A 57,671-nucleotide genomic window follows, 5' to 3' on the forward strand; every position below is an offset into this window, starting at 1 on the left:
TAGTGACAGCGACGAAGACTCCCTGACTTATTCGTTGCTCGAGCATTCCGACACGGGCGCCATTTCGCTCGATCCGCAGACAGGCGTCTTCAATTTCATTCCACAAACTGACTTTGAGGGTATCTTCCGATTTCGGTATCTGGTCAATGATGGATCGGTAGACTCGAAACCAGCGGCATCCTGGATTGCTGTGAACAAGGAAGAGCCTGATAGCACACCACCAAAGGTTCTTGCTTTTCAAGACGCAGCTGTGGCTTATCAAAACGTCACCCCCAACCAAATCAGCGGAAACGTTCTCACGAACGACATCGGACCAGGCATTTCGGTTGTCACCAGAGTCAATGGGAAGATTTCAAATGTCGGCCGCAACTTAAGAGGTGAGTATGGCACGCTGACACTTACGGCAAATGGCGTTTACACTTACTCAATCGACAACAACAATCCCACGGTCAATGACCTTCACAAGAATGATGTAATTTTCGAGTCATTCTCTTACGAAATGTCGAATAGTGATGTGAAGAGGACGTCCACACTTCGAATCTCAATTCAACAAAAGGGAGATCATACGACTCCAATCGCTACGCATGATAATGTTTCGATTCTGGCACACGCCGTTCCCATGATGATCCAAGGTAACGTTCTTGAAAATGACGTCGCCTCAAATGATCAAGCACTTGAAGTCGTGTCACTTAACCAACAAACTAATCGCCTTGAAAACATCACCCTGGGCAAATTCGGCGCTCTACGACTATCTTCCGATGGTGAATACATCTTTTACCCGGATCCTGAATGCATCGCGGTAACAACCACACCAGGGAATCTGTCAGACGCATTCGAGTATTCAATCAACAACGGACATTCAACCGACACGGGCCTGTTGACCATTTCGATCATTCATTCGAAACCACTCATCGCCAATGACGATCTTGCCCAAATGAAAATCGCCCAGACAAATGAGAACGGTAGGTCGACCGTCGAGGGAAACGTACTCGACAACGACGAATACACTAACAAACCTAACGTCGAAATCGTTTCAAAATCAGGCACCCCTGCCGCAGACAGCATCGAAACAGAATTCGGTGTGATCACGTTAGGAGAAGACGGAAACTTTGTTTTTGAGACCGACAGGTCAAATCCTCGCGTCGCGACACTCGCAGAGGGAGAAACAATAGAAGATGTAATCACCTACGTCATATCTGATGGGCAAACAACGGACCAAGGGACTTTGACGATCAACCTATCAATCGCCCCTCGTGAAAAGCTTAGCCTCAACGAAGACCAATACCTCATTGTCCTCGACGACTCGTTTTCGACGTCAACGAGAAACCTACTTCAGAATGATCCAGCGATGGCCACCGAATCGCTAGTCGTCTCGGCCGTCAACGGTCGAAAGCATCGGGTCGGTCGATGGACAACTGGAAATTTCGGTAGGGTTAAAATCGAAAGAGATGGCACAGCTCGTTACGAGATCGACCGAGACAATCCCATCATAGCGGGAGCGGAGGGTTCTCCCGACATGCTGGCCGAACGATTCAGCTACACGGCTACCAATGGGGACGTAAGCAGCACAACGAGCATTCGGTACATCATCGTCACAGCCCTTGATTCCAAACCTGCCTCACTTCAACTGGCCCGAATCCACACACTCTCCATTCCCGCAGATCGCGGCATCGCGACTGGAAATCTAATCGTCGGTGACAACGGGCTGGATCAGGAATCCTTAGAAGTTGTCAGTGTTTTCAGTACGTACCAAATGTTCTCGGGCCAACCCCGACCCGGGGCTGGCCGAATGTGGTTCAGCAGTGATGGCTCATTCAAGTACAGGCTTGACCGATCGGATCCAGTTTTCAATGAACTCTCTGCAGAGGAATATTCAAGCCACCTGTATCTTTACACCGTTTCCAACGGAACCATCTTCGACAATGGCTATTTGACGTTGCAAATCCATGGCAACCCCATTGCTCCTACAGTTTTAGATACAAACGTTGATTTCCTGATCGACAATTTGAATGACGGATCGATCACAGGAAATCTCTTGGTGGAAGTCACGACCTTTAACGGTAACGACGCAAGCTTGGTAAAAGTAAACGCAATTGTCGTTGGCGACAGTGCGGTAATCCTCGGAAAATACGGGACAGCTCGTTTTTCTCCAACCGGCAGCTTTATCTACGAACTAGATCAAGCCAATCGGATCGCCATCGATCCAGCACGCACCCATGACCTTCACGAGTCTTTTGACTTGACGATCTCGGATGGAATGCTTCAGTCACACGCATCGCTTAACGTCAACGTGAAGCCACTGTCTCACCACTCACCAAATGCTGTTGATGACAACGTCAACCTTCTCCTGAACGAGCAATCGATCGTGCTAGGCAACTTATTGAAGAATGACACGGATTTGAATGGCCATCCACTACACATCAGTTCAGCAAACGACGAGCCAATCGAGACAAATACACAAATACCCGGTCGCTACGGTATGCTGACGCTTTCAAGTTATGGCATGTTCGCTTATGAACTTGACGAGTCGCAGGCAACGATCAACCTTGCAGAACAAAATGGCCCTGTTGATGACATTTTCACCTACTCAACCTCTGACGGCACGTCCGTCAAATCGGCTCAACTCACAATCACGATTCTGAACGAAGTGCAATCGTTGAATCCAGGTGACTCCAATGGCGATGGAGTGTTTGACTCCAGCGACTTGGTTAGCGTCTTTCAGGCTGGAGAATATCAAGACGATTTGGAGGGAAATTCATCCTTCGCAGAGGGCGACTGGAATGGCGACGGAGATTTCGATTCTTTCGATTTTGTCTTTGCATTTGCGAACGGAAAATTCGTGGACGGCACGACCGCACTCGACGCCCACTCAATCGATCATTTTTTTCTACACGAAAAACGATCGCGGTAACATTTCCCAGCAAAACCCCATGTTGCTCCAACTCAAACGAGGGTCACCCGAAACCTCACAGTTGTCGAGCGTTGAACGTATCTCCGTCGCGCATGTCTCCCGATATCAATCCCCTACGAAACCAGCGGACGCGTTGATCTGAGGTACCGTGTGTGAACGACTCGGGAACGACGTAGCCTTGGGCGCGCATTTGAAGTCGATCATCACCAATCGCTGAAGCCGCATTCAGGGCCTCTTCGATATCCCCCTTCTCGAGGATCTGCCAATTTTGCTGAGCGTGATGAGCCCAGATGCCGGCAAAAAAATCGGCTTGCAACTCGAGCCTTACAGATAGCTCATTGAAATCTTTTCTACTTAATCGCGATCTTTGCGCATTGACTTGATCACTAATACCCATGAGCTTTTGCACATGATGGCCAACTTCATGTGCGATCACGTAAGCCCGCGCAAAGTCACCGGGAGCCCCTAAGCTGCGGTCCATTTGTTCGTAGAACTGCAGATCAATGTAAAGTTTCTCATCCAATGGACAGTAAAAGGGTCCGGTGGCAGCAGTTTGAAAACCACACGCCGACTCAACTTGACCACTGAATAGTACGAGTACGGGTGGGCGGTACCTTTCGTTTCGATATTCGGCGAACAGTTGGGTCCACACATCTTCGGTGTCTGCCAAAACAACTTTGACAAAATTGCCCATTTCATCGTTGGGATCGCTCGAATTAGAGGCACCCTGACGCTGCACTTGCTGTTGCTGCTGAGCCATTTCGTTCAACAACAGCTGTGGATCGGCACCCAGATAGATCGCAACGAGCAGAATAATCAAGCCAAGGCAACCGCCGCCAAAGCCGACTCCAGCCGGGGCCATGCGGCGTCGGTCTTCCACATTCGCACTCTGGCGTCGACCTTTCCAACGCATCCAATCATTCCTTCACACTTCGCCCATGACGACGGATCAAATTTTTCTGCACGCCCCACTCAACCCTTGTCGAAAGTCAAGCCAGGGTCAGTTGGTGGACTCCCAAGGATGCGGAATTTCATTTCCCTTTTCGAAGGCGTCTCAACATTGCCAACCATTTGTGTCCCGTTAGCTGACGCCAGCACCAAAACATCTCCGGCCAACGTGTACGTTCCGCCGAATTCATTTTCATCTTTCCCGTGAGAATACTTCCAGGTAAATTCGCCGTCTTGCTGCAACTTGAGTTGAATATTCCCGTCCTCGCCACGATCAGAGGTCCAGGAACCAACAATTGCCTGTTTGGCAATCTGCTTTCCGCTTGAGGAATCAACCAACTCAGCCTGCGATTCAGCCGTATCATCAGCCGGAGTAATCAATTTCAGCAGCTCTCCCGCTAATTGATCTGTCGGCTGCAACTTGACAACCCGCTTCAGTTCGTCTGCGGCAGCCTCTGTATGTCCACAGGTGAGGTACTGATAAGCGAGCAAGAAATGTGCGTCCGCAGCATCTGGATGCTTTTGCACATAGGCCTCGAGATCTTGCAACTGCTTTGAATAATCGTCCGTATCTTTGTACAGACCACTCAAGGTGGTCCAATCCCACCCAGGTCCCACCGATAGGACCGAATGAACCGCAGCCGCAGCCTCATGATATCGCCCCTCGGCAAACAGTACTAACGCGCGAAATTCATGCAACGCCGCATCACCGGGCGTCGCCCCGATTGCCTTTTCGACGGCATCCAAAGCTTGCGCATTATTTCCATCGTAAAACGCTGTACGAGCCTGATCAAAATCAGAGATCGACTGTTCCTCGCGTTCTTGATAAGCGGCTGAATCGACGTCCGGCAGGGGAGCCGCCCCTGTCGGAGCCGCCTTGCTGGTCCCGCCCTCTACGACAGTAGTGGGGTTCGAATAAACCGTGATCGGTTGTGAATAATCGATCACGGTACCGCCGCCAACGTTGACCGGTTCTGTGTAATAGGGATTCGCGTAAGTTCGATATCCCGTGTTGTAAATCAGGTTTCCCATTCCCCAGGCGGATAAACCCCAGACGACAGGACTGACGCCACCCCAATTCACGTAGTTGTAGTGGTTGTTCCAGTGTGAGTGGTTGTGGCCATGCCAATGCCCATGATGCCAATTGTCATGCTTTGGCTGATGCCACCAGGGTCGGTTTCCCCAATTGTTGGCGTTGATATTGATGAAGTTGTTATTGCCACCCGGCCGATACCCCGGTCGATAATCAGGTCGGTTACCTGGACGATACCCGCCGCCACCCGGACGAGGAGGCCGATTGTCAGGTCGGTTCGGGCGGTTGCCACCACTATCGGGTCGATTGGGGCGCGTACCACCGCCACCCGGACGAGGAGGCCGGTTGTCAGGTCGGTTCGGACGGTTGCCACCTCCTGGACTCGGCCTGCTTCCGCCACCCGGATAAACGATACTCGGCCGGTTACTAGGGCGAGTGGTTGGTCGCTGAGACGGTCGAGTAGGGAAGTTCACGTTACCGCCAGGTCGTCCTCCGGTATTCGGCCGGTTGGATGGGCGTGAGTTCGGCCGATTGGAAGATGGATTCGTCGGCCGGGTCTTAGGCTTGGTGGACGGGCGAGTGTTGGGTCTCGAGGATGGCTTGGTCGACGGTCGGGAGTTGGGACGAGATGATGGCCGCGCGCCACTTGGTTTTTTGGATTTCGACATCGTTGGCCCTCGACTTCCGCCACGATTCGAGGTTTTGCCTCGAGTCGAAGAGCCGCGTCCTGAGAAGCCCCCGGATGAATGCGCCCCCTTTCCATTGGCCCCACCTCGTCCGCGAGCCAGGGCCTGTGTTTCCAAGACAGGACCGAATACCAGAAGAAGCACGACAGTGATCACTAAGCGTTTCATTGTTGGCCTCCTTCTTCAGCGGTTGCCGAGGTAGGTTGTTGCAGAGCACTCTTGGGATTCGGCGGTCGCCGCACGATTGTCATTGCGAGATCAGGCAACTTCTCCTCACCAGCGACACGATCCAACGAAACCCATCGGAACGAGTCTTGCGTCACGGGAGTAAGAATGTGAGTTGCCGTGGCAAGTTTTCCATCCGCGGTAACTCCCTTTGATTTCACTAACCAGCCGTCGTCAACTTGGGTCCACAGCCCTTCCATTCGACCACCAGCGGAATCAAACACCCAAGAATGGATGCGTCGTGTCAACGGATCCCAACCAATTCGCTGCTGCCCCTTCATTGCCTTCGATCCGTCAATCAAGACGTGGTAGTCTCGAATCAGATAGCGGCCACCCTCATCCCAGTAGACTTTGGTTTCGATCATCGCGTCCTGACTTTCGTCAACCCACTCCCCCACCATCCAAGAAAGGCTTCGCAATTTCCCCTCTGCATTGGAGAATTCATCATTGAAGTCCCGAACCCGAGCCACCCGCCATTGGTTGTCCTGCTTGACGTGCACGGCTGTGTAACGCGTCCTGGCGGTGTGTTCTGTGCCTTCCAACTCGGTGAACGTAACCCCTTCCTCCACCGCAAGATTCGGCGCCAAGAATCGCAACGCCTGGACATCAATCTCAATCGTGGCCTTAGGGTTTCCCGCGAAGAAAGCGGCGAATTCAGCTTGAATCGCATCTCTCCCCTGAAACAGATTGCGGTCCACGTCAACATACTCACCGTGCGGGGTAAATGTCTCAGCTACTGCGGTCGCATCGGCCGCGTTAAAAGCCTCAGCAAAACGCTCTGCTGAGGCAGCAATGGCGGCCCAATCGGTCTCTGCTCCTCGGAGTATCGGCTTAACAGGACTTGTCTCCTGAGCGGCGAGTGGGGAGTAGCCCATCGCTGCCATCACCAGCGTTTGGGCAATCAGGAATGCGCGTATCATCGAAAACCTCACATCGGACAGCGTGAATAGAATCCTAAAGAAAGCCTCACTGTAGGCCGTTTTTCCGGGGGCACAAGTGGCAGGAAAAATCGGAAACGAACTTCGACGAAATACAGCGTCCCGGTTCGCTTGATCACAAAGGGCAGCCCTCTTCGTGAAGCCCATGCCGCAATGATTTTCGACTCACTCGCAGTCGTGTTCCACTTCAGTTGGCTGGGGCAGAGTTGGCTGGGGCAGTCGCGTTCGCACCGACAAGCTTGGTGGCAGAATAGACAGCAGCCGGATCCGGCTGCTGAGCCAGACTGGTCACAATATTTGCGATGGAGCGGTCAATTTTTCCATGAAACACTCGCTTGCCATTCAGCTTGATGGTGACCGGCTGATCCAAATCCAGCAACTCGTCACTTAATAAGATCTTAACCTCCGCAACATCTTCTGAATCGAGATCAATGGTCTGGCCAACGACGTCGGCTCGAATCATCGTACCAGCCTTCGGCTGATCGACAGCAAGCCAGTAAAAACGTGAATGCGTCACATCATCTTGCTTCCAAACAATTCGTTGAGGAAACGGATTGCGTGTGAAATCCGCCATCCACGGCACGGCGATGGCATCTTGCCGATCCATCCAATGGCCTTTTCCCTCATGGATCACTGCCTGATGACGATAGCCACCTGGATCCTGCTGCCGCAGCTCCGCCAGACGTGCTTTCCAGGCAGCAGCTACTTCATTTCGTTTGTAAGCTCCGTCTCGTGCGCCCATGTGCAAAGCGAAGCCAATATTCCGCAGACCAAGTGGTGACGCGTCGTTCGGGTGTCCTGCCATCATCGCAGCAGCGGCCCATCGATCTGCCATCCGAGGTGCCAACTGGTAGACCCCGTCACCGCCTGCGGAATATCCCATGACGTAAATACGGTTCGGATCAACATTTTCGAACACGATTAAATCCTCAATCAATCGCTCGAACAATGGATCGATGTGCCCTTGGTGCCACAGATTCCACGTATCTGTCGGGGCACGGGGGGCCAAGTAAACCCCTTCCTTCGGCTGATACAACCTTTTTTGGTTCTCCCACTGTTGATCGTTGACGGGAGCTGGAGCACCGCCACCTCCGTGCAAGGAGATAAACAAGCTGCGTCCATTGGCGGGCTGCTCACCGAAAATCTTATAATCAAACTTCAGGAGTTTGTCGCCTAATCGGATCACCTTAGATTTCATTTCCTCTGCCCGCGATTCGCGTAATCCGGCTGCGTGGTCCTTCCAGAGCAAAGCGGTCGCACGCTTCGCCTGAGTGCGCGTCAGTGGGATACGACTAAAGGGCTGCGTCGTCAGCTTAGGCCGTTTGTCCCGAGGAATATTCAGAGTCTGCTTGAGCGACTGAATGGGATCCAGGTTTCCGGACTGCTTATCGGTTTGAGCAGGATCGAACACGATTTTGACCAACTGCCGCTGCTTGTCGTTGGTTCGGAAGGGATGAGTCATCGACTCACCATCAAATTCAACCTGGGCCGAATAGTCGGTATTGGGATCCAAGATGAGCTCGAGGCGATTGTTCGTATCATCCCCCTGCCCTTTCGATTTCACTCGTTTTATTATTTGTTTTTTGGTCGACAACACGACGTCGCTGACGATCCGCTCCCCGTTCGGACCGTAAACCTCAATGGTGACCATCACGTTTCCATCTGGAACGGACGACTTCGTCACCGCGTAACGATCCGTCACATTGACGGCAGCGACCCCCTTGTCTCGCCGATCCCAAACCAGCGGAAAGGAACTTCCTGTCGACCGCCAACTTGAAGCGTAAATGGCTCGTAACGGATCATCTTTGATCGCATGCGAGGCATCGCCTTGAAACCATGTCTTGTTCACCCCGTTGGTGTTGTACTCACAAGCACCGGTGAAATGCCAATCACCATCCCAGATTTCGACCCAGCTATGATTTCCTCGTTTCTTGGCCCATTGAGGCGTGCCAGCAAATCGAGCAGGTATGCAAACCGCTCGACATGCGTCGATTAATAAGATCGACAGGCCCGTACAAGACGCGTACTTGGCCTCGATTGATTCGAAGGGGCTTTGATCCGGTTTGGGACGTTTGCGTGCGTGGTACTTCACATCCAGCAGCTTGAACATATCCCGATTTAAGATCTGCGCTGCCTCTGTCGGCGTTTGACATTGCTTCACAAGCGGTAGAAAACGCCGGTAAAAATCAGCTCGCCAATCATCGCGACGTTCATTCACCGAAGCGTAGGGCAAGACATCGTTAAAGAACAATGCCTCGGGAATCGTTTCCCCCCAGGGTGTCGTCTTTCTAGCCAGATAGGCCATCTGAACATTGTTTCCAATATACTCAGCCGACAAACTTTTCAAGTCCCGATCAGGCATGTAGGCAATCAGAAAACGAGTTGCCCGTCGGTGCTCCTCACTCGCTGCCGCCAACGCCCCTTTGATTTGGTCACGGTTCTTCCCTGCCCTCTGCAACGCTGACGCAATTTGCTTTTCGGTTACGCTTGTCGACGCCTCAAAGGCAGACAGATTTGAGACCAGAACTAATGCCAAACAGCTGGCGAGTAGGATGCACCTCAACGCTCTATTCCTTGTTTTAAAAAAGCTTGAATAACAAATTCCAAAAAGACACTTCACTGGCAACAAGCAAGCTCGTCGCAGGCACCGCCAGAGCCAATCGTCTCCAGCTCCCATTCTGCCCTTTCCATCACAAACTGGCCAGTCTTGAAAGCGGGTGAATTGATGGTTTATCCGAAGAGCACGAACGGAAACGGCTCAGGAAAAATGCCCCCGCCTCTCAGGAAAGCGAAAACCAGCTAGAACACGCCGATTAAGCCTTCAGAGAGGTTCAGCGTGAATCAACAAACCGTCACCTTGCCAATCGAGTACAATCACGCGACCGATGACGTTATCTGGGAAGATCGTCGATATCGATTAAGCCGATCACGTTTCACTCAAACCAATCCCCCCCAGTCTCTTTGCCGATCTTTTCGGGATCGCCATCATCATGCCCGCATTCTTGATCGCCAAATCTCGGCCGAACCGCCCCGCAATCTGAACCGCCTAGAGGCGATCACAGGGTTAGATTTCGCATCCTGTCGATTGGCCATTCCACGAGGCAGATCGCTTCATCTTTCGCTGCCGACTGACACGAAAAAAGTTCAGAACCGAACCCTCACGGAACAAGTAAAGCCAGACCCATTCGACAATTAGCGAAGGTATTCTGTCGCTCACTCTGAATCGTCGTGATCAACGATGCCGATCAGTTCTAGCAACTTCAACGCGTTTGTGGTGGTGGCAAGTCCTGGTCGCATCTGGTAGTCGAATGTCATTCGACGATTCTTGCCGGCGCCTTCAATCGTTTCACGAAAATGCACGTTTTGACAAACGGCGGCAAGCGCCTCGCTATTTGCCAATTCAAGGTCATGTGTCGACACCGCGCCCGTTGCATTGTTCTGCACCAACCGACTCAAGACTTGCGCAACGGCAAGATGGCGTTCAATTGAATTGGTACCTTGCAGGATTTCATCCAGGAGGAACAACAGAGTTCGATTTGAATTGCCACGATAATCGCGTGATTGGTCAACGATCTCTTTCAGCCGCTTTAACTCAGCCATAAAGAACGAAACCCCGTCTTCGAGCGAATCATGAATCCGCATGCTCGTCGCGATCACAACCGTAGGAGACGAAAATGACTTGGCACAGATCGCACTTCCTGCCTGTGCAAGAATCGTGTTGAGACCGATCGATCGCAGCAAAGTACTTTTGCCCGACATATTTGATCCCGTCACAAGCAAGAACGTTCCCGCCGGCCCTAATGCAACGTCATTTGCCACACACTTGGATCGATTCAGCAATGGATGCCCCATCGCTTCTCCGCGCAACAATTCCCCCTCCGCAGCTTTCGGCCAACACCAGTCAGGGTGATCGTACGCCAACGTGGCTAACGATGCCAAACACTCTAACTCTCCGATCGCTTCAAACCACGGACGAACATCGTTCCGATGCCGGCGCTGCCAAACTTCCAGCGCTGCTAAGACGTGATAGTCAATCATAAAGGCGATTTGAAAGACGATGTGAAAGACGCCGAAGAAAGCCGATTGCCGCAGGTTGGCGAAGCGCATGATACGCGACAACGATTGCAAGGTTTTGCGCGGTGCATTAGCGGTTGGCCCTAACTTCGCCTTCAACTTGTTGATCTGATCACACTCGAAAGGCAAGTCAAGGATTGCGTCCAGCATGTGCTGATAAATCTGAACCTCATGATGCTTCGTATTAACAGCATTAAATATTTCATGAATTTGGCCGGTGTACATCACATTCACAAGCATGCTTGTGATCACAAAACCGACAAGTGCAACTCCCGTCGAAAAGGCAGGCGTGAGTCCGGTCAGCAACAGCACGATACAAACAGAGACAGCAAACGCCAGTAAACGCGTCCCCCATCGGATCCACGGCCGTCCCTCCAACCAAGTTGCTCCTTCCACCCAATCGATAAACGCGTCTGGGCCAGCACCACTATCCGCAATCAATCGAGCATGCATACTCAGTTCTTCTCGAAACTCCACCAGTTCTGCCAACGCCTGAACGGCTTCTTGGCGAGAAACCACTTCGTCCGAGGCAGCCGGTTCGAGCAACCAGTCACGCAGCATCCGCCTACCCATTGGCGTATACGCGTTGCACAGCAACTGATAGAGCGAGGCATGACCAAATAAATCAAGATCATTTGCGAGTGACGCGTGAGTCGTAGGAACTCCAATGGGTTGCTCCGATATGCGAGTCCAGTCCCGCTGAAGGCGATAGAACTGCTCACGATTGATACGACGGCGCTGACGTATCACCTTATCTCGCACAATAATCGATTCGTGATAAATGATCAGGACAAGAAAAGCAGCGAAGCTAATCGCCGCAAGCACGTAACAGGCTGAGGACGCAAAATCACCAAAACGCCCAAAAACCATGAGTAGCACAGTGAAAAAGAAAGTCAGTCCACGACAGCGGGACAAGATCACACCCATCCGTTCGAGTTCCACCAGTTGGGAATCACACGAGGCAATACGATCTTGATAGAACGTTTGGCGATCAGTCGTCATTAAGATCACGATAAAATCTAGAGGCTATCGATTCGGCGAGCAGGTCAGCCTAGCAAAGGCTCTGCAGATCGGAAAGGTCAGGCGGCAGCCACTTGGCCATCCACAGCCCGATTTTGAGTGCGACTCGATTCAGCAGGTGGGTTTCAAAAACCGCCCTCCACCAACCGAGCGTAAGGAAAGAAATCTTCCCAATCATTCAGCGAAACCTGTTGGAATTACGTTCGACAGCAGGATCTTTAAGTGCGATCAAAGCAAGCCTTCATTACAATATGTGATAAGAGTAATGACTCGTTGTAGGACCAAGGGGGATTCGATGACTGAGCAAGAATCGAATGCGGCGAAAAACCGCCAAGATACCGGTGAGCTGTGGAATGTTTTGGGCATGTCCGAACAACCTGCTTTTGCTCGGCCCAAAGCAAGGAGATTTTGGCAGCAAGCTTGGTTTCGTGTGACAGTCAGCGTGCTTATCATTCTCTTTCCAATCCTGCTTTGGATCCTGTCAATGGTTCGCACCGCAACGCAACCCGACATCATCATCGCGGGGGGGCAAGAGGGAGGACTGCATGCACGAATCGCGAGCGGCATCACCAAGCTCCACAATCGCAATCACTCCGCTCCAGTCGCTTCCAAAGGATCGCTGGAAAACCTGCGACGCTTACAAGTTCGTGATGTGGACTTCGCCTTATACCAAAGTCATACAGCACGTCTACTGGGCGGTAGCGATTTCACAAACGGGGCTGTCGAGGGTATTGCCAGACAATCGAACCAACTGCCCGATTACTTCCTTGACCGAGAAGCTGCCTTTCGAAAATTTCGGTCTGCGGACGGAGTAGTTCGTCGGGAAGACTTCGAAAACATCTCCAATGTACGCTTCATTGCAAATCTGTTTACCGAAGTCGTGCACCTCATCGTCCACAGTGAATCTGGCATCCAAGACGCAGCCCAACTCAGGGGCAAACACATCGCGATCGGCAGACCAGAATCCGGGCACCATGCAATTAGCAAGGTACTCTTAAACCATCTGAACCTCTCCGAAAATCATACCAACCTCTATTCGGCTGGCCCCTTGGAGGTCTTGCAGGACTGGGACCCAACAAATAAACGAAAAATTGACGCAGCTTTCTTTACCGTGGGCCTCGGCACCTCACAAATCGAAGATATTCTTGCGCGCGGCAACTGCCAGTTGTTGCCACTGCCGCGAATTGATGCATTGTGCCTCCACGAAGTATTTTTCGCTCCCAAACAAATTCCCTTGGGACTCTACAAGAGCGCGAACGGGTACCAACCCAAAACACAGGCGATCGAAAGCGTCGGCGTGACCGCCATGCTACTCGCAAACAAAAACGTTCCCAAGCGAATCGTCGAGAAAGTAACGGTCTCGATCCTGAATGATGAGTTCCTTCGAACCCATGAACTCGATGACCTTTTCCATCTCGATCCGGTCGCACGTCGCCAGTTCGCTCAGGCAAAATCCGAATTTGAAATCCATGTTGGCGCGCGAGGACTCTACAACCCACAGGAATTCAATCCAGACGCTTTCCAAGGCTGGGAAGCCTTGTACTCGCTGATTGCCTCTGCTGTTTTGGCAACAGTAGTTGGCGGTCGCTGGTTAATGCGTCGTCGCGAGCGCATGCAGGGGCATCGACTCGATGCTTATTTGAAAAGCCTCTTGAAAATTGAATTGCGTCAAGCGGCTTTCGACGCAGTTCCCGGTCAAGACGACAGCAAACAGCTGCAGGCTTTGCTGCACGAAGTGACCGCCTTAAGACAGCAAGCACTCGGAGAGTTCTCTGCTCACCAATTAACCGACGATCCGGCGCATTATTGTTTCCTCGAAATGTGCCACTATATCAGCGAAAAAATCAACTCCAAACTGCTACGGCAACGACTCGATCGCCAATTCCAAGATTTGAAGCTATCGCTCGAAAACCACGGTGAACTGCCGTCAACAAAGCAGGAATAACAACGATTAGTCGCAACGGAGATCTTCATCGGGGCACAATCCGCAATCGCCAGCCAGTTTTCGATCCAAGGCAACGAAAAATGCGAAGAAGGAATGAGATCGGAGCTTCAGATTAGAATTGCCCCGTTTCGCAACTCCCGGTACCATCTCGGCCTCGAGTAGGGCCGCATCAGAAAAAGGGCCACTCGCCAGAGACGGCTTCATTTCCCAGGAGCGCACGACAGGATGTCAAACAAATTTCCAGGCAAAGTCGGCTTCGCCATTGGAACGGGACGCTGCGGCACCACCTTCCTCTACCGCGCAATGAGCGAAGAGCCGAATATCGCAGCGTCACACGAGCGAAATCATTTGCTGGAAAACTTCCACAAGTACTGCAGCTGGAATGAACTACCCGTCGACGAAGAAGGTTTTTTGGCGGAGAAAGAGCGAGAAATCAACGAAGATCTTGGCTGGGCAGAATTCTCATTCGAATCTAGCGGACATCTTTCCTTCTCAGTTCCGGCTTTATCTGGCCGATTTCAAGCACGGTTCGTTCTCTTAGTACGCAATCCTTTGCGAGTCGTATCCTCCTATGTCCACAAGGGCTACTACGAGCAGCCATTTCGTCAGCAAAAGACGGACTTGGCACTGGGCTTTCAACCCGGTCGAGAATTCCACCATTTCCTGGGGAGAGTGGCCCCACGCCACGAGGAATTTCGCCGCTGGAATGAAATGACCCAAGTTGGCAAAGTGGCTTGGTTCTGGAAAGCATTGAACCAAAGATCACTGCAACTCTTGGAACAACTCCCAACAACCGATTGGACATTGATTCGACTGGAAGACTTGAACTTCGCACGCTACCAATCGTTGACACAAATGTTTGGATTCGAATCGCAGTTGGCAGCAGATGATTTTGACCAATTACGACAACAACGCCCCAATTCGTCAAGCAGTAGTCTCAGAATACCGGAATGGTCCGATCGTGAGATCAGCGAGTTCGAACAGGAAATCGGTGACCTATCCGCTCGTTTGGGTTATCCGAGCAGCTTCGCAGATTGTGTGGATCAAGCATCTACCGTAGCAAGTGCCGAAAAGAAATCTTCGAAACGCCCGGGCCGTTCATTTTACGCACGATTGGGTCTAAGCGGCTGACACGTTGAAAAGAGTGCTACCCAGCTAGATGAGATCAGAGATCTCGTTGCCAATCACCCGATGGCTAAAAGCGTTCCAGCAGAACAGCACTTTGTTCGGCCACAGACATCTCATGCATGATCTGGAATTCGGCCTGACGAATGGCCGCAAAGACGCGAGTGAATTCCTCCCCCAAAGCCTCTTGAATGACATGATCGGAAGCCAAACATAGCAGGGCCTGATCCAATGAAACTGGCAATCGTTCGATCGCCAACCTTTCACGTTCCGCATCCGAATAGTTCCCAGGATCAATGGGTACCGGAGCAGGCAATTCTAACTGCCGATCGATCCCATCCAGGCCCGCGGCAATCATGCAGGCAAGCGCGATGTAGGGATTCGCTGCACAATCGACGGTCTTCAATTCAAAATGCATCGGCAATCGATTCCGAGGACCGTTAATCAAACGAATTGCAGCCTCCTTGTTTTCGATTCCCCAAGCTTGGTAAGCACCACTCCATTCATGAGGTCGGGTCCGGTAAAACGAATTCACGTTGGGCGTCGTAATTGCCATCATCGCGGGTAAATGGAACAACATGCCCGCCATGAACTGATTTGCTTCTCGACACAAGTTGTAGGGCTGACTCGGATCGGGCAACAGATCTTGCCCGTTCCGCCAAAGGCTGAAATGAGTGTGCAGACCACTTCCGACAGCGTCTTCATGCAGCACCGGAACAAAAGTAGCCAGCTGACCATGACGCCGTGCAACAGAACGAACCGTTTCACGCATCTTCACGAGACGATCGGCCAACTCCAAGGGTCCGCAATGACCGATTGAGATTTCATGTTGTCCGGGACCCGCTTCGGGATTGTACTGCGCCACAGAAATCCCCTGCGCCCACAACGAATCCAAGATTTCCCCGATTACCACTTCGCTTTTTTGAGCAGCAATCGTCGATGCAAACAGAGCATGATCGACCGGGCACAAATCTCCTTCTGTATCCATCGGATCATGCAGCAAGAAAAACTCCAATTCGAAACCGGCCTGTAGTTCGATCCCCCTGTCGACCGCCGCAGCTTGAACTCTCTGCAATAACTGCCGAGGACAATGCAGCCAAGCTTCTTTGCCCAGCATCATATTGCCCATCACGGAACCAATTCTCGGATTCGTTGGACAAACACTCAGCGTTTCCCAAACAGGCTTTAGACAAATATCTTGGACGGGTTCTAAGCCTGCAGCGGCCACCGGCTCGTCATGAGTCACCGGCGCAGATTGTATCGCTGCCGTGACCGTGACGGCATGATCCAGATGATCAATGATCGCCGTTGGATTCGATTCCCGCGCCAACAAGGCCGGTAAAAAAACGGCCTTATTACGGATCACGTTTGAATTGTCACACCACAGCACACGAAGTTGCTGAAGATCGCAGAAACTTTTTACAATGGCTGTTGTATCCATAGTTGCAATCGTATCAGTTTAATATCCGCCGAACAGTGCCTAACAAGAGCATGAAATCGGCTTTCATTGACTTGAGTTTTTCACCGACGGAGCTCCAGCATCAACGATTACCTTCGGGCAGTCAAATCTTGTACTGTTCACTGCTTGCCGAACAATTGCTCCGCGTTGCCTCTCCTTTGCTCCCATGCATGATTCGAACACCTGCTCTGTCGCCTCGTTTTGAATGGTGCAAAATCAACCGACAGTGTTCGGATATGATTCTCACAACAACGACAAGTCGTTTTCGATGAGAACACAAAGAAACTCACCGATCAAACATCAACTCTTGCAAGGCATTTCTGATGTATACTACCGGTCAGCGGAAATGTCTGCCAAGCAAGCCGTATGAATCGTCAGCACCCCACTTCCGAATCAGCAGTGAGACTCGTATGAATCGCACATCATGGCTTTTGATCTGCTCAACCTTGACACTCGCTTTGGTCGGATCCCACATTCGAGCCGCAGAAGCAGCCCGCAAACCAAATTTCATTGTCATTTTCTGCGACGACTTGGGATACGCCGACATTGGTCCGTTCGGATCCAAGAACCATCGCACACCCAACATTGACCGTATGGCTGCCGAGGGAATGAAGTTAACCAATTTCTACTCAACCTGCGGTGTCTGCACTCCTTCTCGGTCATCGCTCATGACAGGCTGCTATCCAAAGCGGATTGGCCTGCACGAAAACGAAAAAGGTCAATGGGTTTTATTCCCGGGTAATCAACGAGGTCTCCATCCCAACGAAGTGACGATTGCCGAAATACTAAAGCAGCAGGGTTACGCGACTGCGATTGTCGGCAAATGGCATTTAGGAGACCAGAAAGAATTCTTGCCGACTCGCCAAGGCTTTGACTCCTACTTTGGCATCCCCTTCTCTAACGACATGGGAAAGCTCGACCGCCCCGTCACGATCTATCCGCCAACTCCCTTGCTGAGAGATGAAACAGTGATCGAGATGGAGCCTGACCAACGTTATCTGACAGAACGTTACACGGAAGAGGCATTAGCGTTTATCGAAACAAACAAGGATCAACCGTTTTTCCTCTACCTGCCTCATTCGATGCCGCATTGGCCCCAATACGCAAGCCATGATTTTTCCGGACAATCGGCAAACGGGCCCTGGGGAGATGCCGTTGAGGAGATCGACGCATCAACTGGGCGCATCTTGAAGCAATTGAAGGAACTTGGCATCGACAAGAACACTCTCGTCATTTTCACATCCGACAACGGTGGGGCTACCCAACACGGCGCCGTCAATCACCCCTTGCGCGGCGGGAAAGGGTCCACCTGGGAAGGCGGTCAACGGATCTGCTGTGTCGCGCGATGGCCAGACCACATCGAAGCCGGCAGCGCGTGCGACGAGCTCGCCGTCACCTTTGATCTCTTGCCAACTTTTACAGCGTTGGCAGGTGGCCATCTGCCTTCTGATCGAACGATCGACGGCAAGAACATCAGTCAACTACTAAGCGGAGATTCGCAAGAATCGCCTCACGACCGTTTTTTTTACTATTTTCGCGGCGAACTTAACGCGGTACGAAGTGGCAAATGGAAACTTTTTGTTAAGCGTCGCCCTCGACGAAATCGGCCAGGCAAGCTCGCCGAACCCGAACTCTATGATCTCTCTGCTGATATTGGAGAAACAACGAACGTTGCCAAACAGCATCCCGAAAAAGTTGCTGAACTTGTGGCCCATCTCGCATCGGCTCGCGAAGACCTCGGAGATGGCGATCTTTACCCCGGCACCGATCTGCGACCTGCAGGTTTTGTGGAAAATTCGACCCCGCTCACTAAAAACCCACCAGCTGAGTTAACCCAAAAAGATGTCTTTGTCAGCGGCCAAGAAGGCTATCACACATTCCGAATTCCAGCACTCCTCGTCACTCAACAGGGCGATCTACTAGCATTTTGCGAGGGACGTAAGACCAGTCGCAGCGACCATGGTGACCTGGATCTTGTTATGAAGCGAAGCACGGATCAGGGCCTCACTTGGGGCGACCTCGAAATCATTCACGAAGAAGGCGGCAATCAAAAGATCACGATCGGCAACCCCTGTCCCGTTGTCGACCAGACAACGGGCGTCATCTGGCTGCCATTTTGCCGAAACAATAACGATGTGTTCATGATGTCGAGCAACGACGAAGGTAAAACCTGGTCAACTCCCAAAGAGATCACAGCCGACGTCAAACAAGCAGACTGGGGGTGGTATGCAACAGGGCCTGGGATCGGTATCCAGCTAACTCGCGGAGCCCATCGTGGCCGCATGGTGATCCCTTGTGATCACCGCAAAGTTAAGCATGGCAAGACGGTCCGATTCTCACATGTCTTTTTCAGCGATGACCATGGAAAAACGTGGCAACTAGGGGGGGCTGTAGCGGAGCATACCAACGAATGCCAGGTTATTGAATTGAACGATGGACGATTGATGATCAATTCTCGCAACTACAGCGAGGTGGACGGCAATCAAAAGGAACGGGGATCGAAACGAGCTGTCGCTATCAGCAGCGACGGTGGAATTTCCTGGCAAGATCTACGCTTCGATGAAACACTGATCGAACCAGTCTGCCAAGCAAGCCTCATCAAACACTCGCATGACCAATTTCGACCAGCGCCGATTCTGTTCAGCAATCCAGCCTCTCCGACCAAACGGCATCGACTGACGGTTCGATTAAGTCGGGATGAGGGTAAAACCTGGCCAACAGCACGAGTGATCCATGAGGGTATTGCCGCCTACTCGTGTCTAACCGTCTTACCAGACCGATCCGTCGGATGTCTCTATGAAGCGGGCGATCAAGCCCCATCCGAGCGTATTCGTTTCGCCCGCTTCCCACTTACTTGGTTAGAACAAAACTAACGACACTCATGGCGAATAACCGTGAGACACCTCGATCTCGCGACGAAAAGTGACGCTTCTGCGGCCAACACGAAATGGCCCCAGCAATTGCCGGAAAAATTTCGCGATTACCGCCGTTTGCAAAATAACCGTTTGTTCCCGGACACGTTACCTATCCGTGACGCTTTGGTGATTCACCGGGCAAATTCCCCACCAAGGATTCGCAACCGTCCAGTGAAATCGAATTTCCTGAAAAATAAGGGTGGCCGACGAATCACTTCCAATATTGGGCAAGGCAGTGCGAAAACCAGACGGGGAGGTTCAATCTGACCGGCAGGGGCTCCAGCATTACGTGGATCTGGCATTGCCCTGCCGAGAGCAACGCGAATAATTTTTTGCATCCGAAGAGCATCTCGCACGACGATCGGGCGTGGGGGGGGAAACCCGAAGTGATCAACATGAAAACAATCCAACAAAGCTCAGCTTACCAACGCGCTGAAGAAAAGGCTGAACAATACCTGCGTGACAAGGAAAAGCTGAGCCGACTTTTTGCGGATGCATCACAAAAGGCAAATCGCCTCGAAAAACACCGTCCGCTCAGTAAAATCTGGTACGAGCTTGCTACGATCGTTCGTCTCATTCGCGTCTTCCTTCGTGGCGATTATCGAGAATTCCCCACCTGCAGCCTACTGCTCGTCATTGCAGGATTACTCTATTTTGTCTGGCCAATCGATTTTTCTCCGGATGCGATTCCTCTCGTCGGAATGCTCGATGACGTAACACTGCTCGCCTGGATCATTAACTCGGTCCGTCGTGATATGGATGCATTTCGAAAGTGGGAAGCATCACAACACCCCGAAGATCGCCAACCTGTCAGGGTTATTGACGCACAGACCGTCGACACACCGTAACTTCTATCGGTCTCACGAGTCAGGCAACCGATCCGTTTGCCTCTTTTGATCTTGCCGCAGATGATGTGCGTTTCGGCGAACCCGTGTTCACGAAAGCCATTTCTCAGCTCGATACTTGATTGTCGCCATCGCAGTTGAACGCCCCTAGCGAACACTCACTTATCACCTCGTACAGCTCAATCGTTAGCGGTATGATGATGGCCCACGAATTCCGAGATAGACGGTGATCTCCATGAACCAACGCTTTCCACAAGAAGACGCGACCCCATTGCTGACGGATCTGCGTTCATCTGCACTCTCACAGCTTCTCGTCGCGGGGACAACGCGATTTGATATTGGCACACAGCTACAGGCGGGCCCCCAAAGCTACGACGTGCTGCGAAAATCATGGGGACTCGCGGACCGCGCTGCCACGGTACTTTTAACCGGTCTTCGAGCGATGAATCTGATCGATGTCACCTCTACAGGTGATGTCGAACTCACATCCTATGGCCGGGAAAAACTCGCACCTGACAGCTCCTACAATTTACGCGGCTATGTGGGGCTCGGGACATTCTCCGCAGACACACAAAATATGATTGCCTGTCTGGAGCGCAACTCACCGGCTGGTGAAATATCCTTTGTCTACCATGAAAATTCGGGGCCATCGGCATTGGATCACCCTGAGACGTCAGACGCACTGACGCGTGCCATGGCTGCTCGTGCCAGAAACGTGGCGCCGTTCGTTGCACAGCGTCTGGACCTATCTGATTGCAAACATGTGATCGACGTTGGCGGTGGACACGGAATCTATGCTTTGGAATTGCTTAAACAATTCCCTCAGCTTTCAGCCACTATTTTGGACCGCGAACCACCTCTCAAAGTTGCCAAGGAGTATGCGGAGCAAGCTGGGCTAAGCGACCGCGTCAAATTCGTGTTTGCGGACATCCATAACTATCAACTCCCGCAACCAGCGGACGCTATTTTATTGGCCAACATCCTGCACGACTACAGCGAGGATCATGCACAGCAATTGGTAAAACATTACGGAAAACAATTGGAAACAGATGGCCTCATGATCATCCTTGACGCCTTCTTAGAATCTGTTCCGCCGACGAGCCCGCCCATCTCGCGAGGCCCAAAGGCCGTGGCGGCCTATTCCGCGATGTTGTTCTCCATTTGTGAAGGCCGTTGTTACCGACTGGATGAGTATCAACAGATGCTGCTGGCTGCCCAATTATCTCCCCAGCCGAAAGTCGAGAGTGTACCGGCGAATGGCAGCTTGCTGATAGGTTCTAAGACATCGAACACCAACAGATCGACACAATGATCGAGGGCGATGAATTCTCAGCTGCGAGCTTGCTTTGCGTGCCTGAAATGCCTCACAGCCCGCTACCACGATCAGAAAGAAAGCCAAGACCAGCAAAGCATTGCAGCTTCGACAGTATCAAAATCAGCCATTCCCAGCTGCCAAAGCAGACTACCCCGGCCAGATCACCAAGCACTTCCTAGTCTTCAATGAGTTGGCGAAGGGCCACTTGCAACAACTGCAAATCCTGTTTGATCCGCAGAACATTATTCTTAATCTGTTCCCAATCGGCACGCTTGCTGGCGAGTTCCAACGCCTGGATGGACGCGATCGCGTCGGGCGCACACATATTCATGAGCGAACCCTTGAGTCGATGGGCAGCCCTCGCGAGCAAATCAGAGTTGCTGGTGTCACATGCGCTGTCGAGATGGACAATACTTTCGCGGCAAGTTCCGGCAAATAATTCAACCAATTCAAAGACCAATTCTTGATCCTGATTACAACGGGTTCGCAACGCATGCTCATCGAGGATCTCTTTGCTCGTAGAAGAAATCTCGTTGTCTTCTCGTTTGCGCGGCTCTGCATCGCCCAAAAAAGAAGCAAGAGTCTGCAACAGGGAATAGCTTTCAATCGGTTTCGCAAGACAAGCGGAGAGACCGGCCTGCAACAGCCGCTCCGGTGCACCATCCATCACTTGAGCTGTCAACGCAATGATTGGCATCTCATCTCCCCACAACTCACGAATTCGCGCGGTCACTTCGACACCATCCATGCGAGGCAACATCATATCCAGCAGGACAGCATCGTATTTCTGTGCCGAATCGCTGATTTTCTCGACGGCCTGGAGTCCATCATGTGCTTGATCGACGATCAGTCCTACTTTTTCCAACATACGGGTGGCAACGACACGACTCGGTGGATCATCCTCAACTAACAAGACGTGCAACCCTTGCAAGCACTTGAAGTCTTCGTCACATTTATTGTCCGACATTGCCTGCGTTCGTTCTTCCGCCTTTCCAAAGAAAGCGGTGAAATTAAATCTCGCACCACCGTCCGGCCCGTCAGACACCACGATTTCACCATGCATGAGCTGGATGACTTGACTACAGATAGAGAGTCCGAGTCCGATCCCAGCAAATTCACGCGTGGAGCTGCTGTCCCCCTGTTCAAAGCGATTGAAAATCCGAGTCCGGTCTTGCTCTGGTACGCCAATCCCCGTGTCATCAACGGTAAAACTCATGCAAATCTGCCGCTCGGTTACCGATCGAACACTGACCTCTAAAGCAACATAGCCAGACTGCGTAAATTTGATCGCATTGCTCAACAGATTATCGATGACCTGCTGAAGGCGACGCTGGTCCCCTAACAAAAGCGTCGGTATCTTCGGATCGATTTCCCAACGAAGTTCAAGTCCCTTTTCTTTCGCGCTGTATTCAAACCGATCATGAAGTCGATCCAGCGTGTGAGCTAAGCTGAAGTTAGAAGACTGAAGTACGAATTTGCGTGCCTGAATCTGCGAATAATCCAACATGTCATCAATCAGTTCCTTAAGCAACCAGCCTGACTGCCGACATGTCGTTAGTAATTCTCGTTGATCGTCAGTCAATGTCGAATCAGATACAAGTTCAACCATTCCTAAAATGCTGTTCAAGGGCGTGCGCATTTCGTGGCTGACCAGAGCCAGGAATTCCGATTTTGCTCGATTCGCCTCGTAGGCTTCATGCATGGCTTGCGTGAGCTGCTGTTCATGCTTTCTCCGTTCCGTGATATCACGCGAGAACGCGCAGCTGAGTTCCCGACCTTGAAACTCGATATGATTGAGCGCCACTTCGACGGGAAATAAGGCGCCCGATTTTTTCTTGTGGATCGCCTCGAGCCTGAAACCGCCCTCCTGCTTGAGTCGTTGCCAATAATCAGCCCAATCCGACTCAAGGGTACTAGGAATGACATCGAAGACAGACATCTCCAATAACTCGTCTCGCGTGTATCCCAGCGACCTGCAAGCCTCGTCGTTCACATAAACAAAAGTCGCATTCGGGGCGATCCAAAAGACAGCTTCACCTGCGCGGTCAATCGAGAATTTGGAAACGCGAAGTTGCTCCTCCGCTTCACGACGTTTCGTGATATCGATACAGGAGCCAGAATACGAACTGGCATCTCCATCCACCTCAAATCCTGGCTTTCCATGATCGAGAATCCAACGGTAGCTACCATCATGATGGCGAAGACGGTATTCAACAGAATAGCCAATCCCCTGTTCAAAGCTCGAATCGAGGGTTTGTAGCAGGTTTGGCAAATCATCCGGGTGAACACCATCTAGCCAAGCATCTTCAACTTGCTTATCCAAAGGCTTACCAACAAACTCAAGCCAAACTCGATTGAACCAATGACGGGAATGCTCTCGTCCCGTCAACCAGATCATCACAGGCGCATTATCGGCGATGTTGCGAAACCTCGCCTCACTCTTACGAAGGGAATTTTCAATTGACTTGCGTTCCGAAATATCTCGGATGTAGCCGATGTACAATGGACCTTCGGTCCGTTCGATCATTGAAACAATCAATTCGACATCGAACTGCGAGCCATCGGAACGAATCGCTGGTAACTCAAGACGTCGTCCCAGAATTTTTTTGATGCCCGTTTCCCGCAGGCGTGTCAAACCCGCCTGGTGTGCTTCTCGTAAGTTCATCGGAACAATAAGCTCGCCGATCCGCTTCCCAATAATGTCTTCCTTCTTGTACCCAAAAGTTTTTTCTGCTGCCAAGTTAAAGTCGACGACTCGACCTTCCGCATCAATGATGACCACACAATCAAGTGCGCACTCCACCATCGCTCGTTGCCAAGCTTTCCAGTCGCTCACCAAGGAATGGTTTGGAGCCATGAGACTACTGCTACCTCAACATCAGATCTATTTTGTTTTAAAGAGATCAAAGCGACGAAGCTTGTTGTAAATGCTCTTTTCGCTAATCCCTAACACGCGTGCAGCCATCGCCTTGTTACCACCGTTTGCCTCAAGAGTCTCAATCAATGCCCGCTTCTCAATCTCCTTAAGTGTCAAACCAGCGAGAGACGTATTCATGCTGGCCTCTTGAGGTTGGCTTACCGCAGTCGGCTTGACCTCCAAGTCAGCCACTGTGATTTGACCGTCATCACAAAAAGCTGAGGCACGTTCCAAAACGTTTTCAAGTTCGCGAATGTTTCCCGGCCAGTCAAGTTGCTGCAATAACTGAATCGCCGTGGCGTCTAAAGAAGCTTTGTCTCCCCCTCGGCGACTTTGGATTCGCTCTAAGATACTGCCGGCCATTTCCAGAATGTCTTTCCGCCGTTCCCGCAGTGGAGGAATCCCCAAGTGCAGTACATTTAGCCGATAATAAAGATCAGGACGGAATCGACGTTGGCTGCTCATTTCTTCTAAATCTTGATGTGTCGCGGTGATCAATCGGACGTCGACTTTGATTTCGCGATTACCGCCAATTCGTTTTAGAATGGAATCTTGAAGAAACGTCAACAGTTTTGGTTGCAATTCAAGCGGCAGATCACCGATTTCATCCAAGAAGAGTGTTCCCCCATCCGCTATTTCTGCCCGACCGGGACGATCTTCCGTCGCGCCTTGAAAGGCCCCCTTTACAAAACCAAATAGTTCAGCCTCAATCAAATCACGCGGTAATGAAGCACAATTCACCGAAATAAAGGGCCCAGCGGAGCGACTTCCCTGGTCATGAATCATACGAGCGATGGTTGTCTTTCCCGTACCGCTTTCCCCAGTCAACAAGACGGTCGAGTCCAACTCAGCCAACTTTACCACTCGCTGCATCAGTGTCTTGGCGGACTCCGAACTGATCGCGAAGCGGCTCGCAGAAATTGGCTGTTGTACGGCATGTCGCAACTGCTGGTTATCCCGCGAAAGATTCGAGGCTCTGGCCGCCTGTCGTACGCGAGCGACCAAATCATCGTTCTCGCAGGGCTTTGTTACAAACTCACATGCGCCCGCTTTCATCGCAGCAACCGCATCATTAATCTGCCCGACCCCCGAGATAATCAACACCTCGGTCAACGGAAATTCTTGCCGAATCTGCTTGAGACACTCGAGCCCACCCATACCGGGCATATTCAGGTCGAGCACCGCGACCCGGATCTCAGGCGTCATCTTCGCCAACGCCTCCTCGCCGTTTCGGGCAGTCATCACCTTGAAACCCGCAATCTCAAGGTACCGACTGAAAAGTTTACGACTTACAGATTCGTCATCCGCGATTAACACACTGACGACGTACTCCTGCGATCTTGTACGATTCATCTATTTCCACGACCTCGCAAACTGTTCTTGAAGCCAACAGTACGGCCGAATTCCATTCATCCGCCAGCCATTCCAGCGCCCCCAACGGAAAACAAATTTTCGGCCGTTTATTGAAATCGGCTCGCTCGGAACCCAGAAAAAACGACTAAGTAAATGTTACAGCACCAGATGATACAGTATTAAATACAGTCGTGCTTACTTCTTTTCCTGTTTGCGATCTTGAACGGAGAAATCGCAATCAACATCCGAACAATCCATAAACTCGACTGCTCTGACCGGCGCCGGCCGTTTCTCACCCTGCCCGAACTCAGACTGATTTTCGACTGGCACATCGGCTGTTGGGCGGCCATCCAGAAACGAGTTGACCAGAAGAGTCGGCTTTTTTGTTTCGAGCCATATTCTTGGTGCGTCACGATCAACGCGAGGCTCCTGTAACGTCAGGCTGACTTTTACTCCGAAGCGAGAATCAGACGGAAGACAATCCCCTGCGAGTCGATCGGCGTGAAGCCTGTGCATAATTTGTCGCACACCGCACTCCGCCCCCAACCGGCTTCTTACGATTTTTCGGCTGGCAACGTCAAACCAACTCAAGACAGAGGTCGATGGACTTAAATCTTTCGCAACGTTTAACAAGCGATCGCAGTATTCAAAAAGCGAGGACAAACAAGTACGGTGTGCACGTGCGACACAACACAGCTTCGAGTGGGTCCCGGGTAGACGCCTGCGAGCCAACGGCCTTGTCTCAAAAACGACACACCAATTGTCACTGCGTAAGGACGTAAAAAGCTACCATCAAGAGGAGAAGTTTGATGAATATCACCCAACGAAGCGATCCACTTGCCGGCAATATGAGTCGCTGGATCGCGATGGTTTGCTTGATAACCGCTTTGCTATTCGCCTGCTTCGCCTAATAGCGGCACCGACAGCGTGTCTCAATGCGTTCGCCAGCAAAGAGAGGTCACACAAAAACGGCCTTGCGAAACGAGAAGATACAGAGCAACGCCAAGCCAAGGACACTCAACGTCGATGGCTCGGGCACAACTCGGGGAGACTTCAACTTGAACGGTCCTTGTTCGTATCCCCCTTCGGCAAAGGCGTTGATCAGATCCGTTGAGTCAAAGCGGCGATCTTGGTTCCAATCGCCATCCGCCCATCCCGCATTAACAGCCTCGCCATACTTACCCGCCTGCAACACCATCACAAGGTCTTCACTCGTAAATTCCCCGTCGACATTAGCATCACCAGTCCAGATGGAAGCGTAGACAGCCGATTCAGGGTGCGTCACGTTGATGAACCCCATCGAGCGGAAAGGAAGACGGTTGGCCTGTTCGAGTAAGGTCGGATCGGCGAAATAAACAGCCGCGCTTCTCAGGACCATGTAATAGGTTGACAGTTCCAAGGGAAACTCTTCGCCTGGCCATTGATCCCACTCTTTATCACCGAGCATATAAGGCAAAAAATAATCCAACGCCAACCGTAAGCTACGCCCGTCCTCTGTTTCGTAGTCGAACAGGTCGACGCCACCGAGTCCTCGTCCTACAGCAGCCAACTCCATCGCACGGTTAAGATTGTAGCGGTGATACAAGCGATTGTTCGCACGCAACATTTCCAAAGGATTCGATCCATCTTCTGCGATTTGTCCCAGCATACGATCGTTGACATAATTCAGGTAATTCTTTTCGGCCGAGGCAATATCGCCGTTATAGAGCCCAAAAGCTGTGAACATGAAATCATAGTTCGTACCGTGATTCGAAGGCTCGTTTCTTTGCACTTCGCCGAAACGATCGGTTTCAGCCCAAACGGTGAAATCGCGAGTCCATTGTTTCAAACCGGCTTCGTCAGTCTCTGTCCAGCTAGGCGAAGCTTCAACAATTCCCATCGCATCAATCATCCGCCGCCCCCCCAACGCGTTACCAAAACCGGGCGTAGCGAATGACCCCGGACTACGCCCTGGGATCACACTCGAGTACAAGTCGCGGGGATTCATTCGTGTTTCTTCATCCAGAAACCATGTCCTGAACAGAGAAGCCATTTTCCCTCCATACCTTTCATCGCCTGTTAAATAATAGGCAACTGATAACGGTTCGACGGCCCGAGCCAGCCCATAAAACTGATCCCAATCTAAATGACTATCAGGATTACCATGCCCGTCGCGGCGAATCCACGGCGTTCCATCGGCCGTATTCGGATTCGGCCAGGAATAATATCCGTAACTTAATAAATCGTGCGGATCACCAGACGGCGCAACCTCCGGAGTGTTCACAACGCTATACGGCCCCAACGTCAACGCTTTGTTCGCTCGCGAAATCACTCTATCAACATCCGACTTCACGCTCGGATCGCCTCTCAACCAGGCTTGCTTAATCAAATCCAGATGGTCAAGACTGACGAGAAATGACCTGGCCTCGCCCCCCTCTGATGCCCGCAAAACACCATTCGTCTGAAGATGGCTTGCGAACAGAAATAACAAGCCTGCCAAGAGTAGGCCCCGGCTAAATCGCTTTAATTCACGCATGAACATTCTCACTTTCGAATCCAATCATATCCTCACTACTTTGGACTCGCAAACGTTGAAACGACAGCCTCAGCGCAATTCACAACTTGCAGACAGTCTGCCTGTCAAAACTAGAACAGGCATAAATAACACCGGCAAATGACCGCGAATCCATCCCATGTAAAGACTCTGTGACAAATCCAATCCTGTATCGATTTGTTATCAACCAAATCAACGATCAAGGTCAGCTATATCCTGCAAGCCACCGCCCTTGCTACGACAACCAATTGATTACTAAAAACCCAAAAAAACATTCGCATGAGCGACCCAAACTCATCTCCCATCCATGAAACATTCATCGTGCGACAAAGCCTTCACATCGCAGCGGCGGTAATTCGTCATCATGACCGAAAAATCCAAATTTTGCATTGCAAAAAAACCTGTTCATCACGCCCCCCCCCTTTGCGGGCATTGGCAACCATGCTGAGCGGGACGCATCTACATCCTCGCAACAGCCAGGCATTGGCAATCCATCGAACTTGCCGCAACGATCGTTCGGGTAGGCCGACGACGAACATGCCACCGTGGCAATCATGCCGGGCCAAGCCATGAAATCCGAGCAAACAAAATCCTCTCCATTCGACTCGCACTGTTAAAACCACGATGATCGACCACGTCGCAACGTTAACACCGCAGCACAACAACAAGCGGACCTGGCAAATCGTCGCAAGGTCAGCACACACGAAAACGCGTCTCGCAGATTATCTCGTCAGTGGTATCAATCTCTCAGTCCCATCGATGGCGGCAACGGCACACCTCGGTGGACTGAGCGAGTGAATTGCCTGATCCGTGCCGATTCAGACCAAGAAGTCATTCATCGGGATCGCTTTATAACGATTGAAATCGCATTGTCATTTCTAACGATTTCCGGCAGCAAATCCCCGCCTATCTCAAACGAATCCCGACTGTCCCGAGGTTAAAGTCATATCGCAACGCCGGGAGAGTTGTGGCACATCCGTTGAATTCAAGACGAGTCACCGTGAAGACCCAATTGCCAACCCAAGCAGACCGATAGAACGTCCTGACATCGTTGTATGAGCTATGCTCACGAGGGCGGGTTGAGTAAATAAAGAGCGGTGAAAGGCCTTCTCATTTGCTGACGGGAAAATGATTGCCACGCGGTGAACGGGACTCCCAACCGAAAATCGATTCAAATCCACAGAGGAAAGACCGCAACAATGATCGGAGCAAAAACAAGCACAGCTCAGATCAGATCATCCTCTGCGATCCTCTATGCATGCCTCCTGATGGGACTGCCTTTCTTGATTGCCTGTTCGTCCTCTCACTCAAGCGATCCAAACATTCGAAGCATTCCAACCATCGCAATCCATTCCAACAAGTCTCCCGCGGTCGAGACAGGGAATCTGACTCGACAAGACGTTTCGGCCAGCACGTTCGGTCTCTACCCAACCGATAAAGCGACCGGAATATTTAAACCGTTTAATCCGGCAATCAATCAGCTTGAAGTCAGTCTTAAGATGAACACCGACAACCAACGACGTGTTGTACATAAGTTTGAAAACGCCCAGACGCTGACGGATCTAAAGTCATCCGGATTCTTATCAGCAGGTGACAAAGACGATCAACTCGTGCGTGATGGCATGGCAAAGTCCCAAGCTTTTTCCAGCGAGAACAAAGGTGACAAAGAACTGGTATCACCGTAGTCTGGCGACTCGGCTCACGGTAAGTATCTTGCTCATTATTTCAGCCGTCGGGATCGTCTGGTCGGCAGTTATGCTCGAGAGTGAAGAGCAAAGTCTGCAAGAACAACTCGATCAATGGGGACAGAATCTGGCTGATGTTGCGTCTGCAACTTGTGTCGAAGCCATTCTGACCAAGGACTATCCGATCATCGACAACTATGGCGAATTGCTCGTTCATGGAAAGAGCGAGATCGTATTTGTTCGGGTAACTCGGTCCGACGGTCGTGTGATTTCCGAATCTTATGCAACGGGAATGCAAGACACTGGGGTAGAAGGCAGTCGGTATGAGTACTCCGCAAACATCGAATCAACCGGCGATCACCCGACGCAGCTAGGCAGAGTCACGATCGGAATCTCACCGGATCGATTTAACCGATTTGTCGACAACCGCGTCAAGTTGTCGAGAATCTCGATCTTCGTGGCTGTCGCAGCGATCGCTGTGTTGCTCGTTACTCGTTTACGAACCGAAGTCGTCAAACCGTTAGAACATTTAGATCAAAAAGCCCAACTCATTGGAGAGGGTAATTTCGACGCTGCGATTCAGAACGAACGTCATGATGAGATCGGCCGACTTGCAAGTTCGCTCGATCGCATGCGACGCAAGTTGAAGGTCTCCTATCAAGATCTGTCACGACAGAATGAGGAGTTGAAGGAATTAGATCGCATGAAGAACGAATTCATGGCGAACATCAGCCACGAATTACGGACTCCATTGAGCGGTGTCATCGGTATGACTCGCCTTGCATTGGACACTGAGCTCGATCCTGAACAGCGTGAGCACCTAACCACCGCGAGAAAGTCGGCGCTCTTTTTGCTAAAGATTATCAATCAGATTCTGGACTTTTCCATGATCGAGGCTGGTCAAGTCCAGCTATCCTGCGGGGAATTCCAATTACGAGACGAACTTGATGATGTCTTGGCCACCTTGGCCGTTCTTGCACATGAAAAAGATCTTGAGCTTTGCCAATTCATTGAGAATGATGTGCCTGACAAGCTGATTGGTGACGTCGACCGAATCAATCGGATCATTATCAATCTGGTTGGCAATGCCATTAAGTTTACCCCCGATGGCGAAATAAGACTCGCCGTACAAAAGCAAGCCGAATCGGACGAAGGAGTTACCCTGCGGGTTACCGTCACCGATACGGGAATCGGTATTCCAATTGAAAAACAGGGCGACATTTTTGACGTATTCTTGCAGACAGGCGCTGCCGCTCCACGCAAATACGGAAGTGCAGGTCTGGGACTTTCCATTACCAAGAAACTCGTCGAGCTAATGGGGGGGCACGTTTTTGTGGAAAGTTGCCCGGGTGTCGGCAGCACGTTTGGCTTTGAAGCAACGTTTCCCGTTAGCAGTGAGGAGACCGAGCCGAGCCCTTTCGTCGAGTGTCTCCGCGATGTGCCTGCGTTGATTATTGATGAAAACATATCGACACGCGAATCGCTTCAGAGTCAACTTATCGAATGGGGCATGGTCCCAAAAATTGCAGAAAATCGAGAAGCTGCCTTGGAGCTCCTTCATGAGAATCAGGCGCCTCGATTCGCGCTCATCCTGATGGACGCAGGTTGCGATGAAAAAGATGGTCATTATCTCTCTCGACATTTGCAAAACTGTCCAGGGCTACATCAGCGTGTGATTTACATGATTCAATCTGATTCGGAGTCTCGCCGGCAAGCCAAGAGCCATGGCCTCGATAATTCACACATCTGTGTAAAACCAATTCGGCGCCGCGACTTGTTAACCATTGTCCGTCACGAACTCAGTGAACAACCGATCGACCTTCAACCGTCTTTCAAAACGACCTTCGAGTCACTTTCTAAGCCAAACTTATTAGAGACGAACATCGATTCACTTTTGAATTCAAAGACTCACGTACTGGTTGCCGATGACGATCCGGTAAATCGGGCTGTGGTAAAAAGCTTTCTGGAACGAAAAGGGTACACGGTCAAGCTGGCACACGACGGCTACAAAGTACTAAAGTTGCTCGAGGAGTACGAATTCGACATTATCCTGATGGATGTGCAGATGCCCGAAATGGACGGTCTTGTCGCCACTCAGGCGATTCGAACAGGCGAGATGAGTTTTGGCCGGCATACACCAATCGTTGCGTTAACCGCACACGCGATGAGTGGGGATGACCAGCGATTTCTGGAAGCCGGCATGGATGCCTATCTGTCGAAACCCATCGAGCCGGAATCGCTATTTGCAACTCTCGACGCTCTCTTAACGCATGAAACGGCCTGATCCGACTCAGCACTTCCAAGCTCCGGCCAACCAGGTCGGGATTCTCCCGACCTAGGTCAACGCGGTTGCCCATCTATTCAAAGGCGGATTTGACCTCTGCGAAAACCGCATCCTCTTGCTTCGAGATGGAGCCGATTCCCAAGATTCCGCCAGCAGCCGTAGCCACTTTGCGAGTATGGCTCACGATTTCATCTCGAAGCTTGTCCCAATTCTCTGGTGGCATCGACCCCTTCAAGGCGGAAATGTAATACTTCCATGCTTCGAACAGAGAGGCAGGAGGTTTCTCTGCCAACCAATGATCGAGCAGCTGGTAGGCTGCCGATCCCACTGGGCAGTCACTCGTATCAGCCGCTTTCAGCACCGCATCGCGTTCTCGCCGATCAATCACCCCATCCGCCCAGGCGACTTGAACCAACGGTACGAGTGAAAGTCCCACCATCGTTTCGACGCCAATACCCAACGCCACGATTGCCTCCAGCAACGCCGTATCGCGGAGCCCACAAGTTTGCTCAAGCTGTTTTCTTTCATTCTCAGCAGCCATTTTGGCTCGAATCTCTTCGGCGAGCTTTTGGTCAACGCGATGGAAAAATTCATCTTCCAGCGTTCGACCTCGTTTTGCCAGCGAATCTTGATTATCCATTGCTCCCCTTTCCTTCACTCATCAAGCAAGAATCCCGCCTCACGAGAGACGTTTCACCTTCGCGATTGTATCTCACAAGAGGAAGCCGACGAACCCGGCCACGAAGATTTTGACTTGCTCTAATTATCGCGCTAAGCCATATTAAGTCCTCCGGTGATGAGCTCCTTGCCGAATGCCCGCGTCGAATGGCTCGGCTGGTGATCCTCAACCGATTGACCGAATGATCTTGCGATCGGAAAATCGCGGATAGTGCACGGGATCTGCGAAAAACCCCAAAAATCTTCTGCGTGGGGCGATGATGAATGAAATTCAACGAGCGTTGGTTGCCATCGACTTTTCGGACAAAAGCGATTCGGTAATTCAGTGGGCAATTTCAATCGCCAAGGCACACCATGCGGAGCTGATTTTGGTCCATGTATCAAATTCCGATCCGGATTTCGTCGGCTACGGCCCCGGTCCGCAAACCGTGAGGGATCAGGTGGCTCACGACTTAAATGACGAACATCGCCAGTTGCAACAGCTGGCTGAATCAATAACGGCACACCAAGTGGTCGTTCAAACGCACTGCTTGCAGGGGACGGTTGTCGAAACCATTCTCGAGAAAGCCAAAACGGACAAGGCCGATCTGATCATCGTTGGTTCACACGGCCACGGTGGCCTCTTCCGAGCCGTGCTGGGCAGTATCAGTGAGGGAATCGTTCGCCACAGCCCCTCCCCTGTCGTTGTCGTCCCCACGCGGGGATAGAGAATCGATCGAGTCTGCAAGGATCTTTGATCTACCTCTCCAACAAATCCCGTACCTGCCAATCGTTCCAAGTTCGATCGAAGCGTTGTCTTGACCGCTTCTTACGTTGAATTTGGGCCACCTCGCGCCGTTTTTGATCGAAAAGGGCGCTCCGAACCGGCTTCTTATCGTAGAATGAGGGATTGGTTCGAGCTATTCACTCATGCGGGAGCTGGCCCTGAAAATGCGATGTTGCCTTCGTGTTTCCATGATGCTGATCGTTTCGTCGCTTGTTTCGGGCTGCCAACCAACCGGGTCGGCCCCCGCCGAAACGACCTCGGCTCCCGCCCAGCCAGCGACCGTGACACCGACCGTGCCCTCCCCGAAACCAACCTCGTCCAACTCTCTCTTTCGTCGCTTGCCCGAATCCGAGACCGGCATCGACTTCACAAATCGCGCTGACCCCAATCACCCAATGAGCCGTCTCTATCATTCAGGATTTGTATCAGGCGGCGTGGCGATCGGCGATCTAAACGGTGATCAGCGCCCGGACCTATTTTTCACGAGCGGTCCAGACTCGAACCGACTCTACCTGCAGACGGCAAATTTCAAGTTTGAAGATGCTACCGAGAAAGCGGGCGTAGGCGGTGGCACTGCCTGGGGTGCCGGTGCCAACTTAATCGACATCGACAACGATGGCGATCTCGATATTTATGTCTGCAATTATGCGACAAACAATCAACTTTTCATCAATCAAGGCAATGGGCAATTCACCGAACAAGCTGAACCATTCGGGCTCGGTGTGGCCGATGCATCGCTCGTTCCCGCTTTTTGCGACTACGATTGCGATGGCGATTTGGACTTGTACATCGTGACGTTGCGTTACTACCGCGAAGGTGGCCGTCCCACCGAATCCCCGGTAGGCATGAACAACGGCATGCCTTATGTCTTACCCAAATACGACAAATACTATGCTCTCAAACGTCAACGGGGAGAAAACGGCCGCAGCAAGTTCAAACTAGACAGTTACGGCCGAAAGGATCGTCTGTTCCGTAACAATGGCAACGGATCATTCGTCGAAGTCACCGACGAGGCAGGCATTACAGGATCCGGCTTTGGCTTGTCAGCGACCTGGTGGGACTACAACGAGGATGGCTGGCCAGATCTCTATGTGTGCAACGACTTTGACGACCCAGATGTGTTGTATCACAACAACGGCGACGGAACTTTTCAAAATACACTCGAAAACGCCGTTCCGCACACACCTTGGTTTTCAATGGGATCTGATGCGGCTGACCTAAATAATGACGGACGCCTCGACCTGTTTGTGGTGGATATGTCAGCAACGAATCACTTCAAGCAAAAAACTACGATGGGCGCGATGAATGCGGCAAAACTGCGTGAAGTTGCCGGCCCACCCGCACAGTACATGCGCAACTCGCTCTTCATCAACACCGGCACAGGCCGCTTTCAAGAAGCGGCTTTCATGGCCGGATTGGCAAATACGGATTGGTCATGGGCGGCTAAACTGGCCGATTTCGACAACGATGGTTGGGTCGATGTGTTTATCGGCAATGGAATTATTCGCAGCTTTAACGATTCCGATATTCCCTTTGATGACAGTATGCTAATCGGCCGTACGATCTGGGACATCTTCAAGAATACGCCTCCACGACGCGAACAGAACCTCGCTTTCCGAAACCGAGGCCAACTTGATTTTGAGGATGTGAGTCAAGCTTGGGGCCTCGATCATGTCGGAGTCAGCTACGGTGCTGCCTATGGGGATTTAGACCAGGACGGTGATCTCGATTTGATCGTTGTGAATCTTGATGAACCCGTGAGCGTCTATCAAAACCAGGCAAAGCAGAAGTCAATACGGTTGAAGCTGGTCGGTTCAGTGAGCAATCGAAGTGGAATCGGTGCCGAAGTCCGTTTGGAAACGGCGGAAGGCGTGCAACTGAGACAACTACAACCGATGACCGGTTTTCTTTCCTGCAACGAATCAACCGTCCATTTTGGCGTCGGCAACCTGAAACGGATTCGTCAAGTTACAGTCCGCTGGCCTAGTGGCGCTCAACAATCATTGCAAAATCTCGCGCCCGGGATGTATGAAATCCGCGAAGACCAGGCCAAACTGACGGAAAGTCAGTCGCCACAGCGATCAGATAACAATCAAACACAACCCCTGTTTGTTGCGGATGGACGGCTCAACGCATTTCCCCATGTTGATCCGGAGTTCGATGATTTCAACCAACAACCTTTACTACCGAACCGCCTGTCCCAGTTTGGTCCGGGCATGGCATGGGGAGATATCGATGACGATGGCGACGATGATGCATTTTTCGGTGGAGGAACCGGACAAGCAGGCCGCGTACTGTTCAACCGACAAGGAGATGGTTTCTCGGCCTCATCTCAGCCCGCTCTAGAGCGAGATGCCATGTCAGAGGATATGGGCGCACTGTGGGTTGATATCGACCAGGATGACGACCTGGATCTCTATGTCGCCAGTGGAGGCGTTGAGGCAATCGATCACCCTGCTCGCTTCGAAGATCGCCTTTATTTAAATGACGGCAAGGGGATGCTTACGCGCGCAGCAAGCAATGTGTTGCCGTCACAATCCGAGAGCTCCGGTGTCGTGACGGCATGCGACTTTGATCGCGACGGTGATCTCGACCTCTTTGTGGGAGGCCGACTCATCCCCGGTCAGTATCCGCTCGCACCGCGAAGTCGACTGCTACTGAATCAAGGGGGAACCTTCCAAGAAATCACGCCCCCTGGCTTGCGGTCGGCCGGAATGGTCACCAGCGCGCTTTGGTCGGATACCGACGGAGACAGTTGGACCGACCTGCTACTGACCTACGAATGGGGCCCCATTCGCCTGTTTCGCAATGTGAACGGTCAACTCCAAGACCAATCGAAAACAGCAGGCCTCAGTCCATTACTCGGCTGGTGGAACGGAATTGCCGGTCGTGATTTGGACGGGGATCGCGACATCGATTACGTCGTCACCAATTTCGGGCTCAATACGAAATATCATGCGAAACCCGACCATCCGGCCCTCCTCTACTTCGGCGACTTCGAAAAATCAGGGCGAAAGCGACTGATCGAAGCCGAATTTGAAGCGGAAACGCTATTTCCAATCCGAGGAAAAAGCTGCTCGACACACGCCATGCCATTTCTCAGTAAGAAATTTTCAACTTATCGCGCGTTTGCTGCCGCCGATTTGGCCGACCTGTACAGCTCCGAATGCCTGAATGAAGCCACCCGATTTGCCGCGAATCTGCTTGAATCAGGCGTTTTGCTGAATGATGGCGCCGGACACTTCACCTTTCAACCACTGCCACGGATTGCGCAAATTGCCCCCGCCTTCGGTGTCGTCATCAGCGAATTCAACGGGGATGCGGCCCCAGATGTGTACTTGGTCCATAACTTCTACGGTCCACAACCGGAAACCGGAAACATGGATGGCGGCATCAGCCAGTTGTTACGAGGGGACGGGAAAGGCAGCTTTCAGCCTGTCCCAGGAATCGAAAGCGGAACGGTTGTCGCCGGCGATGCAAAATCTCTCGCCATGGCGGATTTAAACCAAGACGGTCGCCAAGATTTGATTGTCGGCCTGCACGATAGTCAACCAATTAGTTTTATTCGTTCGAAACGTTTGACATCGGACATCTTTCAACTCCAACTCGAAGCCGATTCGGGCAATTCCCAGGCAATTGGTGCTCGAGTGACCGTGATTCTTGACGACGGATCGACACAGACGGCCGAAGTCGCAGCAGGCGGCAGTTATCTTTCGCAATCCAATTCTGCACTTTCCTTCGGCTTGAACGGAAAACAACTTGACGCAGTCGAGGTTATCTGGCCGAATGGAGAGGCAACACGAACAGAAATCGATGAGGCGAAGTCGATGTACAGAATCTCGCACGTGCGTGTTAACTCTTCTAAACCTTAGCTTGGATTGTCAGTGAATGTGATCCACGAGTATTGCTCGTGAAGATAGCTCGACGCAAGCTTTTCCATGCCGGTTCCAGGCATGAATTCGCCACCAGTTATTGGGGGCGTTTGGATTCATCTCACTGTTTCGAGTCTATCTGTAGCTTTGGATTTCGAAGATCAAAATCTTATTTACCAGAAAACAAATCTGCCCCAGCGGCCAGAAACCGCAGGACTGAAGGAGTACGACGTGAAGCTCTTTGGTAAGAATTCCGGATTAAAAAAACGTCGGCCGATGCGTCTCGAGATGCTGGAAGGGCGCCACCTCTTGGCGGGTGCACCCATCATCAGCGAATTTCTTGCGATTAATCAGTCCACCGTCGCGGATGAGGATGGGGAGTTCACGGATTGGATTGAGGTGTTCAATACGGGAGGCGATACGGTCAATCTAAACGGATTTTGGCTTACCGATGATCCAAACGATTTGACCGGCTGGCGTTTTCCTGATTCGTCGCTCGATGCGGGGAGTTATCAGGTAGTCTTCGCATCAGGCAAAGACCGAGCCGAATCCGGTTCGGAATTGCATACGGATTTCAAGTTGGATGGAGATGGTGAGTATTTGGCGCTGATCGCACCCGATGGGCAGACCGTCGTGCATGAATTTTCACCGGCCTATCCGCCACAGGTCGCCGACGTTTCATACGGCGCATCGCCTGACCTGGCAGTTTCCACGCTTATCGAGGCCGGTGCAACGGCCTCCTATCACGCGCCATCCACCAACCTTTTGCAAGAAACTTGGTCACAAGTCGAATTCAATGATGCAACCTGGGCCACAGGACCAACGGGCATCGGTTTCGATACCGGAGTTGCGGAAATGGCGCCGATGGTCGAGGCGATTCTGAATCTCGATCCGGTAGGCTATTGGCGATTTGAGGAAACGGAAGGTGGTCTAGCTGCCAATGATGGGACAGCCGGCGAATCCTTAGACGGCACCTACAAGAGCAGTCCCACACGAACAGAATCAGGCCCCGGATTGGCCGACACCCTGTTCCAATTCGATGATTCGAACTCCGCCACCAAGTTTGACGGTCGTCGCGAAGCAATCACATTCACCAGTTCGCCTTTGAGTGATTTAACTGAATTCAGCATGATGGGAATGATTCATCCTGAATTTCTATCGACCAATCGAATTGGTCTTTTTGGACAGAATGATGCGATCGAGTTTGGATTCATCAGTCCAGGCACTCTGCAGATTTGGACACCTGGAGGCGGATCATTAAACGTCGATTATGAATTCCCGCTTAACGAATGGCATCACGTTGCAGTGACCGGTGACGGCGAGTCACTTGCCATCTATCTCGATGGCCAATTGGCAGGTCAGGGTGGAAGCCCTACCAATAACTACGGCAGCTCTTCTTCCGAATTTCGAATTGCCGGCGACGGCGTGTTTGATACGAGCGACAACTATTTCGATGGGAGCATTGATGAGGTAGCGATTTTCGATCGAGCTCTGACGGCGGCCCAAGTCAACTCATTGGTCGCTGATCCGGGGCAAGAGCCCGGTGATGGTGCGGGCCAATTTGGCGACCTGATTGCGACCGATGTCGAAACGGAGATGCTTGGTCTTCATTCGTCAATGTATGTCCGCATCCCATTCGAGGTGTCGGATCCGACAGTCTTCAATCAACTGATTCTGGAATTGAATTACGACGATGGTTTCGTTGCCTACCTCAACGGCACAGAAATCGCCCGCCGGAATGCCCCGGGCGAAGAGGGAGTACGATTGGGCCACGATGCAGTTGCCACGCGTACCCGTGCGGATGACCTGGCAGTGGCTGGCGAATTGCTCGACATCAGTAACTCCCTAGACGCGTTAACTTTTGGCACGAATATGCTGGCCATTCATGCGTTGAATGCTGCCGTTGACAATCCTGATCTGCTGGTGAGACCAATCCTGCGCGCCTCCACCGTAACGGTCAATCCTGAGCTGAATGGCTATTTGACCACTCCTACCCCAGGAAAAAACAACAATCCAGTCTCTGTTTCTCTCGGCCCTTTAGTGCATGATGTTGATCACAGCCCAGCACAACCCAATTCGGCCGATGCGATCACCGTGACTGCCGAAGTGGTGCGAACCTTGGCAGACATTTCCCAGGTCGAACTCGTGTATCGAGTCATGTTCAAGGAAGAACGGGTGATCCCGATGAGTGATGACGGATTGGCAGCCGACAGTGCGGCCGGAGATGGGATCTACACAGCAGTCATTCCGGGAGACCTGGCGAATCCGGGTGAAATGGTGCGTTGGTACGTACGAGCAACCGACAGCACGGATGCGACGGGGAGACTCCCCACTTTTGAAATTCAATCAGGCCAAAACCAAAGCTCGGAATACTTCGGCACAATGATCGCTGACTCGCAGCTATCAAGCGAGATCCCAATTTTGAATTGGTTCGTGGAAAATGAACGGAATGCGGGAGAACGGCGTGGCACACGCGCATCGATCTTTTTCAATGGCGAATTCTATGACAATTTGTTCGTACGTCAGCGAGGGGGAAGCACCGCGGGAAATCGCAAGCGAAACTTCAAATTCGATTTCAAAGGCAATCAATTCCGCTTCGATCCACAATATGGTCGCGTGGAGGAATTCAACCTTAATTCGACAGCGACGGACAAAGCCTATGTCCGACAAGCACTCGCTTTTGATGCCTATTCCGCGGCCGGAGCACCGGGCTCGATTTCATTCCCCATGCATGTCCGTCGCAATGACGAGTTTTATGGTGTTTTCGTGTTTATCGAAGAACCCGATGAATACCTGCTCGAACGAGAAGGCTTTGACCCCAATGGAGCCCTTTACAAGGTCTACAACGAATTCACCTCCGCATCGAGTGTCCGCAAAAAGACACGCGAACACGAAGGCAATACGGATTTGGCCGATTTCATTAGCAACGTGCGAACACTCAACGGCGAAGAGCTGCACAACTATTTGATCGACAACGTTAATCTACCGGCGACACTCAACTATCTCGTCGGAACCGTCTTAGTTCACCAGAACGACAATCCCCACAAGAATCACTTTCTCTACCGCGACACCGAGGGAACGGGTGAATGGATGTTCCTCCCCTGGGACAACGACTTGAGTTGGGGATCGAACTGGGTGGGCAATTCCTACCACGACCAGATTTATGCGGACATGGATGTAATCACAGAAGGGCCCGTTCCCGGTCACAACCCCGCGTACGTTGCACCCTCCCACCCGTTTGTCAATACGGAGTCCTATCGCGAATGGAACAACCACTGGAATCGGTTAATGGACGCCGTGCTGACCGACCCCGTCATTCGTACGATGTATTTGCGTCGACTTCGCACGACCATGGATGAACTCATGGGCGAGCCAGGCACGACGAACAGTTACTTCGATCAGCAGTGGGATGGTTACGTTCAGGCGATGAGCCAAGATGCTGCACTCGACAAGGCAAAATGGTTTTCGCCTTGGCCATTCGGCACGGATCAGTCATTCCCAGAAGCGGTTGACATCGTCAAAAACGAATACCTCGAAGTCCGACGACAGCATTTCTACGTTAATCATAGCGTTGATGTAGAAACGAGCGAACCAATCGTGATCTTGCCTGAATTCGCTCCGGCAACCTACTTCATTCCTGGTGATGACTCGCTCGGCACAGATTGGGTCGCCAACGAGTTTGATGACAGCCAGTGGCGTCAAGGCGAAACGGGATTCGGGTTCTCAGGAGACGACGACTTCGACGGTTTGATTCGCACGGAGATCGATCTCCGAGAAGCCAGCGAAGACGGCACTGCAGTGTTCCTTCGTGTCCCCTTTAACATCGACGATCCCGCTACCGTCGACGCATTGACATTGCGAATGAAATTTGACGACGGTTTCATCGCTTACATTAATGGCACGGAAGTTCATCGTCAGAATTTACGGAAAGACGGGCCTCAATCCTACAATTCAAAAGCACGCTCTCACCGAGATTCGGAAGCCGTCGTCTTTGTGAATTACAACATTAGCGAACATCTCAATGCGTTAAAACCCGGTGAAAATCTGCTTGCAATTCATGCACTCAATTCTTCCAAGTCAAGCTCCGATATGCTGATGTTACCAGAGTTAGTCGACGGGATTATTAGTACCGTTGAAGTGGCCGGTATCCCCCATGCTCAAGTGGGTAACCCGGCGATCAGCTTTGATCCGAACCTGTATGATGCCAATCCAGTAAGCGGCAACCAAGACGAAGAGTTCGTCAAGATCGACAATCCGCTCGATGACGCGGTCGACATTTCAGGTTGGCGACTGGAAGGAGGTATTGAGCACGAATTTCCGCTGGGCACAATCATTCCAGCCAACTCCTCGCTCTACGTCTCGCCCGAATCCCGCGCCTTTCGTGCTCGTGCTGCCGGACCGACGGGCGGTGAAGGCCGATTGGTTCAAGGCGGGTATGCCGGACATCTCTCATCCCTGGGCGATATCGTCCATCTCACCGCCGCTGACGGCACCCGGATGGACACGCTAAATATCGCGGCTGAACCATCGCCGGCCCAAGAATTCCTGCGAATTTCCGAGCTAAACTACAATCCCAACAGCCTGGATGATGCGACAGAATTCATCGAGCTATTGAATCTCGGTGAACAACCGCTCGATCTGTCGGGCGTCACCATTTCTCAAGGCCCATCAGAACCTCTGGTGGTGAATGCGGGAACCACAATCCAACCGGGTGATCGGCTCGTCGTCGTTGCCGATACAGCCGCCTTCCTCGCCGCCTATCCCGAAGTCAATGCCAATCAAGTGATCGGTGAATATGTGGGCAATCTCGACAACGGAGGAGAACGGATCAAACTGGACGATGCCAATGGCAGCACCATCATGGACTTCCGTTACGGTGATCGGGACCCCTGGCCGGAACCAGCCGATGGCGTAGGAGCAACACTCGTCTTGTCCGATCCTGAGTCAACTCCCAACGACGAGTTTGACAAGTATTACCGCTGGAGTGGCAGCTCTGAAATAGGGGGATCCCCCGCAGCTACGTCACGAGTCCTCAGTGGGATAGTCATTAACGAAGTACTAAGCAACACGGATGATCCTGCTGTGCAGACGGATGCGATTGAACTCTACAATCCAACGGCCAGTTCCGTTGACATTAGCGGTTGGTACTTGAGCGATTCAGCTGACAACCTGCTGAAGTTCCAAATTCCTGTCGGTACGAATTTGCTAGCCGGTGGCTTCATCACCTATGACGAGAATGACTTCAGTTTTGCTCTGAATGGCAACGATGGCGAGGCCGTCTGGCTCGTCAGTTCCACCACACCTGGTAGTGTTTTCGGTTTTGTGGACGATGTCCATTTCGGCGCCGCCAAACCGGGAGAATCCTTTGGCCGTAGCCCTGATGCGACGGGGCGTCTGGAACCGATGACGAATCTCTCTCTGGGTAGCACCAATCCAGCTCCACGCGTGGGCCCCGTCGTCATCAGCGAAGTTCACTACAATCCGGGGCGTCCTTCAAATGAAGCGACCGCGATTGATCCCAACATCACATCCGGCGATCTGGAGTTTGTCGAAATCTACAATCCCACCGGAACCCCTTTGGATCTGAGCCAATGGCGAATTCGGGGGGGGATCGACTTCAATTTTGACTCGCTGACGACGATTGGGGCGGGCGAGGTCGTGGTTCTGATTCCGTTTAACCCGGAAGGTGCCGGTAATGTCGCCCGTCTGGCCGCATTTCGAGCTCACCATGGAATTGACGAATCCATCACACTTCTCGGTGGATACGGCGGACAGTTGAGTAATTCATTCGATCGTGTTCAGTTACAACGTCCTGATAATGCGGCAGCAGATCCCGCTGACATCGCTCGGTTGTACGAGGATGAGGTGCTGTACGATGACCGCACGCCGTGGCCTGCAGCCGATGGCAATGGCCACTCGCTACAACGAGATAATGTCGAAGAAAATGGCAATTCAGCGACAGCCTGGCTCGCCGCGGCACCCACCCCGGGTCAATTCGAAAGCGGTCCGCTGCGTGGTGACTTCGACGGTAATGGAATTGTCAATCAAGCGGACATCAACCTTTTATTCGAGGCCATGCGGGTAACGGAAATACCTGACTTGGTCTACGACCTCACCAACGATGGTCTCGTTAATGAACTTGACCGCGATGAAATGGTCAAAAATGTTTTGCACACCGATTACGGTGATACAGATCTGAATCAAGTCTTCAACTCAGGTGACCTGGTGATCGTATTTGCCGCAGGCAAATACGAGGATCAATTGCCTTTGAACGCAGGCTGGGGGGAAGGAGATTGGAACGGTGATGGGGATTTCGATTCTTCGGATCTGGTGTTGGCGTTCCAGGATGGTGGCTATTCAAATCAAGCTACCTCCCAAGGAAATTTGACGCGAAACCTTCGTGCCCGCCTTGGCGCGGCCTTTGCCCCAATCGCTGAACGACGTGAAAGCTCTTCTTTACATCGCAGTACTCCACACGACTTCGCAACATTCGCAGAAGGAACACCATTGGCCGCTGATCTGGCCGACAAATCCCTAACGGCCTTGTTTGATGAACAACCAAAAGAGAATCATAAGGATTCGAACGTCGTTACCGATGATTTGCTTGACGAGCTAATTCAGAAATAAGAAAGCATCGCTCGCAAGAACGTTTCAAGCAACTATTATGGCTTTCTAGCTCTCATGATTGTCCGACGTTCTGAACAATCGAACTAAAATCTTCCGATCCGTGGTACGCTGCGAATCGGAAAATTCCCTGTCAACCTTGCACGAAGTTCTTGGAGTAGACGGTTGAAGCGATCCATCACCAACAACAGCCGAATTCGCAAGCAAATCAAATCTCGCCAGCTTTCCGTCGAATCATTAGAAACCAGAGCGTTACTGGCAGCCGATCTGATTATTTCGGAATTCATGGCGAGTAATCGGGGTACGCTCAACGATGACGACCGCGAATCGTCTGACTGGATCGAGATTTTCAATCAGGGATCTGAAACGCAGCAACTCGAAGGCTGGCATCTCACCGATGAAAATGCAGAGTTAGAGAAATGGACGTTTCCCGCCACATCACTTGCTCCCAAAGAGCATTTAATTGTGTTTGCCAGCGGTAAAGATCGTACTACAAAAGAATTGCACACGAATTTCCGTTTGTCATCGGACGGCGATTTCTTGGCCTTGGTCGAACCCGACGGACAAACCATCGCATCCCAATACGCACCCGAATTCCCTGAGCAGCAGACAGACATTTCCTATGGTGTTCGCATGTCAGGCGGCGATCGATTTCTCGTCGCTGCAACATCACCGGCACAGTTTTTGGTTCCACAGGACGCATCCCTGGGGTTGGATTGGACCCAGCCTGGCTTTGCCCCGGATGAAACTTGGGTTACCGGTGCGAAGGCTGGAATCGGCTTCGAAGTCAATTCTGGATTTGCGGCAGACATTCAAACAGATGTCAGCGCTCAAATGGCAGGTGTTAATGCAAGCATCTACGTTCGGATTCCTTTTGAAGTGGACAATCCGGGTCAACTTGATGTCCTGAAACTGCGTGCGAAGTTCGACGACGGCTTTATCGCCTATTTGAATGGAAACATCATCAGTGCCGAGAATGCACCGTTCTTCGGCACTTACAATTCGGTCGCGGAATCGGAACGAAACAATGCTGCCGCGGTTGAATTCGAGGAATTCGATTTGGCGAGATCGATTCGTCATCTCCAGCCGGGCACCAACGTCCTCGCCTTGCAGGGCATCAATATTGAAGCGAGCAACGACGACTTCCTCTTGGTTCCCGAATTGGTCACAGACGGCTTTAATGTGTTTGTGGACGAGACAGGATTCTTTAGTAATCCAACACCAGGCGAATTGAACCCCGATCGTTTTTCATTAGCACCAAGAATCCACAATATTTCGCACGTGCCCGCGCAACCGACAGCCACCGACTCATTGTTTGTCACCGCCGAGGTGGACCAGACGATCAACGAGATTTCAGGTGTAACACTCGTGTACCGCGTGATGTATGAGGATGAAGTTTCGATCAACATGGTCGATGATGGCTCGGGCGCGGATGCGGTCGCCGCAGATGGAATCTACACAGGGTTGATTCCCGCAGCGACAGCTCAAGTCGGCGAAATGCTTCGATACGCAATTCTCGCTACTGATAGCGCCGACGATCAATCCCGGTCGCCACGAATTCTGGATACGTCGGGCACTGATCGCTCGGAAGAATATTACGGTACGGTCGTGGGCCCGACGATTGATAGTGATCTACCCGTGATCCAATGGTTCGCAGAAAGGGAGTCGCGAGCCCGCGGCCGAGGCGGATCAAGAGCGTCTGTCTATTATCAAGGCGAGTTCTACGACAACATTTTTGTCCGCCAACGGGGCGGCGCCACGAATGGCAATTCACAAAAATTCAACTTCAATGACGACCACCCGTTCTTTGTGAACGACAAGCTAGGGCGCGTGCAAGAGTTTAATATGAACGCTCAAGGCTCAGATCCTAGCTACCTGCGGCAGGTGATGGCGTTCGAGTCATACCGAGATGCGGGCAACCCGGCTGCCGAATCATTCTTGATGCTGATGCGAGTCAATGGAGGGCGCGACCGAGTCGGTGTCTTTATCGAGCAAGCCGACCAAGACTACTTGGCACGCCAAGGGTTCGATCCGGATGGTGCCATCTACAAATTTGTCCAACGCAGCAACTTAAATCCGGTGTTTTCTGATACCACAACGGGCGTCGAGAAGAAGACGCGTTTAGACGAAGGAAAAGAGGATATCCAGGTCGTGGTCAACGGATTGAGCAAGGGATCCAACGAAGATCGATCCTTGTCCGTCTTCGACCACTTCAATCTCGCGACGCTGATGAATTACCTTGCAGTGCGATCAATCACGATGGACGCTGATGATGTTCGCAAAAACTTCTACCTCTATCGCGATACCGAAGGAACGGGGCAATGGACGCCATTGCCTTGGGACAAAGACTGGACATTCGGGATCGAGGGTGACGGGGGCCCGGAATTGTCGCACCCCTTCTTCGGTGATGAAATCCATCGCAAACCAAACGCCAACCAATGGAATCGCTTGTACGAAGCCGTTTTCACGCATCCAGTACTCAGTCAAATGTACCTGCGACGATTGCGAACGGTGATGGATCAACTCTTGCAACCGCCCGGAACCTCCAACCAAGATGGACGATACGAACAGCGAATCAACGAACTGTTGGAAACAGCCCGTTCTGAGCTGTCATCCAGTGCCGTGCGGCAGGCCGATTCAATTCGCAGTTTCCTCGACAAGAGACGGACAACTCTCTATCTCGACCATAGCATCGACAAATTGATGACGAGTGAAATCAAAGTGCTGGTGCCCGAGTTCTCTGCAGCATCCTACTTGGTTCCTGGCGATAACTCCCTGGGTACCGATTGGACGAAGGTCGACTTTAACGACAGTCAATGGAGCGGTGGAACGACCGGGATTGGTTTCTCGGGCGATGATGACTTCGACGGTTTGATTCGTACGGAGGTGAGCCTCCAGGAAGCGAGTGACGATGGCACCTCCGTCTACCTGCGTCTTCCTTTCAACGTTGATGATCCCGCAGCCGTAGCAGCACTCACCCTTCAGATGAAGTATGACGATGGTTTTGTCGCCTACCTGAATGGAACGGAAGTCCACCAACAAAACACGCGTACCGCGGGAACCCAATCCTATAATTCAAAAGCACGCTCACATCGCGATTCAGCGGCAGTTATATTCGAAAACTTCACAATCAGTGGCTTCTTAGACAAACTGCAGCCGGGCGAGAATATCCTGGCCATTCAAGCGATGAATTCATCGCACACCAGTTCTGACATGTTGATGCTGCCTGTTCTTATCGACGGTGTCATCGCCGACGGCAGTGCCGCCGGAGTCCCTCACGAGCAAATTGGCAACGCGCCGCTTACGTTTGGCACCGTCGTGCACAATCCAACCAGTGGTAATCAAGACGAAGAATACATCGAAATCACCAACCCGCTGGACACGGCCGTTGACATCTCTGGGTGGAAAGTGCGAGGCGGTGTGGAGTACACATTCCGCCCCGGAACGGTCATTCCAGCTGAGGCCTCACTGTTCGTGTCGCCCGACGTGAAGTCGTTCCTGACGCGCACCACCGGCCCACGGGGTGGTCAGGGATTGGTCCTACACGGCAATTACCAGGGACACCTTTCCAACTTTGGAGAAATACTTGAATTGGTCGCGGCCGACGACTCCGTTATCGCATCGACCACAACTCCAGCAGAACCCACGGACGCACAGCGTTATCTGCGTTTGAGCGAAATCAACTACCATCCGGCGGATGTTACCGAAGCAACCGAGTTCGTTGAGTTGGTCAACATCAGCGAATCCATTACGCTCAACCTGGCGGGTATCACGATTACAGACGGACCGTCTGAACCCTACGTGTTTGCAGCAAACCAATTGCTGGCGCCGGGCGAGCATCTGGTCGTCGCCCGTGACGTCGCTGCATTCACTGCCGCTTATCCAGGGATCGATGCAGCAGGCCCCTACGTCGGCTCGCTCGACAATGGCGGAGAACGCATCAAAATTGCCGACGCCAACGGCAGTACGATTCTCGAATTTGAATACAGCGACAATGCACTCTGGCCGCAACGGAGTGACGGAGCCGGCGCATCACTCGAGCTAGTCGACCCCGTCAATACGGCTGTTGATCAGCTGGGAGAAGCTGGCGCATGGCGAGGAAGCGCTGATTTTGGCGGTTCCCCCGGAAGCAACGGTTTGGCGCCCGCCGGTATCGTGATCAATGAAGTACTCTCCAATACCGATCTAGTCGGTGAGCTCGATACCATCGAGCTGTTGAATCGAACGCTAGAAACGATTGATCTGAGTGGTTGGTGGCTCAGTGATTCCGCTAACAATCTCACAAAATACCAACTGCCACCCAACTCCGTTCTGGCTGCGGGTGAATACTTGGTGTTGACCGAACAACAGTTCAATCAAGATCCCGACTCCGGTTTCGCATTGAACGGTTCAGAAGGTGATGAAGTCTGGCTGATCATTGCTGACGCCAACGGCAATCCAACGACCTTTGTCGATGACGTCCAGTTTGGTCCCGCTCGTCCCAATGAAACATTCGGACGTGTTCCCAATGGAACGGGCCGTTTAACGCCGATGGAACAGGCCTCGGTCGGGGCTTCCAATCAGGCAGCTCGCGTCGGCCCCGTGGTGATATCCGAACTCAACTACAATCCGGGCGATTTCCCAGCTGCTTTGCTGGAAATTGATCCATCACTGAACCAGGGCGATCTGGAATACATCGAAATCTCTAACCCCACCAATGCCGCCATCGACCTCAAGTCTTGGCGCCTACGTGGGGATGTCGACTTCAACTTCGATAGCAGCCTGAGTGTGGCAGCCGGTCAGGCGGTTGTCGTCGTGTCATTTAATCCAGAAAAACTAGGGAACGGTTCGAAATCCGAAGCTTTCCGAAGCCACTATGGCCTGGATGAAAGCGTCGTAATTGTTGGTGGCTACTCAGGTCAGTTAAGCGACCGTGGACAACGCGTCCAACTTCAACGACCCGACTTGACCGCCGCACCAATCAATTACTCCTTTGAAGACGAAGTCACTTATGCTGACAGCGACCCCTGGCCAGTGTCCGCCGACGGGCTCGGAGATTCATTGCAGCGAGTTGCGATGACCGATTTTGGTAACGCTGCATCCTCTTGGCGAGCCGATCAACCGAACCCAGGAAGTGTCAACATCCGATCCGCCGATCTAAATCAAGATGGCATGGTCGATGAAGCAGATATCCAAACGTTTTGCGCGGGGCTTTCGATCCAAAATCTCGAGTTCGACTTCGACGGTGACGGTGACGTGGATCGAGACGATGAGGCAGAATATATCCAAGGGATGCTGGGAACAGATTATGGAGACGCAAATCTCGATGGCCTGTTCAATTCAGGAGATTTGGTAGCCGTCTTCCAAGCAGGTGAATACGAAGACGGGATTACCCTTAATTCAACCTGGTCCGAAGGCGATTGGAATTGCGATGGCGAGTTCGATTCGCAAGATTTTGTCGTCGCATTCGCCGCAGGTGGCTACCAGAGCGATTCCGTCCCCGCAGCGACAATGCTGGATCTTTCTCAAATTGCAGCCACAAAAACCGGCCTGCTACCGAGCTTGCCGTCGAATTCGACGTCGAAGGATGCTCGCAATACACCGCTCAGGGCCGGCAACCAGCGAATGGCTGTTGAACTCCACGATGCGGCATTCGCATCCAGCTTGTTTGATGAAGAGGACATTTCTTGGCAAGAACGACAACAAGTGGAGGTGAGTGACAAACTGGTCGATCCCATGCTCAACTCGGATTTCAACCGGAATCAAATTTAACACCCGATTTTATGCTCATTTTGTGCTCAAGTGACTTTCGCTGATTTCCGCCGGCTTCATCGCCCGAAATAAGAGTGCATTTTGACTTGTTTTCTACCCTCGGTGCGCTTTACCGAATTCGGGGTCGCCCTTTAGAATTCAGCTATGAACGAAAACTCAATCGATGCACTTAAGATCACCGAATGCCCCAAGATGAAGGACGGAACCCTCGTACTGTCTTTCAGCGGATGGATGGATGGCGGTGATGTTTCTACCGGAACGGTCCAGCGCCTTGTCGATTTGCTCGAAGCGAGACAAGTCGCTCACATCGACCCCGAACCCTTCTATATCTACAACTTCCCCGGATCCATGGAGGTTTCTGCACTCTTCCGACCTCATATCGAGATCGAATCGGGGATCATCAAGTCGTTCGACTTGCCTACCAACAGTTTTTACTGCGATGAAGAGTCAAAGCTCATGCTGTTCGTTGGTAAAGAACCCAACCTACAGTGGCACTCGTTCGCCGATTGCCTGTTGACGTTTACGCATCAGGCTGGAATCAAGCGAATTTTGTTCGTCGGATCGTTCGGCGGAGCAGTGCCCCATACTCGCGAACCACGACTCTACATCACCTGCTCAAATCCCGATTCGCTGCATGAAATGGAAAAATACGGGCTCCGCAAAACGGATTACGAAGGCCCCGGCTCCTTCACAAGCTATCTAATGACGCAGGCGAAGGCTGAGGACTTGCGAATGGATTCGATCGTCGCCGAAATCCCCGGATACCTACAAGGCACGAATCCAATGAGCATTGAAGCCGTCACGCGCCGGTTGGCCAAGATCCTGCAACTGCCCCTCGATATCGATTCACTCCGCTCGGTGTCGACCGAATGGGAGCTGGAGGTATCCAGTGCCATCGAGGACAACGATGAACTTTCCGAACAAGTACGCCAACTCGAAAATGAATACGACACGGATCTGCTCGAACAAGAGAACTAATGGGGGCACTCTGAGTGGCTCCACAAACGTTCGTCTTTAACACGCAACCGCTTGTTCGTGCACGACGCTTACTACGTTTGCGATTCCACCAATTTACCAGCCAGCAAGCGACAATTGCTGGGAATGATCAACATGGGAATTACGTCGGGTGGCCCAATTACGTCGATTAACAGCGAAATGGTTAAGATTCTTTTGCGCTATTCTGCCGAAACCCCTAAAATTTGAAACTTTTAATTCTTGCCTGTTGACCTGGTCGCGATTTCCGGAGAGAGTAGGTACACAAATTAACGATTATCGTTTACCCAAAAGTTGTGGTTACGATATTTCTTGCGATTAGTTTAATCAGTACTGAATGACGTCGAAGTTAATAAAAATTGTAGAGGAGCGGACCCGAGATGAAACATCTTGTGAAATCCATCGTGGTGCTATCACTTGTGTTGATGGCCACCCACGCATTACACGCCCAAGTTGCAAGCGTAAGTGTTACAGCTGCGTTTGCTCCCAATGGTCGACCAACAAGTGGCGGTAGTGCTTCGCCCAGCTGGCCCGGCTATGTAGTCAATGCCACCAACGCACTCCGTGGACAATCGCCGGCCCTAGACGATCGAGACGTCGATCCAGCGGCCTACGAAGCGGTTCTCACTCCGATCAGCACTTTAGAGATGATTTACACCGACTTCAACTCATGGCGATCTTCCGCAGCACCTTCGTCGACCTGGGATCAGCTCCCTGCTGCATTCGACCAAGAGAAAGGCAATCGAATTCACTTCGGTGTACAAATCGCGACGGATGGCACCACTGACTTCGCACTTCATGATCTCAGTTGGGCACTCGACAGTACCGACGAGACCGACTACTTCGATCAAGTCGGAACGTTTGCTGGTGCTAATTACTCCAACACGCGAATCGGTATCAACTACGGTCCCGACCATCTTCCTGGTGGTGGCGACGACATCATCTATGACAATGGCCAAGACGGTGGCTTGAAGGTCAACGAGTTCACCTACGTTGGAGTCGGTGATGGTTTTCTCTCGCAAGAGCCAGCTCCCGTCACGAACAACGCCGACATTGATGCAACGTTGCGAACGTTGCTCGAAGCCTGCGTCGACTGCACTTTCGATTTCTCCGCAACCTACACGCTGAACACCGGAAATGGTGCTCAACCAGTAATCGGTCGCGACACGATTGAGATTTACATCGAACCCGGATTTGGAAGTGACTTCAATCGCAACTTCCGTTTGGACAGCGGTGACCTCGACATGCTGACGCGACAAGTTGCTGATGGATCGACTGACATTTACTTTGATCTTGATCGAGTCGATGAAAACATCACGTTCAACGACATCCAGATTGCCGTCAAAGATTTGCACTACACCTATTTTGGCGATGCCAACGACAACGGTGTATTTAACAGCAGTGACTTGGTCAGTGTCTTCGTCGCGGGACTTTACGGCACCGGCCCCACGGAAGCCGCTGTCTGGTCGACGGGTGACTGGAACGGTGATGGAGAGTTCAGCTCAACGGACTTGGTGATTGCCATGCAAGATGGTGGCTATGATCAGGGCCCACGGCCACCACAAGGTGCCGCCGTTGTTGTTCCAGAACCGAGTGCTGGTTTGCTCACGCTGTTGGGCCTTGTTGCCCTGATCTACTCACGACGCCGCAGCTCCTAGGTGTCATGAGGATTTCTCGGGTCCCATACCATACCGAGGGCTGCTCTGACCGGCCCTTGGTGACTGCCGCTTCTCACCGGATAACGAGACAAATCCGGTGAGTTCTCTTCTAGGCGGATCTCTGAGAATTCAGCCGTTTATTTCCTTCGCTGAATCCCCCTGTAAGCTCGAACCCCGTCGATCGTTGGCCCAACTCTCGTCGCGAAACGCCAACCGATCGCGATCGTGATCCCGCCGCCACAGGACAGTCCATTCAAATGGTGAGCAGAGCGGACACGAACGACGCACCGTTCATAAAGCGTCTGGGGGATTCGGGGCGGCCGCACACCAGGGCAGCTCGAACATGACGTTAAATGACGGACGCGGTCGATCGACAGTGAGAGGTATCCGGTGAATTCTCTTCAAGGCAAAACGAAGCCTGAGAACTCAGCTGAGTAGCGCGCTCACCACGCGTGTAAGCTCGACCCCTGTCAACTGTTCCCGCGTCGCGAAACGCCAACCGATCGCGATCGTGATCCCGCCGCCACAGGACAGTCCATTCAAATGGTGAGCAGAGCGGACACGAACGACGCACCGTTCATAAAGCGTCTGAGGGATTCGGGGCGGCCGCACACCAGGGCAGCTCGAACATGACGTTAAATGACGGACGCGGTCGATCGACAGTGAGAGGTATCCGGTGAATTCTCTTCAAAGCAAAACGAAGCCTGAAAACTCAGCTGAGTATCTCGCTCACCACGCGTGCAGGCTCGACCCCTGTCAACCGTTGGTCAAGACCCTGGTAACGAAAGGTAAGGCGATTGTGATCGACGCCAAGCTGATGCAAGATCGTTGCGTTCAGATCGCGAATGTGCACCGGGTCACGAACGATATTGTAGCAATAATCATCCGTCTCACCGTGTTCGATTCCTGGCCGAATTCCGCCGCCGGCTAGCCAAGTCGTAAAGCAACGTCCATGGTGATCTCGACCATGATTATTTTCGGTCAGCTTGCCTTGTGAGTAAATGGTACGGCCAAACTCTCCACCGCAAACGACTACGGTTTGATTCAGCAAACCGCGTTGCTTGAGATCGCGTACGAGAGCGGCAGCCGGCTGATCAACATCCTCACACTGTTTGCGAATGAGGTTCGGCAAATTACCGTGTTGGTCCCATCCACGATGGAACAGCTGGATAAAAGGGACCCCTCGCTCAACAAGCCGTCGAGCGATCATACAGTTTCTGGCAAAGGATCCGGGTTTCCTCGAATCGGCACCATAGAGGTCGAAGAGGTGTTCCGGTTCATCGCTGAGGTCAGTCAAATCCGGCACCGACGTTTGCATACGAAAAGCCATCTCATACTGGGCGATCCGGGCCTCGGTTTCTGGATCTCCAAATTCTCGATAGTGATCGGCGTTGATTTTCGACAGTCGATCGAGCATACGTCGACGCATGCCCGAATCGATGCCCTCCGGATTCCGCAAGTACAACACCGGATCCTTGCCTTTTCGCAACTTGACGCCCTGATGTTTTGATGGCAGGAATCCGCTGCCCCATAAGCGGGAATAGAGAGCTTGGCTTTGCCCCCGCCCTTTCGAAATCATCACGAGGTAGGATGGCAAATTGGCATTCGGACTGCCCAAGCCATAACTAACCCAAGCTCCCATGCTCGGCTTGCCAACCTGCTGAGTGCCCGTATTGATGTAGGTAATCGCAGGATCGTGGTTAATGGCTTCCGTGTTGACCGATTTCACAATTGCAATTTCATCGGCAATGCCACCAACGTGTGGGAGCAACTCACTCACATAAGTGCCGTGATCTCCGTAACGTTTGAACTGGAACATCGGTGCAACACAAGGAAAGGACTTTTGCCCTGAAGTCATGCCAGTGATTCTTTGCCCATTTCGGATTGAGTCCGGCAATTCCGTACCATGCACTTTGCGGATGGCTGGCTTGAAGTCAAACATGTCGATGTGCGAGGGGCCACCCGAGAAAAACAAATAAATGACGCTTTTTGCGCGAGGTGCAAAATGAGGCGCACCGAGTGCTCCGCCGACAGAACCTGCTGCTGGCAGGCTACTCCCCTGAGATAACGAAGCCAGGGCGGCAGCGCCCAACGCTCGAGAACCATTTGCCAGCAGGCTACGTCTCGTGAGCTGTAATTGATACTGTTCGATAGGATTCACGAATTTAGCCTCGCGTGAGGGTTTCGTCCAAATTGAGTATCAGACTCATCACCATCGTCATCGCCGCGTGTCGTGGCAGGGCAATGGTTGGGTTACGTTTCGAGTCACCAATCGCGAGGAGTTGCTCCGCTCGCTCCGGCGAATCATTAAAAACCGCTAGTTCGTCCTCGTAGGCCTGCAACAGCACCGACAGGGTATCTGCCGTAGGGCGACATCCGGTCGCCAGCCGATAGCCGTAGGTAATCTGTTCGGCCGTTGAGTCCTTGGCTTCGCGAATGCTGCGATCAGCCAACTTACGTGCCGCCTCCACAAACTGTGGGCCATTCATTGTAACTAACGCCTGCAGCGGTGTATTCGTTCGGGAGCGTCGCATGACACACTTCTCGCGAGTAGGCGCATCGAAAATCGTCATCACAGGCATCGGTGACGAACGCTTCCAATAGATGTACATACTGCGACGATAAAGCTTCCCGCCCTGGTCTTGCTTGAATCTAACGTTACCGCTCAAGCTAACCTCGTTCCAAAGCCCATCGGGTTGGTAAGGCTTGGTGCTTGGTCCACCGATCTGACTTACCAGCAAACCACTGGCCGCTAATGCGTTATCGCGAATGAATTCACCTTGCAAGCGAAATCGAGGCCCTCTTCCGAACCAGCGATTTTCGGGATCGAGCGATCGTGCTTCCACGGTGGCTCGAGAGGACTGTCGATACGTTGCGGAAGTTACAATCTGTCGGATTAAATATTTCACGTCCCAACCGCTTGCCACAAACTCGTCGGCCAACCAATCGAGCAAAGCCGGATGGGTTGGCCAATCCCCCTGAGAACCAAAATCACCCAGCGTACCAACAACGCCTTCGCCGAAAAACAAAGACCAGTATCGATTAACGGCCACCCTCGCCGTGAGTGGGTGCTCACCGCTGACGAGCCATTTGGCCAAGCCGAGTCGATTCGCAGGCACGTCATCTGGAATGGGTGGCAAAGCTTGCAAGACCCCAGGCTGGACGGGTTGATCCTTCTGTGGCGCATCGTAGCTGCCGCGATTTAGCACGTAGGTCATCCGCGGCTGCGCCGCGTCTTGCATCGTCATCACCGTGCTTACGGGCGCTGCAAGTTTCTTCTCTTCTTGGATCAGTTCATCGATCCGCTTCGCCAGTCGGATCGCCACTGCATCATGATGTTTGAGATAGTATTCTCGTATCTGAGCAACTTGATCCTCCGTTCTCTCGTCGGCCGCAATTCGCAGCAATGGAAAAACTGGATCAAAGTCACGAATGGCCCGGACTTCGCTAGTCTCGAGCTTTCGCCCGTAAACCCGAATGTCATCAACCGCTCCTCCGAAGGGAGATCCCGGCTGGCGTCGCCCAACCAACAGAGGTTTATCGGTTCTGATCGAGGATTGCAACTTGTCGTGATTGATTTCGACAGGCTGGTTCTCACCGTTCACGAAAATCGTAATTCCTTTTGCTAGACTTGAACCGTCATAGCTGACCATCACATGTTGCCATTTGTCTTTGACAAACTTCTCTGTCGTGGTCACTTTGATAGCATTTTCCGGCCACTGATGAACAAGGTGAACCGACACGTGACCATCGTACCAATAAAGATCAAAACCTCGATGCGAATTCCCATCATCCATCCGGGCAATCGGGGCACCATTCACCTTGTCTCCAGCGTAGAGCCATGCTCCGTAGGAAAAAGCGTCGGTGCGTTCAAAATCGGCCAACTTGCCAAGATTCAAATAAGTTTTGTCGTCACAGCGAAAAGCTTGATTCAGCTTACCGACAATCCACTTCGGCTCCCCCTCCACTCGGCCGCCTGGTGAGCCAATCACTTCGTTGTCGACTTGCTTTCCCGACTCGTGATCGAGCGTAAACCGAGCCAGGAAATCGTCAGGCGCCCGGGGACGAGCATCGACTTCTCGACTCCGTTGCTGTAACCAGTTCTGAAAGTCGCTTCCAATCGTGGTCAGATGAGCTTCTCGCTCAGACTTCACCGACTCCAATTGCCGCTGAACGGCTCGCTGCTTGAATCGATTCAGCGGGTCGAACACATCAATGCGAGGCTCCGCATTCCCGTTTCGGGTTTGCATTCCCTTGTCGGTTGACTGATTAAAAAAGGCGAAGAATTGATAGTATTCTTGCTGAGAGATCGGATCGTATTTGTGGTCGTGGCATTGAGCACACTCCATGGTCAGCCCCATCCAGACCGTCGAGGTCGTCTTGACACGATCCACGATGTATTCGACTCGATATTCTTCAGCGATCGCTCCCCCCTCGTCAGTCGTACCATGATTCCGATTGAATCCTGCTGCAACTTTCTGGTCGATCGTTGAATCGGGTAACAAATCACCCGCAATTTGCTCAATCGTAAAGCGATCGAATGGCAGGTTGTTGTTGTAGGCGCGAATCACCCAATCCCGCCACGGCCACATATCGCGGGGACCATCGGCGTGATAGACGCTTGTATCTCCAAAGCGAGCCGCGTCCATCCAGGCCAGTGCCATCCGCTCACCAAAGTGATCCGACTCGAGGAGACGATCCACCACTCGCTCGTAAGCGTCCATTGAACGGTCATTCAAAAAGTCATCGATCTGTTCCACGGTAGGTGGCAACCCCGTCAGGTCAAAGGTAACTCGGCGTAGCCACCGCGCTCGCTCAGCAGGCGGCGAAGGTGACAATCCGCGTGATTCCATCCGGTTGGCCACGAAAGCATCAATCGGATTGATCACCCACTTATCCAGCGAGGTCTGGGGGATCGTTGGCCGTTGTGGAGCGACAAAAGACCAGTGATCTTGCCAGCGTCCCCCCTGTTCAATCCAGCGTTTCAAGATGTTGATCTCGGTGGTCGACAGCTCTTTGTGCGATTCGGGAGGCGGCATCTGCAGATCCGAATCAGAACTGATGATACGTTTCCAGCCCTCGCTTTCGGCCAGACCCGCCGATCCAAAGGCCGCTTCG

26 protein-coding genes (1 of these 26 running past the window's edge) are annotated in these 57,671 nt (G+C 52.0%); 14 read left to right on the top strand and 12 right to left on the bottom strand.

Annotation, left to right across the window (positions count from 1 at the left end):
• A partial coding sequence (locus P8N76_19195) for a VCBS domain-containing protein (protein ID MDG2383807.1) occupies positions 1–2,911 on the top strand: 2,911 nt, incomplete at its 5' end.
• 55 nt (positions 2,912–2,966) lie between these two features.
• On the opposite strand, the gene P8N76_19200 is transcribed toward P8N76_19195, so the two are convergent.
• From P8N76_19200 to P8N76_19220, 5 genes are all read right to left on the bottom strand, one after another.
• Entirely contained in the window at positions 2,967–3,824 is an 858-nt protein-coding gene (locus P8N76_19200) for a zinc metallopeptidase (protein MDG2383808.1), read from the bottom strand.
• A 59-nt stretch (positions 3,825–3,883) separates the two neighbouring features.
• Positions 3,884–5,365 (bottom strand): tetratricopeptide repeat protein, encoded by a 1,482-nt coding sequence (locus P8N76_19205; protein ID MDG2383809.1) that lies wholly within the window; start codon positions 5,363–5,365, stop codon positions 3,884–3,886.
• Between the two features lie 377 nt (positions 5,366–5,742).
• A complete protein-coding gene (locus tag P8N76_19210; GenBank protein ID MDG2383810.1) occupies positions 5,743–6,723 on the bottom strand; it encodes an SgcJ/EcaC family oxidoreductase in 981 nt (326 codons plus the stop codon).
• Between the two features lie 205 nt (positions 6,724–6,928).
• Complete coding sequence (locus P8N76_19215) at positions 6,929–9,304, bottom strand: transglutaminase domain-containing protein (GenBank protein MDG2383811.1); 2,376 nt, start codon at positions 9,302–9,304, stop codon at positions 6,929–6,931.
• Positions 9,305–9,954: 650 nt separating this feature from the next.
• Positions 9,955–11,817, bottom strand: a complete 1,863-nt coding sequence (locus P8N76_19220; protein MDG2383812.1) for a hypothetical protein — start codon at positions 11,815–11,817, stop codon at positions 9,955–9,957.
• Between the two features lie 313 nt (positions 11,818–12,130).
• Between P8N76_19220 and P8N76_19225 the strand changes: the two genes are divergently transcribed.
• Together P8N76_19225 and P8N76_19230 are read left to right on the top strand one after the other, a co-directional pair.
• Entirely contained in the window at positions 12,131–13,780 is a 1,650-nt protein-coding gene (locus tag P8N76_19225) for a TAXI family TRAP transporter solute-binding subunit (GenBank protein ID MDG2383813.1), read from the top strand.
• Positions 13,781–14,005: 225 nt separating this feature from the next.
• Positions 14,006–14,911 carry a hypothetical protein gene (locus P8N76_19230; GenBank protein MDG2383814.1) on the top strand — a complete coding sequence of 302 codons (906 nt, stop codon included), beginning with the start codon at positions 14,006–14,008 and terminating at the stop codon, positions 14,909–14,911.
• A 64-nt stretch (positions 14,912–14,975) separates the two neighbouring features.
• On the opposite strand, the gene P8N76_19235 is transcribed toward P8N76_19230, so the two are convergent.
• Entirely contained in the window at positions 14,976–16,346 is a 1,371-nt protein-coding gene (locus tag P8N76_19235; protein MDG2383815.1) for a hypothetical protein, read from the bottom strand.
• Between the two features lie 428 nt (positions 16,347–16,774).
• Between P8N76_19235 and P8N76_19240 the strand changes: the two genes are divergently transcribed.
• From P8N76_19240 to P8N76_19250, 3 genes are all read left to right on the top strand, one after another.
• Positions 16,775–19,237 (top strand): sulfatase-like hydrolase/transferase, encoded by a 2,463-nt coding sequence (locus tag P8N76_19240; protein ID MDG2383816.1) that lies wholly within the window; start codon positions 16,775–16,777, stop codon positions 19,235–19,237.
• 437 nt (positions 19,238–19,674) lie between these two features.
• Complete coding sequence (locus P8N76_19245; protein ID MDG2383817.1) at positions 19,675–20,127, top strand: DUF1232 domain-containing protein; 453 nt, start codon at positions 19,675–19,677, stop codon at positions 20,125–20,127.
• Positions 20,128–20,359: 232 nt separating this feature from the next.
• On the top strand, positions 20,360–21,436 hold the full coding sequence (locus tag P8N76_19250) for a methyltransferase (protein MDG2383818.1): 1,077 nt from the start codon (positions 20,360–20,362) through the stop codon (positions 21,434–21,436).
• Between the two features lie 178 nt (positions 21,437–21,614).
• Here P8N76_19250 and P8N76_19255 read toward each other — a convergent pair whose 3' ends face one another.
• The 3 genes from P8N76_19255 to P8N76_19265 form a co-directional block, all read right to left on the bottom strand.
• On the bottom strand, positions 21,615–24,296 hold the full coding sequence (locus tag P8N76_19255; GenBank protein MDG2383819.1) for a PAS domain S-box protein: 2,682 nt from the start codon (positions 24,294–24,296) through the stop codon (positions 21,615–21,617).
• 27 nt (positions 24,297–24,323) lie between these two features.
• Positions 24,324–25,709 (bottom strand): sigma-54 dependent transcriptional regulator, encoded by a 1,386-nt coding sequence (locus P8N76_19260; GenBank protein ID MDG2383820.1) that lies wholly within the window; start codon positions 25,707–25,709, stop codon positions 24,324–24,326.
• A gap of 958 nt (positions 25,710–26,667) precedes the next feature.
• A complete protein-coding gene (locus P8N76_19265) occupies positions 26,668–28,224 on the bottom strand; it encodes an alginate lyase family protein (protein ID MDG2383821.1) in 1,557 nt (518 codons plus the stop codon).
• A 1,217-nt stretch (positions 28,225–29,441) separates the two neighbouring features.
• On the opposite strand from P8N76_19265, the gene P8N76_19270 reads away from it, so the two are divergent.
• Positions 29,442–29,927: a hypothetical protein gene (locus P8N76_19270; protein ID MDG2383822.1), complete on the top strand. Its 486-nt coding sequence runs from the start codon at positions 29,442–29,444 to the stop codon at positions 29,925–29,927.
• The gene (locus P8N76_19275) at positions 29,902–32,211 is read left to right on the top strand and encodes a response regulator (GenBank protein ID MDG2383823.1); all 2,310 of its coding nucleotides are present in this window, start codon (positions 29,902–29,904) and stop codon (positions 32,209–32,211) included. The genes P8N76_19270 and P8N76_19275 overlap by 26 nt, the downstream gene beginning before the upstream one ends.
• A 73-nt stretch (positions 32,212–32,284) precedes the next feature.
• Here the strand turns inward: P8N76_19275 and P8N76_19280 are convergent, their stop codons facing one another.
• On the bottom strand, positions 32,285–32,851 hold the full coding sequence (locus P8N76_19280; GenBank protein ID MDG2383824.1) for a hypothetical protein: 567 nt from the start codon (positions 32,849–32,851) through the stop codon (positions 32,285–32,287).
• A 295-nt stretch (positions 32,852–33,146) separates the two neighbouring features.
• On the opposite strand from P8N76_19280, the gene P8N76_19285 reads away from it, so the two are divergent.
• From P8N76_19285 to P8N76_19310, 6 genes are all read left to right on the top strand, one after another.
• Positions 33,147–33,596: a universal stress protein gene (locus P8N76_19285; GenBank protein MDG2383825.1), complete on the top strand. Its 450-nt coding sequence runs from the start codon at positions 33,147–33,149 to the stop codon at positions 33,594–33,596.
• A gap of 223 nt (positions 33,597–33,819) precedes the next feature.
• Positions 33,820–37,527, top strand: a complete 3,708-nt coding sequence (locus P8N76_19290; GenBank protein ID MDG2383826.1) for an FG-GAP-like repeat-containing protein — start codon at positions 33,820–33,822, stop codon at positions 37,525–37,527.
• A gap of 81 nt (positions 37,528–37,608) precedes the next feature.
• Positions 37,609–44,154 (top strand): lamin tail domain-containing protein, encoded by a 6,546-nt coding sequence (locus P8N76_19295; GenBank protein ID MDG2383827.1) that lies wholly within the window; start codon positions 37,609–37,611, stop codon positions 44,152–44,154.
• Positions 44,155–44,316: 162 nt separating this feature from the next.
• Positions 44,317–49,902, top strand: coding sequence for a lamin tail domain-containing protein (locus P8N76_19300; protein MDG2383828.1), 5,586 nt, complete (start codon positions 44,317–44,319; stop codon positions 49,900–49,902).
• A 144-nt stretch (positions 49,903–50,046) separates the two neighbouring features.
• A complete protein-coding gene (locus P8N76_19305; GenBank protein ID MDG2383829.1) occupies positions 50,047–50,880 on the top strand; it encodes a PAC2 family protein in 834 nt (277 codons plus the stop codon).
• A 395-nt stretch (positions 50,881–51,275) separates the two neighbouring features.
• Positions 51,276–52,553, top strand: coding sequence for a PEP-CTERM sorting domain-containing protein (locus P8N76_19310; protein MDG2383830.1), 1,278 nt, complete (start codon positions 51,276–51,278; stop codon positions 52,551–52,553).
• Between the two features lie 712 nt (positions 52,554–53,265).
• On the opposite strand, the gene P8N76_19315 is transcribed toward P8N76_19310, so the two are convergent.
• Positions 53,266–54,714, bottom strand: coding sequence for a DUF1501 domain-containing protein (locus P8N76_19315; GenBank protein MDG2383831.1), 1,449 nt, complete (start codon positions 54,712–54,714; stop codon positions 53,266–53,268).
• A 4-nt stretch (positions 54,715–54,718) separates the two neighbouring features.
• On the bottom strand, positions 54,719–57,671 hold the 3' portion of the coding sequence (locus P8N76_19320; protein ID MDG2383832.1) for a DUF1553 domain-containing protein. 203 nt of this gene lie beyond the right edge of the window; the window shows 2,953 of its 3,156 coding nt (coding positions 204–3,156); its start codon lies beyond the right edge, outside the window; it ends in the stop codon at positions 54,719–54,721.

It is taken from the genome of Pirellulaceae bacterium, assembly GCA_029243025.1.
GTDB lineage: Bacteria > Planctomycetota > Planctomycetia > Pirellulales > Pirellulaceae.

What these genes read in the sequence shown, in the direction of transcription:
- P8N76_19200 (MDG2383808.1), bottom strand. Translation starts at nt 3,824, where the DNA reads ATGCGTTGGAAAGGTCGACGCCAGAGTGCGAATGTGGAAGACCGACGC.
- P8N76_19210 (MDG2383810.1), bottom strand. Translation starts at nt 6,723, where the DNA reads ATGATACGCGCATTCCTGATTGCCCAAACGCTGGTGATGGCAGCGATG.
- P8N76_19220 (MDG2383812.1), bottom strand. Translation starts at nt 11,817, where the DNA reads ATGACGACTGATCGCCAAACGTTCTATCAAGATCGTATTGCCTCGTGT.
- P8N76_19225 (MDG2383813.1), top strand. Translation starts at nt 12,131, where the DNA reads ATGACTGAGCAAGAATCGAATGCGGCGAAAAACCGCCAAGATACCGGT.
- P8N76_19230 (MDG2383814.1), top strand. Translation starts at nt 14,006, where the DNA reads ATGTCAAACAAATTTCCAGGCAAAGTCGGCTTCGCCATTGGAACGGGA.
- P8N76_19235 (MDG2383815.1), bottom strand. Translation starts at nt 16,346, where the DNA reads ATGGATACAACAGCCATTGTAAAAAGTTTCTGCGATCTTCAGCAACTT.
- P8N76_19240 (MDG2383816.1), top strand. Translation starts at nt 16,775, where the DNA reads ATGAATCGCACATCATGGCTTTTGATCTGCTCAACCTTGACACTCGCT.
- P8N76_19245 (MDG2383817.1), top strand. Translation starts at nt 19,675, where the DNA reads ATGAAAACAATCCAACAAAGCTCAGCTTACCAACGCGCTGAAGAAAAG.
- P8N76_19250 (MDG2383818.1), top strand. Translation starts at nt 20,360, where the DNA reads ATGAACCAACGCTTTCCACAAGAAGACGCGACCCCATTGCTGACGGAT.
- P8N76_19255 (MDG2383819.1), bottom strand. Translation starts at nt 24,296, where the DNA reads ATGGCTCCAAACCATTCCTTGGTGAGCGACTGGAAAGCTTGGCAACGA.
- P8N76_19260 (MDG2383820.1), bottom strand. Translation starts at nt 25,709, where the DNA reads ATGAATCGTACAAGATCGCAGGAGTACGTCGTCAGTGTGTTAATCGCG.
- P8N76_19265 (MDG2383821.1), bottom strand. Translation starts at nt 28,224, where the DNA reads ATGCGTGAATTAAAGCGATTTAGCCGGGGCCTACTCTTGGCAGGCTTG.
- P8N76_19270 (MDG2383822.1), top strand. Translation starts at nt 29,442, where the DNA reads ATGATCGGAGCAAAAACAAGCACAGCTCAGATCAGATCATCCTCTGCG.
- P8N76_19280 (MDG2383824.1), bottom strand. Translation starts at nt 32,851, where the DNA reads ATGGATAATCAAGATTCGCTGGCAAAACGAGGTCGAACGCTGGAAGAT.
- P8N76_19285 (MDG2383825.1), top strand. Translation starts at nt 33,147, where the DNA reads ATGATGAATGAAATTCAACGAGCGTTGGTTGCCATCGACTTTTCGGAC.
- P8N76_19290 (MDG2383826.1), top strand. Translation starts at nt 33,820, where the DNA reads ATGCGATGTTGCCTTCGTGTTTCCATGATGCTGATCGTTTCGTCGCTT.
- P8N76_19295 (MDG2383827.1), top strand. Translation starts at nt 37,609, where the DNA reads ATGAATTCGCCACCAGTTATTGGGGGCGTTTGGATTCATCTCACTGTT.
- P8N76_19305 (MDG2383829.1), top strand. Translation starts at nt 50,047, where the DNA reads ATGAACGAAAACTCAATCGATGCACTTAAGATCACCGAATGCCCCAAG.
- P8N76_19310 (MDG2383830.1), top strand. Translation starts at nt 51,276, where the DNA reads ATGAAACATCTTGTGAAATCCATCGTGGTGCTATCACTTGTGTTGATG.